The sequence below is a fragment of the Cupriavidus sp. C2SS-8b genome (assembly GCF_057073745.1).
The window spans coordinates 57,672-114,840 of the sequence record NZ_CP172716.1 but is presented as its reverse complement, the minus strand read 5'-3'; the positions used below and the strand labels follow the sequence as shown (position 1 = coordinate 114,840).

Below are 57,169 nucleotides of genomic sequence, written 5' to 3'. Positions count from 1 at the left end.
CCATCCAGCAGACCCAGACCGTCCTGATCGACAAGCCGCTGCGCTCGGGCCAGCAGGTCTACGCGCAGGGCGACGTGGTCATCATGGACGTGGTCAGCTATGGCGCCGAGGTTATCGCCGAGGGCAATATCCATGTCTATGCTCCGCTGCGCGGCCGCGCGCTGGCGGGCGTGAAGGGCAACACCAGCGCACGCATCTTCAGCACGTGCATGGAACCTGAACTGATTTCCATTGCCGGGATCTATCGGACGGCCGAGCAGACGCTGCCGGCCGACGTACTCGGCAAGACCGCCCAGGTTCGCCTGGCCGATGAAAAGCTGATCCTGGAAGCCATCCGGTTCCGATGAGCCGGCGACCCCCCACGAACTGAATCACTGCAGCGCAAGCTTCAACCTAATTACGGACCAAAGAGCCATGGCAAAAATCATCGTTGTGACCTCCGGCAAGGGAGGCGTCGGCAAGACCACCACCAGCGCCAGCTTTGCCGCGGGCCTGGCCCTGCGCGGCCACAAGACTGCCGTGATCGACTTCGACGTCGGCCTGCGCAACCTCGACCTGATCATGGGTTGCGAGCGCCGCGTGGTGTATGACCTGATCAACGTGGTGCAGGGCGAAGCCAACCTGCGCCAGGCCCTGATCAAGGATAAGAAGTGCGAGAACCTGTTCATCCTGCCGGCCTCGCAGACGCGCGACAAGGACGCACTGACCAAGGACGGCGTCGAGAAGGTGATCAAGGGCCTGGTCGAGATGGACTTCGAGTACATCGTCTGCGACTCGCCCGCCGGTATCGAATCGGGCGCGCTGATGGCCATGTATTTTGCCGATGAGGCGCTGATCGTGACCAACCCGGAAGTATCTTCGGTGCGCGACTCCGACCGCATCCTGGGCATCCTGGCCTCGAAGACCAAGCGCGCCAGCGAAGGCGGCGAGCCGATCAAGGAACACCTGCTGATCACGCGCTACAACCCCAAGCGCGTGCACGGCGGCGAGATGCTGTCGCTGACCGACATCCAGGAAATCCTGCGCATCAAGCTGATCGGCGTAGTGCCCGAATCGGAAGCCGTGCTGCACGCGTCCAACCAGGGCACGCCGGCCATCCACCTGGAAGGCAGCGACGTGGCGGACGCCTACGGCGACGTGGTGGACCGCTTCCTGGGCAAGGACAAGCCGATGCGCTTCACCGACTACCAGAAGCCCGGCCTGCTGTCGCGCATCTTCGGCAACAAGTAAAACCAATACGGAGGACTCATCCCCATGTCGATCCTGTCCTTCCTGCTGGGGGAAAAGAAGAAATCAGCCTCGGTCGCCAAAGAGCGGCTGCAGATCATCCTGGCCCATGAACGCACGGGCCATTCCCCCCCGGCGGACTACCTGCCGGCCCTGCAGCGCGAGCTGGTGGCCGTGATCTCCAAGTACGTCAAGATCAGCGACCAGGACCTGCGCGTGAGTCTCGAGCGCCAGGACAACCTGGAAGTGCTCGAAGTCAAGATCGAGATCCCGCAGGGCTGATTCGCCAGTCCCACCCGCTGTTCCGTCACCGGCGCCCCTTCCCGCAAGGGTGCGCCGGTGTTGCTTCACGCCCTCTCCCTGCACTGCCAATTAGCGTCTGATGCTGATGCAACGCATCAACACGGTATTGTGTAGCGGCCAGACAACGGAATTGCACCAAAATCCTGCTCGAATCCGGCCTTCAGCGCGTAATTGTGTCCTTCGTTCTGACGTTTTGTTAAATTTTCGCGGCGTTCACAGGAAACGTAGATCCCGTGCCCCGCCGTGATCCGGCGGAGACCAGAACAGAACAGAAAAGGAGCACCATGAAGAAATCGGCCATCGTCCTTGCCGCCGGCAGCCTGCTGGCAGGTTCCGCGTTTGCACAGACTTCCGTCACGCTGTACGGCATTGCCGACGTCAGCGTACGCTACACCACCCACGCAGATGCATCGGGCCACGGCAAGACTGAACTGACCGACGGCGCCGTCACGCAAAGCCGCTGGGGCCTGAAGGGCAGCGAAGCGCTGGGCAACAACCTGAAGGCGATCTTCCAGCTCGAAAATGGCTACAGCCTCGACACCGGCAAGCTCAACTCGGCCAACACGCTGTTCAATCGTCAAGCCTACGTTGGCCTGAGCGGTGACTTCGGCGTCGTCAAGATGGGCCGCCAGTACACCGAAGGCTTTAATTTCTTCGGCGACTACGATCCGCTGACCATCGGTAACTACACCGCCAACGCCTGGCCGTTCTTCCTGACCCAGTTCCGCAACAACAACGTGGTCAGCTACGGCGGCAAGTTTGGCGGCCTGGACGTCGGCGCCAGCTACGGCTTCGGCGAAACCGCCGGCAGCATGAGCTCCAACCAGTACTGGGGTGCCCGCGCCGCTTACACCTATGGCCCGTTCGGCATCGGCGGCGTGTACCAGGAAATCCGCAACCAGGCTGGCGAGCGTCAGCAAATGTTCGGTGCTGCCGGTAAGTACAGCATCGGCCCGGCCAAGATCTTCCTGGGCTATCTCGGCGGCAAGGATCGCACGGGCGTGATCGACAACGGTTTCATGAACCAGTCGGCCGGATCGACCACTGGCGGCGCTCAGACCCTGATTACTGCCGGTGCAGTGAACAACCCGCGCAAGGATCACCTGGGCTACGTCGGCACGACCTACCAGGCCACCCCGGCCCTGGCAGTGACCGGTGCGTTCTACTACGACTACATCGAGAACAAGAACGGTATCGCCGGCAATGGCGGCCACCGTTACGCTGGCGTGCTGCTGGCCGAGTACTCGCTGTCCAAGCGTACCCAGGTGTATGGCACCATGGATTACAACCACGTCTCCGGCGGCGCGACGACCGAACTGCCGGGCGCCAACAACCAGCTGGGCGTGGCCGCTGGTATCCGCCACATTTTCTGATCGTTTCCCGATCGGTTGAATGTCTGGCAGAAAGGCACCTTCGGGTGCCTTTTTTTATTGCCGGCCGCAATGCCCTGCGGCATCAGGCCGCTTCACTCTCCGCCAGTTCCAGGCGATATCCGTGCGTATAGACCGGCGTCAGCCGGAGTCCATTCTCGGCTTGCAATCCCAGCTTGCTGCGCACGCGCGACACATGCGTATCGATGGTGCGCGACAGCGGCGAGATCTCGCGGCCCCAGACGGTGGCAATGATGTGGTCGCGCGTGACGATGCGCCCTTCGTTGCGGAACAGCAGCACTGCCAGGTCGAACTCCTTTGGCGTCAGGCAGACCGGATGCCCGTGGAAGGTCGCCTGCCGCGCGGCGCAATCGAATACGTAGCCGGCCAGGCGCAACGGCGTGTTGCGGGCGAAATCCGCGGGACAGGCGCGGCGCAGTACGGCACCGATGCGGGCCGATAGTTCGGCGGCCCGGACGGGCTTGACGATGTAGTCGTCCGCGCCGGCCATCAGCGCGCTGACCGCGTCGGCCTCGGCATCGCGCGCGGAAAGGAACATGACCGGGATGCGCCGGTCCAGGTTGCCGCGCACCCAGGCCAGCACCTCGGCGCCCGACATGCCCGGCATCTGCCAGTCGATCAGGAGCAGGTCGAAAGCCTTGTCATGCAAGGCCAGCAGCAGGCGCCGGCTCTGGCTGAAACTCACGCATTCGTAGCCGGCTTCATTGACGATCCTGCGGATCAGCGCCGCATGGACGGGATCGGCTTCCAGCGAGGCAATGGTCTTTCTCATGGTCTCTCTTCCTCAGCGTTTGCGCGTGATGGAATTAGAAACCTCGGACCGGGACGCCAGAATAGGACGGCCCTCAAAACGGCCCGTCAACAATCGTTTACTTCTGGCCGCAGACGCGCGCCCCTACCATGGGCCAATGCCGTGCCGGCCATTGCACCGGCCGGACTTCCCCGCCGGACTTCCCCCAATTCGGCGGCGCCAGGAGAGACGACGTGAGAATTGCCGTATTGGAGGCCGACCCGACCCGGGCTATCGGCATTGACCAGACCCTTCGCCTCAACGGGCACCAGTGCACGCGCTACATCCACGGCCGCTCGCTGATCCAGGCGCTGCGTGGCGGCACTTTCGACATGCTGTTGCTGGACAGCGATGCGCCGGGCATTTCCGCGCTGGACGTGCTGTCATGGGTGCGCCGCACGCTCGGCCACGAGCTGCCGGTGATGCTGCTCGGAGACAGCGACGACGACAGGCATATCGCGGCCTGCTTTGGCGAAGGCGCCGACGCCTATCTGCGCAAACCCGTCGGCATGGCGGAACTCGCCGCAAGAGTGATGGCGCTGCTGCGCCGCGCCTGCCCGGGCGGGGAACATGCCTGCGACCTGCATCACGGCGCCTTCCGCTTCGCCACGGCCGAGCGCCGTGCATGGGTCCACGGACGGCCGGTGGCGCTGGCGCCCAAGGAATTCGACCTGGCCGTGCTGCTGTTCCGGAACCTGGGCTCGCTGGTGCTGCGCCAGACCATGGTGAACGAGGTCTGGCGCTATCACGTCGAGGCGGCTTCGCGCACCGTCGACAGCCATCTGTCGCGCGTGCGCACCAAGCTCGCATTGTGGCCGCACAATGGCGTACGGCTGTGCGCCGTGTACGGCCTCGGCAACCGGCTGGACCCGGTAGCGCAAGACGTCAGTCTGCCTTGATGCCGGCTTCCTTGACGATGCGGGCGTTGTCGACGGATTCCTCGTGGATGGCCTTGGCGAACTGCGCGGCCGTGCCGCCGGTAGGCACCTCGCCGCCCTTGAGCAGGCGCTCGCGCACCTCCGGCTCGCCGAGGGCCTTGTTCAGTTCCGCGTTGAGCTTGTCGATGATCGCCGGCGGCGTCTTGCCCGGGGCAAAAATGCCGAAGGTCGAAGTCAAGTTCGCCTTCGGGTAGCCGAGTTCAGCGAGCGTGGGCACACTGGGCATGCTTTCGAGGCGCCTGGGCGCGCCCACGGCGAGCGGGCGCAGCCGTCCGGCCTGCATGTGCTGGGTCAGCATGGGGCTGGCATTGGTGCTCATGACCTCGAACTGGCCGCCAAGCGCGTCGTTCATCTGCTGGCCAGCGCCCTTGTACGGAATCAGCGTCAGCTCGGACTTCGACTTCGCCTTCACCTGCTCGAGCATGACGTGCCCGACCGTGCCGAGGCCCGAGGTTGCCCAGCGCACCGAACCCGGCTTGGCCTTGCCCTGCGCCACCAGGTCCTGGAAGGTCTTGCCGGCGAAGCTCTTGGTGGCGACGATCAGCACCGGCGAGTACATCACGCTCATGACGGGCGCCACGTCGCGCTGCGGGTCATAGTTGACGTGCCCCACGTGCGGGTTGAGCGTGAGCGGGCTGGTCGACGCAAAGCCGAGCGTGTAGCCATCCGGCGCGGCCTTGGCCACGGCATCGATGCCGATGCTGCCGCCGGCGCCGGCCTTGTTCTCGACCACCACCGAAGTCCCCATCTGGGCAGAGAGCCGCTCGCCGAGCGCGCGGGCCACGGTATCGCTGATGCCACCCGTGGGATAGGCGACGATCATGCGGATCGGGCGGCTGGGGTAGGAATCGGCGGCGGCAGCGGGCAACGCTGCGGCCATCAGGCTGGCGGCGCCAAGCGCGGCCAGCACGGGCAAGCGGGAATGAAAAGCCATGACAGATACGGGAGATGGAAAGGCGCGCGGCGCGGGGCCGCATCGCGTTATGTTAGCCGATCGGCTGGCGGGGCCAGCGTCCGTCTCAGCGTACCAGCGGGTGTTCGGGCACCCAGGACACGAACAGTTCGTTGGCGCGATCGTAGAGACGCCACACCGTACCGCAGTCGCGGCAGCAAAACGTGAGCATGGTGTACGGAACGCCGGCCTGGCTCTGGCCAGCCTGCGGTGCGGTATTGCGCAGCGCCAGGCAGGACGGCGGTTCGCGGCGCCGCGGATCCGCCGCCAGCGCCAGGCAGCGCTCGCAGGCAGGAACAGCGGTGGACGGAGAAGCAGGAAGCGAAGGTACGGCGGACGTCATGCCCGCCATGATGCCGCAAAACGTCCGCATGCTGCGCGCCCGGCCGCACGCGGCCCGGATTCGCGTGGTTTTGCGCCATATAGACCACATCCATCGCGATTCATCCGATTCGCGCGCATGCGCACTGGTCGAAAGCGCGATCTTCACCCGCTTTCGCACGCAATCGCCCAATTTCGCGCTTTAAGGAACAGTTAAGATTTCCTGAGCGAACTTTTACGAACCTGCCGTCCCGCCGCTTTCTAGACTGCCCTGCATGCGGCGGCCAGCACCGGCCTGATGGCGCCGCGATCCGGATCGCCATTGGCGCCGGACTTGCCAATCGCAGGCCGCCCGGCACCGCAGGTGCCCTGAAGGAGACAGGTTCATCATGGCAGTCACTGGCAATACCCTCGGCTTCGCGCCATCCCATCAACAGGCGCAACAGGCGCAGCAAGCGCCGCGCTTCGATATCTACGCGCGCATCCACAAGGCGCTGCGCGCCTTCATGGCCGACACGCTGCTGCGCGTCGGCCGCACCGACACCGACGACGAGGCCGAGCTGCGCGGCACGCTGAGTCAGGTACGCGATCTGCTGTCGGCCTGCGAACAGCACCTGCACAAGGAAAACGACTATGTGCACGCCGCCATGGAAGCGCGCGTGCCGGGCTCGACGGCGCGCATCGCCCACGAGCACGTCACCCATATGGCCGAGATCCGTGCGCTGCTCGCGTTGACCGACCGGGTCGCCGCCACCGTCCCGGTGGCGCGCGCCGACGCCGTCCGCGAGCTGTACCGCCAGCTGTCGCTGTTCGTTGCCGAAAATTACGAACACATGCATTTCGAGGAAACCCGGCACAACGCGGTGCTGTGGGCCAGCCATACCGATGCCGAACTGCTCGACGTGGAAAACCGGATCGTGGCGTCGCTGCCGCAGGAGACGGTCGGCATGATCGCGCGCTGGATGCTGCCGAACGTCACACCGGCCGAACGCGCGCTGATGCTGGCCGGCATCCGCGACAACGCGCCGGCGGAAGCCTTCACCGGGCTGCTCGATGTCTGCCGCACGCTGCTGCCGATGCCGGACTGGATGAAGCTGACGCGCGCGCTCGGCCTGCCCGCTGGCCCCACCCAGGCGGCCTGGGCCGCGGGCTGATCAGCCGCCTCGCTCCACGTGCTCGATCCGCAGCGGCCGCGTCACGCGCAAGGCGAAGCGGCCGCGGCCGGTGCGCTCGATGCGCACGCTGGCGTCGCGCTCGACCAGCCGGCGCGCCAGCAGCACCAGCCGGGCTTCAAGGTTGTCGCTGATGTCCGGCAGGCCCAGCGCGGGATCGAGCCGCAGTTCGCGGTTGGTGAAGGTCTCGCGACCGGCGTGCAGATAGTCGCAGACCAGGCGCCGGAAGATCGCGCCGGCCACGCCCTTGATCAGGTAGTCGTCGTCGAGGAAGACGCTGCTGTCGGCCTCGAAGTAGCGCACCAGCACGGGTTGCGGCGCGCGTGGCGGCGCATCGCCGGGGACGGATGCCGCGGCGGCTTCATCGGCTGCGGCGTCCGCGCTGGCCTGCAGCCCGCGCATGGCTTGCCCGAGCTGGCCGGCCAGCACCACCAGCGCGTCCTCATCCTCATAGGTGAAGCGCAGTTCCCGCTCGCTTTCGACGAACAGCACGCCAAGCAGCGCAGCGCCCGCGCACACCGGCACCGCCAGCTGGCTGCCCGGCGCTGTCAGGCCCGGCAGCGGAATCTCGGTATCCAGCCGGGCCGACAAGCCGGTGTCGATCACGCTGTCGCGCATGGCGCGGCTGTAGCTGCGGTCCGAAGTCATGTGGATGATGCGAATCGGCGTGCGCTCGCGCGCGGCGACGCCGATTACGCCCTCACCCAGCGCGATCTCGGACCCCACGCCGGAGGCCACGTAGCCGTGGCTGGCGACCGTATAGAGCCGTCCGGCGCTGGCATCGTGCATCAGCAGCATGGCGTGGTCGATGCCGAAGTCCGCCGCCAGCCCCGCCATCGCCACGTCAAAGAGCTGGCCGGTCTCGGTGCAGGATGCCAGCCTTTCGGTCATGCAGCGCAGTGCGCCGAGCCGTTGCCAGCGAACCTGGCCGGGAGGCTCGCTCAGGCGCCCGCCGCCCGGCACGGCCTCGATTGACGAAACCCGGTACACATCCGCGCCCTGCAGCCGGAACACGTTCTCCATGCCCGAATGCGAGGCAATGCCGGCGAGCCGGGCCTTCATATGCTCGAACAGCGGACCCGCGGTTTCGGTGCGCAGGTAATGCACGGTCAGGCGGATTATGGCCGCCGTGTCCGGATGGATCATCAGCACCGTGCCGACAGGGTTGGCCAGCACGTTCTCGCGCGTCTTGTTGAAGAACTGGAACGACAGCGCGACATGCTGCGGATCGACGTACTGCACGTGCGAGAGATACGCGACATTGGGCGTGCCGTCCGCGGAGCAGGTCGCCATCACGGCGGGAATCACGCCTTCCAGGCAATCGCGGATGTCGGCGGCGGTCAGCGGGGCCTTCATCGGGGCGCGCGTCGTTGCTATCTCAGGTCGTTGCCGCCCCGAGTGCCTGGCCGGCCTGCGCGCCCGGCGTCTGCTGGAACGCCTGCGTCGGGGTAAAGCTGATGGCGACGAGTTCGCCGTCCGGACACGCCAGGAAAGCATGGGCCAGTGCGGCCTCGTGGCCGATCAGGCTGATCTCCTCGCCAAGCGCCTGGCGGTAGGCGGCCACGCGCGCGCAATCGCCCGGCTGCAGCGGCGTTTCGCGTGCATCGAAACCCTTGAGTTGCAGCGTGCGGTGCGTGGTCGGTTCGCTGAAGACCACGGCGATCGACTGGTTGGCGGCAATGTCGGCCAACACCTGCAGCGACTGCGGGCGGCACAGGAACACGGTCACGCAGGCGTCGTCATCATCGATGCGATAGCCGACCGCGCGCATCAGGTGCGGCATCCGTGCGGCGTCGCGCGTGGCGGCTATCACTGATACGCGGCGTTCGAGCACGGCCGCGTGGCCGTCCGCACGCAACGCGGCGAGCGCCGACGGTGGCGAGACGGACATGGGCGTGGGCGGGGATGACCGGCGAGCAGGCATAGTCCCCAGTGTAGGAGACGCCGGTACCAGTGAAAACGCCCCGCCAGGGCGGGGCGCAATGGCGCTGTGTGCGCTGGCGCGCGTCAGGCAGTCTTGCGCCGGCCGCCAAGGTCTGGCAGGAACACCGCCAGCAGGCCCAGCAGCGGCAGGTACGCGCACAGCCGGTAGACCGCCTGGATGCCGTGCGTGTCGGCCAGCCCGCCCAGGACCGCGGCGCCGATGCCGCCCATGCCGAAGGCCAGCCCGAAGAACAGGCCCGAAACCATGCCCACCTTGCCGGGAATCAGCTCTTGCGCGAACACCAGGATCGCCGAGAAGGCCGACGCCAGGATGAAGCCGATGATGAAGGTCAGCACGCCGGTCCAGAACAGGCCGACGTGCGGCAGCACCAATGTGAACGGCGCCACGCCAAGGATCGAAGCCCAGATCACGCGCTTGCGGCCGATGCGGTCGCCGATCGGGCCGCCCAGGATAGTGCCCGCCGCTACCGCGAACAGGAACACAAACAGGTAGACCTGCGCGGTCTGGCGCGCCAGGCCGAACTTCTCCATCAGGTAGAAGGTGTAGTAGGTGGTGAGGCTCGCCATGTAGAAGTACTTGGAGAACACCAGCACCAGCAGGACGACCATGGACCGTACCACCACACGCATCGGCACCGGGCTGGCCGTGGCACCGGCCGCCTTGCCCTTGCGCGCGCGATGCGCGAGCTGCTGCGCATACCAGCCGCCGATTTTCCACAGCACCGCGATGGCCAGCAGCGCCGCCAGCGAGAACCACGCCACGCTGGCCTGCTTGTGGACAATGCCCGCCGCCAGCAGCGGCCCCATGGCGCTGCCGCCATTGCCGCCGACCTGGAAGATTGACTGCGCCAGCCCGTGCTGGCCGCCCGACGCCATGCGCGCCACGCGCGACGACTCCGGGTGGAAGATCGACGAACCGGTGCCCACCAGCGCCGCGGCTACCAGCAGCACGCCATAGGTCGGCGCGACAGACAGCAACAGCAGCCCGGCCAGCGTAAAGCCCATGCCGATGGCCAGCGAGTGCGGCTTGGGATGCTTGTCGGTGTACAGGCCCACGACCGGCTGCAGCAGCGATGCCGTGACCTGGTAGGTCATGGTCAGCAGGCCGATCTGCACGAAGCTCAGGTTGAAGCCGCCCTTGAGCATCGGATAGATCGCCAGGATCAACGACTGGATCATGTCGTTGAGGAAGTGGGCGAAGCTGATCGCGGACAGGACGCGGAAGCCCGTGCGTTCGGCAGATGGCTCGGGATGGACGCCGGCAGCGGCGGCCTTGGAGTCGATGGTTGTGCTCATTGGCGGTCTCGACAGAAACGGGCGACGAACCGTTTGGGGGCGCTCGTCGGGACAGTAAGAAACGCGATGCTATCTGGCCATCGACCGCCTGTCCTGCGAGAATGGGTCCATAACCTTGGAGAAAAGGACATGCTACCGTCACGTGTGTGGAAGCCGGCACCGGCGGCAACCCAGACCCTGGGAGACACGTACACCAACCCGCCGCGCTACGTGCACTTTGACCGCAGCCCCATGCCGGTCACGGCGATGGCGGCGGATTACCAGCCCGGCGACGTCACGTCCCGGCACCAGCACCCGCACGCGCAACTGATCCACGCGGTCCACGGCGTGATGGTCGTCTCGACCGACGAGGGCCAGTGGATCGTGCCGCCCACGCGCGGCATGTGGATGCCCGGCGGCACGCAGCACTGGATCCGCATGGTCGGGCAGGTGCAGATGCGCACCGCCTACATCCGTCCCGACGCGGCGCCGGACCTGCCGCGGCGCTGCACCGTGCTGGGCATCTCGCCGCTGCTGCGCGAGTTGATCCTGGCTGCGATCGACGTGCCGCTGCCCTACTCCGCCGATTCGCGCGACGGAAGGCTGATGCGCCTGCTCCTCGACGAGGTGGTGCTGGTGCCGACGCTGCCGCTGCACCTGCCGCATCCGGCCGATGCCGGACTGATCCAGATCTGCGATGCCATCATCGCCGCGCCCGATACCTCATTGACGTTGGCCGATTGGGGCGAACGGCTCGGGGTCGATCCCAAGACCATCCAGCGCCGCTTCGCGCGGGAAACCGGGATGACGTTCGGGCAGTGGCGGCAGCAGGCGCGGTTGCTGGCGGCGCTGGAGCGGCTGGCCGCGGGCAGCAAGGTGGTGGATGTGGCGCTTGATCTCGGCTACGAAAGTCCGAGCGCGTTTGCGACGATGTTCAAGCGGCAGTTCGGGGTACCGCCGAGCGCGTTTTTTCGATGAACCCGATTACCGGGACAGGTAACGCTCCACGAGCCTTGTCCAGTACGCCGCGCCGACCGTCAGGTTTTCGTCGTTGAAGTCGTAACCCGGGTTGTGCAGCAAGGGCTGGTTGGCGCCATTGCCCAGCCGCACGAAGCATCCGGGCCGCTGCTGCAGGTAGTAGGCGAAGTCCTCGCTGCCGGTAATGCGCGCGGCCTGCGTGACCACCTTGTCGGCGCCGACCAGTTCCTCGGCGATCTGCCGCGCGAATTCGGTTTCCCGATCGCTGTTGATCAGCACCGGGTAGCCATGTACATAGTTCACCTCCGCCACGGCGCCGTAGCCCTCGGCCTGCGCGATCGCAAGCTGGCGGATGCGAGCTTCCAGCGAGGCCCGTACTTCCGGGCTGAACGAACGCACGCTGATTTCCATGCGCGCGCTGTCCGGGATCACATTCGGCGCGTGGCCCGCGTGCAGCGTGCCGATGGTGACCACGGCGGTTTCGTTCGGATCGACATAGCGCGACACCACCGACTGCAGCGCCATCACCAGGCTGCCCGCCACCAGGATCGGGTCCACTGACTGATGCGGGCGCGCGGCGTGGCCCCCCTTGCCGCGGATGGTGATGGTGACCGTATCGCACGCCGCCATGAACGGGCCCGAGCGGAACAGGAAATGGCCCTGCTCCACGCCGGGGTGGTTGTGCAGGCCGAAGATTGCGTCGCACGGGAAGCGCTCGAACAGGCCATCGGCCAGCATGCGCTCGGCCCCGCCGCCAGCGCCGATTTCCTCGGCGGGCTGGAAAATCAGGTGCACGGTGCCGTTGAAGCTGCGTGTGCGGGCCAGTTGCTTGGCTGCGCCAAGCAGGATCGCCGTGTGGCCATCGTGGCCGCACGCGTGCATGCGGCCTTCGTTCGCACTCGCATACGGCAGGCCGGTGCGCTCGTGGATGGGCAGCGCGTCCATGTCCGCGCGGATGCCGATGCTGCGCCCCCCCGTGCCCGACTTCAGCGTGCCGACCAGGCCGGTACCGCCGACACCACGCGTCACCGCATAGCCCCAGCTCTCCAGGAGACTGGCGACGAGCCCGGAGGTGCGGACTTCGTCAAAAGCGAGTTCAGGGTTCTGGTGGATGTTGCGCCGGATGGCTTCGAGTTCGGCGCGGCTGTCCAGGGTGTCGGCCAGCGCGCAGAAGCGGCGCTTCAGAGTGGTACCAAGGTAAGTCTCGATCTCGGGGGCGTGCTCGGACATGGCTTGATTTTCTGGCGAAGACTGTGGACGGTCAGAAGCGCCGTCCTTATAACCAGTATTTCACGCAGAAATCGCAACGCAACCGTCATGCGGGGGATTTCATGTAAATCCCTGTAATCGGGCCCTTTTCGACACCGGGACTGTTGCTCGCGCGGCACGCTTTGTGTGGAAACCGAACGGTTTGTATGAAAGGGTTTCGGCGGGGAACCTTCAGGAGGTCTACGCCCACGCCTCTTGTGTCGCTCCCTCTCCCGCTCGTGGGAGAGTGGAGCAAACAATCGCTTACGCGCACATCACTCGTACGCCACCACCCTCTGCTTCTGCACGCCCAGCCCTTCGACGCCCAGCCGCATCGTGTCGCCCGCCTTCAGGAAACGCGGCGGCTTGAAGCCCATGCCGACGCCCGGCGGCGTGCCCGTCGCGATCAGGTCGCCGGGCTGCAGCGTCATGAAGCGGCTGACGTAGCTGACCACCGTAGCCACGTCAAAGACCATGGTGGCCGTGCTGCCTTTCTGCACACGTTCGCCGTTGACCTCCAGCCACAGGCCCAGCGCCTGCGGATCTGGCACTTCGTCGCGCGTGACCAGCCACGGGCCGACCGGGCAGAACGTGTCGCAGCCCTTGCCCTTGTCCCAGGTGCCGCCGCGCTCGATCTGGAATTCGCGTTCCGAGACGTCGTTCACCACGCAGTAACCGGCCACATGGCTCAGCGCGTCTTCGCGCGAGACATTGCGTGCGGTGCTGCCGATCACCACGCCCAGCTCCACCTCCCAGTCGGACTTCACCGACCCATAGGGCAGCATCACGTCGTCGTCGGGGCCGTTGAGCGAGCTGTTGGCCTTGAGGAAGACGATCGGCTCGGCGGGGATCGGCATGCCGGCTTCGGCCGCATGGTCCGCATAGTTCAGGCCGATCGCGATGATCTTGCCGATGCCGGTCCAGGGCACGCCAAAGCGCGCGCCCTCAACGACCGGCAGCGTGGCCGCATCGACCTGCGCCAGGCGCGCGAGCGCATCCGGCGACAGCTGCGATGCGGTGATGTCCCCCACCACGCCGGACAAATCGCGCACCTTGCCCTGCGCATCGATCAGCCCCGGGCGCTCGGCGCCGGGCTGGCCAGTTCTCACCAGTTTCATTTTCTCCCCTTGGATGGATGGTTCTGACGGTCGGCCGCCCCCGCGAGCGAGCGCGCGACGACCGTCATCACTTCGTTGGCGGTGTTCTCGGAATGCCGGCGCAGCACTTGAGCCAGGCGCGGGCGGCCCGGCTCGCGCAGCGCCGCCATGATTTCCTCATGTTCCTCATGCGACTCCTGCCAGCGCAGCATATCGGCGTTGGCGGCGCCGCGTGCGCGGTGCACCTTGCTCATCAGCGAGGCATAGACCGCCGCCAGCACCGGGTTGGCGGCACCGTCGATGATGAGCTGGTGGATTTCCTGGTTGATGCGGAAATAGTCGGTGCGCCGCCCCGCCGCGTGCGCGTCGATCATGGCCTGGTGGCGGCGCTCCAGCCTGGCCTGCGCGGCATCGTCCAGGCGCTGCGCGGCCAGTTCGCCGGCGGTCGCTTCCAGGCCGTGCAGCGTTTCGAAGGTCGAACGCAGTTCGTCGAGATCCAGCGGCGCGACGCGGTAGCCAATGTATTGCCGGTGCAGCACCAGACCTTCGGCCACCAGCACCTTGAGCGCCTCCCGCAGCGGCGTCTTCGAGACATCGAACGCCTCGCAGAAGGCCCGCTCGTCGATGCGCTCGCCGGGCGGCAGTTCGCCCTCTTCGATCATCGTGCGCAGGCGCGATGCGATTTCTGCGGACATGCCCAAAGTGCGCAGTCGGGCGGTTTTCGGAAGCGTTTGTGTCACGGACGTCACCAGCATGGGGAAATTTGCACCAACCGAAGGCTATCACACCCACAATTGTGCAATTGCATCTACACAAAATCAATGACTTACGTGAGTTGTAATTACAGATTACGTATCCTATACTCCGATCCAGTTGCGCGACACAGACGACAAACGCCTCAATCGAAGGACCTGGAGTAAGGAGACACCCCGTCATGCAAACGACAAGCCAAGCCGGCACCCTCACGGCCACGCGCAGCAGCGTGCGCTGGAAAATCTTCCTGATGATGCTGATGCTCGTGGCGATCAATTACATCGACCGCGCGTCGCTGTCGGTCGCCATGCCGCTGATCGCCAAGGAGTTCGACCTCAGCCCCGCCATGCAGGGGCTGATCCTCAGTTCTTTCTTCTGGACCTATGCATTCATGCAAATCCCGGGCGGGATGCTGGCCGACAAGTACAAGCCGCGCATCGTGATCGCCTGCGCCACCGTGTTCTGGGGTTTCTTCCAGGCCATCGCTGCGGTCTGCACCAACGCCACCGCGCTGCTGCTGACCCGACTCGGGCTGGGCGCCTCCGAAGCGCCGATCTATCCGGCCGGCGGCAAGCTCAATGCCATCTGGATGACGCAGAACGAACGCGGCCGCGGGGCCACGCTGCTGGACGGCGGCGCGCCGCTGGGCGCGGCGCTCGGCTCGCTCATCATCGCCGGTCTGATCAGCGAACTCGGCTCGTGGCGCATGTCGTTCGTGGTCGCCGGCGTCGGCACCGTGCTCGCCGGCTTCGTGGCCTGGTGGTACATCCGCAATTCGCCGCGCGAACACAGCGGCGTCAATGAACTGGAAGCGCGTCACATCGAAGAGGCACACGCTCGCGAGCACAGCGCCGAGCCGACCAACCTCTCCGGCCGTTCGTTGGACTTCTTCAAGTACCGCTCGGTGTGGTGCATGGCAATCAGCTGGATGTGCTTCAACGCCGTGTTCTACGGCCTGCTGACCTGGATGCCGACCTACCTGAGCAAGGCCCGCGGCTTTGACCTGAAGACCATGGGCGGCGCGAGCTTCCTGATCTTCATGAGCGGCTTTGTCGGCGAACTCGTCGGCGGCTGGATCGCCGACAAGTGGAAGGAAGCCGGCGGCCGCCCCAACGTGGTGATGCGCACGCTGTTCGGCATTGCCGCCGTGGTCGCCACCGTGTCGATCTTCTCGGTCGCCTATGTCGCCAACGCAGTGGCCGTGGTCGCCCTGCTGTCCTCCACCATGTTCTTCCTGCGCTGGTGCGGCCTGTTCTGGTCCGTGCCGTCGATGCTCGGCACGCGCAACAAGATCGGCTTCCTGGGCGGCCTGATGAACCTGGGCGGCAATATCGCCGGCATCAGCGTGCCGATCATCGTCGGCCTGATCGTACAAGCCACGGGCTCGTACTTCCTGGCGCTGATGTTCTTCGCGGCCGCCGGCGTGGGCCTGCTGCTGGCGTCGACGTCGATCGACTACGAAACGAAGATCCCGGTCTGACCGACCTCCCCAACAAAACATAGCCGCGCCCGTCGCGCCACCGCCCGTGCAACGGCGGGCGCGGCGGCGGAGGAGACATTTCATGACTCGCATCCCACGCATGCTGGCCGCCGCCGTGCTGGCCGTAGGCGCCCTGCAGGTCCATGCCGCCGCGCCGGCGCCCGCCCGAGCAGGCGCCGACGGCATCCCTGCCGCGCAGCCCGAGGCAGTCGGCGTCGACTCGACGAAGCTCGTGGCCCTGTCCGAATGGATTCGCCGCGACAAGCTCGACGTGCGCAGCCTGCTCGTCATCAAGGACGGCAAGCTCGTGTTCGAGCGCTATGGTGACGGCCTTTCGCGCGACTACAACCATGAGCTCTACTCCGTCACCAAGTTCATCAGCGCCCTGCTGGTGGGCACGCTGGTCGGCGACGGCAAGCTCAAGGCCGAAGATGCGCCGGCGCAGCGCCTTGCCGCCGCGCGCCCAGACCTCGCCCCCGCACTGGCCGACAAGCAGACCATCCAGTTGCGTCACCTGATGTCGATGTCGAGCGGGCTGTCGTACAAGCTCGTGGAAGGCACTGACACGCTGTACTACGGAGTGCCCGACCGGCTCAAGGTTGCAGCTTCCGCCAGCGTGCGCGTCGCACCCGGCACCGAGTTCGACTACATCGACGTCAATCCCGTACTAGTCGGCGCCACCATCAGCCAGGTCACCGGCCTGCCCGAACAGCAGTACGCCGAACAGCGCCTCTTCAAGCCGCTCGGCATGCAGCACTACCGCTGGGACGGCGCCGACGGCAAGGGCGCGGTGTCCGGCGGCTGGGGCCTGCGCCTGCGCTCGATCGACATGGCGCGGCTTGGCATGCTGATGCTGAACCAGGGCCGCTGGAACGGCCAGCAGGTCGTGCCCGCGTCATGGGTCGCGCGCATGACCGCGCCGTCCGGACCGGCACAGGACTACGGCTTCTACTGCTGGATCAACAACATCGTGAAGAGCGAGCGCGAGTTCAGCGCCATGGGCTACAAGGGCCAGTTCATCACCGTGCTGCCGAAGCAGAACGCAGTCATCGTGATGAACAGCATCATGTCCACGCAAGGCGGCCTGCGCGATGCGGCATACCTCGACCTGTACCGGCGCATGGTGAACGACTACGTTCTGCCCGCGCTGCAGGCCGGCAACGCCGTGCACCCCGACGCCGCGCGACAAGCCGCGCTGAAGAAGGAGCTCGAACTGGCACGTAGCAGCCAGCGCGTGCCCGGCACCGCCCTCGCCTTCAACGACAAGCCCGAACAGTAAGCCCGCGAAACAAACTGCGGAGCGCCGCGCATGACGGCGCCCGCCCACTCCAGAGAACCATTGCAATGACCAAGCAAATCCGTCTCGGCATGCTGACGCCGTCGTCCAACACCGCCCTCGAACCGATCACCAGCGCGATGGTCAGCGGCCTGCCGAACGTGAGCGCGCATTTCTCGCGCTTCACCGTGACCGAGATCTCGCTGCGCGACCAGGCCCTGGGCCAGTTTGACCTCGAGAAGATCCTGGGCGCCGCACGCCTGCTGGCCGACGCACGCGTCGACGTGATCGCGTGGAACGGCACGTCGTCGGGCTGGCTCGGCTTCGACAAGGACGAGGCGCTGTGCAAGCAGATCACCGAAGCCACCGGCATTCCCGCCACCACGTCGGTGCTGGCGCTCAACGAGATCCTGGAGAAGACCGGCGCGCGCCGCTTCGGCCTGGCCACGCCGTATCTCGAAGACGTGCAGCAGCGCATCATCGCGAACTACCAGCGCAGCGGTTTTGACTGCTCGGCCGAGCGCCATCTGGACCTGCACGTGAACTACAGCTTCGCCGAGGTCGAGGAAGACACCATCCGCACCATGGTGCGCGCGCTTGCCGAGGACAAGCCGCAGGCCATCACCACGTTCTGCACCAACCTGCGCGCAGCGCACCTGGTGGAAGCGCTGGAAGCCGAGACCGGCATTCCGGTGTACGACACCATCTCCACCGTGGTGTGGAAGTCGCTGCGCCTGGCCGGCGTGGATACGCGCGCGCTGACCGGCTGGGGCCGGCTGTTCCGCGAAGTCGAATAAGGCAGCGCGTCCACCAACCGAACCGGAGTGATGACCATGCCCGCAAACAATAACCTCGACCTGGTGATCCGCAATGCCGACGTGGTCACCGCTTCCGACCGCTTCCAGTGCGATATCGGCGTGCGCGACGGCCGCATCGTCGCGCTCGGCCAGGGCCTGCCGCAAGGCAACCGCGAGATCGACGCCACCGGCTTGCTCGCGCTGCCCGGCGGCGTCGATGGCCACTGCCACCTGGACCAGCCCATGCCCGACGGCATGCGCATGGCCGACGATTTCTTCACCGGCACGCGCGCGGCCGTGTGCGGCGGCACCACCACGGTGATCCCGTTCGCCGCGCAGGAAAAGGGCCATTCGCTCAAGGCCGCCGTCGCCGATTACCACAGCCGCGCCGAAGGCCGCGCCGTGATCGACTACGCGTTCCACCTGATCGTGGCCGACCCGACGCCAGCGGTGCTGCAGGACGAACTGCCCGCGCTGATCCAACAGGGCTACACCTCGTTCAAGGTCTACATGACCTATGACGACCTGAAGCTGTCGGACCGCGAAATGCTGGAGGTGCTCGACGTCGCGCGCGAACACAAGGCGCTGGTGATGGTCCATGCCGAGAACTCGGACTGCATCTCTTGGCTGACCGACAAGCTCACCGGCGAAGGCCGCATCGCCCCGCGCTTCCATGGCCTGGCACGTCCGGCGCCGGTCGAGCGCGAGGCCACGCATCGCGCCATCACGTTCGCTGAGCTGGTCGATGTGCCGATCCTGATCGTGCATGTGTCGGGCAAGGAAGCGATCGAGCAGATCCGCTGGGCGCAGGGCCGCGGGCTGAAGATCCTGGCCGAGACCTGCCCGCAGTACCTGTACCTCACCGCCGACGACATGGGCCTGCCCGGCGATGACGGCTACGAAGGCGCCAAGTGCGTCTGCAGCCCGCCGCCGCGCGACCCCGAGAACCAGGCTGCCGTGTGGCGCGCGCTGGTCAACGGCGTGTTCAGCGTGTTCTCGTCGGACCATGCGCCGTTCAACTACGACGATCCGGAAGGCAAGAAGCTGGGCGGCAGCACAGAGCATGCGTTCGACCACATTCCCAATGGCGTGCCGGGCATCGAAACGCGCCTGCCGCTCCTGTTCGACGGCGTGGCGCGCGGCAAGCTGTCGCTGCACCAGTTTGTCGAGCTGACCTCGTACCGTCCGGCCAAGATCTATGGCCTGTATCCGCGCAAGGGCACCATCGCGGTCGGCGCCGATGCGGACATCGTGCTTTGGGATCCCGTGCGCAAGGTGCGCATCACCAACGACGCGCTGCATCACGCGGTCGACTACACGCCTTATGAAGGCATCGAAGTGACGGGCTGGCCCGTGACCGCTTTCTCGCGCGGCGACATGCTGGTGAGCAACGGCGAATACCTGGAGCCCGCAGCCGGACGCGGCAGGTTCCTGGAAGCCGGGCAGCCCGAGGTCTGAACCAGAATCCATCGAAACCCACCATGAATCTCCTGATCGTCAACCCCAACATCAGCGAGTCGGTCACCGACCTGATCCACGCGGAAGCGCTGCGCACCGCCGCGCCCGAGACGAACATCACCATGGCCACTGCGCAGTTCGGCGTGGCCTATATCGAAACGCGCTTTGAAGCGCTGGTCGGCGGCTACGCGACCGCTTGCGCTGCCGCCGAGCATGCCGGCAAGTTCGACGGCCTGGTGGTCGCCGCCTTCGGCGACCCGGGCCTGGCCGGGCTCAAGGAGCTGTTCGATGTGCCCGTGGTCGGCATGACCGAGGCCGCACTGGCCAGCGCCTGCCTGCTCGGCCAGCGCTTCTCGATCATTGCGATTTCGCATCGCATCGAGGCGTGGTATCGCGAATGCGTGGCCAGCAACGGGCTTTCGTCGCGTCTGGCAAGCATCCGTTCGCTGCAGGAGCCGCTGCGCGATATCGGCAGCGTGCAGGAAGACCATGCCGCGCGGCTGGAAGAACTTAGCCTGCAGGCCGTGCGCGAAGATGGCGCTGACGTGATCATCGTCGCCGGCGCGCCGCTCGCGGGCCTGGCGCGTTCGCTCAAGGGCCGCATTCCGGTGCCGGTTGTCGATGGTGTCAGCAGCGCCGTGCGGCATTGCGAATCGCTGGTCGCGCTGCAGGCCGGCACCACGCGCGAAGGCAGTTTCGCGCGTCCGCCGCGCAAGCCTAATGCCGGCCTGCCGGCAGCGCTCGCGCAAATGCTGGCCTGATCGCAGGCTATTGCGCATTGCGTGCCATCGGGGCGCGTCCTAGACTGCTGCACGGCCACTGCATCACGCAGTGGCCGGCCAACGCGACATAGGACACCCTGATGAAGCTCTACTATTCCCCCGGCGCCTGCTCGATGGCGGTCCACATCGCCTTGCGTGAAGCGGGCCTGCCCGTCACGCTCGCCAGGGTCGACCTGGTCCACCACAAGCTGGTGGAAGCCGAGAACGGCAGCGACGATTTCTACGCGATCCATCCGCGCGGCTACGTGCCCTTACTGCAGCTCGACGATGGCTCGCGCCACAGTGAAGTGGCCGCCCTGCTGCAGTACGTCGCCGATCTGGTGCCCGAAAGCAAGCTGCTACCGGCCGCCGGCACGCGAGAACGGCTGGAAGCCATTAGCTGGCTCACGCTGGTCTCCACGGAATTGCACAAGGTGTTCAGCCCTTGGCTGTGGCATAAGGAAACGGCCGACAGCACCGCGCAGCTGTGCAAGGCCAAGCTGCAGTTGCGCTTCGCCGAACTCGATCGCCACCTGCAATCCAGCGATTACCTGACCGGCAGCACTTTTACCGTGGCCGATGCCTACTGCTTCACGATCCTGGGGTGGGCACGCATGCTGATGATGCCGCTGACGGCGTACCCATCGCTGCAGCAATTTCTTTCGCGTGTGGCCGCGCGGCCCGCCGTGCGGGAGGCAATGCGTTTGGAAGGGCTGATACGCGATTGATGCGATTGTCAGGCGTCGCTGTTTTGCTGGCGCGGCCGGCGGGGGCGGTGGGGAATGACTGTCGTGCTTGGCAGGCGCGGCTGTTTCGCAGGCGTAGCCTGCGAGTCACTTTTTGTCCGAGCGACAAAAAGTAACCAAAAAACGCGTCGCTTGCCCTAACGGGCGAATATTGATCGTAGCGTGCGACGAATTTCGTACGGGTACTCGCTTCAGAGTCTGCCCCGCTGCCTGCCGCATGGAGCGCAACCGTATGTAGGCTCTCCCACAATGATTGAACCAGCCCTGAACCTGTCCGTGGCCCGCCAGTGGGCGCGATATCGCATCATCGCCTACGGCTGCTGCGCGGCTCAGTAAAAACCAGAAAAGAGGGTAACGGAAGCACCGTCGCCAGCGCCGCTGATGCCCTGACTAACCGACTAGTGAGACGCGTAGCAGCCGAAGGCGATGATGCGATGACGGCGGAAGCAGGGGCCACGGACAGGTTCGGGGCTGGTTCAATCACGGCTTGAAAGCCTGCATGCGGACGCGCACCATGCGGCAGGCAGCCAGGCACGCTCTGAAGTTCATACCCGTACAACACCCTCAGCACGCTACGATCAATATTCGCCCGTTAGGGCAAGTAAACGCGTTTTTTGGTTACTTTTTGTCGCTCGGACAAAAAGTGACTCGCCGGCTACGCCGGCGAAACAGCAGCGCATGCCAAGCACGCCCCCCCCATCTCACCGAGCCCCCTCCAGCAACCTCTCAATTGCCGCCACAAACTGCTTATCATCCGGCGAGGTCTTACTCCCGTAACTCCCCACCACCCTCCCATTCCGATCAATCAAATACTTATAAAAATTCCATTTCGGCGCCGTACCGGTTTCCTTCGCCAGCATCGCGTACATCGGATTAACATCGCCGCCGCGAACGTGCGATTTGCCGAGCATCGGGAACTTGACGCCGTAGGTGTTGTAGCAAAAGTCCGCGATCTCCTTGGACGACCCCGGCTCCTGCGAGAAGTCATTGGACGGGAACCCCAGCACCACCAGCCCGCGGTCGCGATACTTGGAGTAGAGCGCTTCAAGCCCTTCGTACTGCGGCGTGAAGCCGCAATAGCTCGCGGTGTTGACCACCAGCACCACCTTGCCGGCGTACTGGCAGAGGTTTTGCGGCGCGTCGTCCTGCAGGCGCGGGAACTGGAAATTGAGCGAGGCCGGGCAGTTGCCGGCCGGCGCGGCGGCCGGGAGGGCGGCCGGCTTGTCCGCAGCGCGCGCCGGTTGCGGCAGGAGCACGGCACTGGCGACGGCAAGCGCCAGGGCCGCAGCCAGTGCGGAAGGGCGCAGGAATGCAGCGGCGAGGGCGGTTTGACGGCGGTTCATGAGATGTCTCCTGTCTCTATTTGCGGGGGCGTCTCGCTGTATCGGGTACGCCATAGTTTACGCCGTTGGCCGCCTTGCCGCCGGCAACGGCTCAGTCCATGGCCAGCGTGGCGGCGTGTTCGGTGACGCTGCCGCGCAGCTCCAGGTCCGGCATGCAGCGCACGATGCCCAGCGCCAGCAGCGCCGCCACGGCGCCCACCGCGAAGATCAGCTGGAAACCCGATTCGACGCCCGCGGCAAGCACCTGGCGCACCATCGGCGAGAGCTGCGCGAAGGCTTCGCTGCCGTGCCGCAGCGCACCCAGGTCCAGCGCCTGCGTCACCCCGGCGGCGGCCGTGGCGTGGCGGAACTCCAGCGTCAGCAGCGTGCCGGCCAAAGCGCCGCCCAGCGCGCTGCCGAGCGAGCGCAGCACCAGCAGGGCGCCCGTGCCGGCGCCGGTGTCGCGGCGCTCCAGCACGTTCTGCACGCTCATCAGCGTACCAACCATGACCATGCCGAGCCCAACGCCGCCCACGGCCATCGCCAGCAGCACCACCGCCAGCGGCACGGCGGATGTGGACAGCGCCAGCACCGCCAAGCCCAGCATGCCCGCCACGAAGCCACCCGTCAGGATGCCGCGCATGCGGCCCACGCGCGGCGCCAGCCACGCCACGATAAAGTTGCCCGCCACGGTCGACAGCAGGAACGGCACCACCAGCAAACCCGACATCGACGCATCGGCGCCGCGCACCAGCTGGAAATGCAGGGGCAGGGCGAAGATGCACAGGAAGATATTCAGCGCGGCCAGCGCCGAAGCGGCCACGCCCATCACATAGGCGCGGTTGGCGAAGAGCCGCGGCGGCAGCATCGGGTCGGCGGCGCGGCGCTCCTGCCAGGCCAGCGCGGCCACGGCGCCGACGGTCAGCAAGGCCAGCAGGCCGACTTGCGGCGACAGCCAATCGAACACGTCGCCGCCCCAGCTCATCGCCAGCAGGAACGCGACGATGGCCACGGCCAGCAGCAGCGCGCCCAGCCAGTCAACGCGCGCACGGCCGCCGCGCACCGGCAGCATGGCCAGGCCGCGGTAGCACATCACCATCGCCAGCCCGCCCAGCGGCAGGTTGATCCAGAACAGCCAGCGCCACGACAGGTGGTCAGAGACCCATCCGCCCACCAGCGGCCCCGCGACGGACGCCACCGCCCACACCGTCGCCAGATAGCCCTGGTAGCGCCCGCGCTGGCGCGGTGCCACCACATCGGCAATGGAAGCCTGCGCGAGCGACATCAGCCCGCCGCCGCCGATCCCCTGCAGCGCGCGGAACAGGATCAGCTGTCCCAGCGATTGCGCCATCGCGCAGGCAACCGAGGCCAGGATAAACAGCGTGATCGCCACCATCAGCAGCCGGCGCCGCCCGAAGCTGTCGGACAGCTTGCCGTACAGCGGCGTGGCGACCGTCGAGGTGATCAGGTACGCCGTCACGATCCACGACAGGTGGCCGAAGCCGTTCAGGTCATTGGCGATCGCCGGCACAGCCGGGATGACGACGGTCTGGTCCAGCGCCGCCAGCAGGATGCACAGCACGATGCCGCCGATAACGCGCATGATGGCGTGGTGGTCAACGGCCGGGGCAAGGGGAATGGAAGCGTTGGCCTGACTGGCCGGGGTAAGCGATGACATGGGCGGACAACGGCAGCGCGCGGCGAGATGGCCGCAGGCGGTCAACAAAGCAGGGGGACTGGCTCCGGCCGGAAGTCCAGGCGCGCGGCGTTCAGATACCGCGGCGGATGGCCGGATTCACGAATTCAGCAAACGCATAATTATATGCCGACTCGCCTATGGCGTGCGGCGCCCGTGCAACAACGAGGCCGAAACGCCGATGGAGAGGCAAAGGCAACGGTGCGCGCGGAGCGCACCGCCCTGGGTTCGTCCGGCAGCTAGCGGCTGCCGCCGTGGATATAGTGCTCGAGCTGCTCGATGATGAATTGCTGCTCGGAAATGATGTCCTTCACCAGGTCACCGATCGACAGCATGCCGAGCAAATCTTCGCCATTCATCACCGGCAAGTGGCGCATGCGGTGCTTGGTCATCAGCGCCATGCATTCGTCGGTGCTCTGGTCGCCACTCACGTAGATGACCGACGACGTCATGATGTCGCGCACCAGCGTATCGCGTGACGAACGCTGCATCAGGATCACCTTGCGCGCATAGTCGCGCTCGCTCAGGATCCCCACGATCTTGCCGTGCTCCATCACCAGCACGGCGCCGATGCCTTTCTCCGCCATCAACTGCAGCGCGGCGTACACCGTCGCCGTGGGCGGAATGCTGAAGATGGCTTGGGTCGGCTTGGACTCTACGACCTGGCGTGCGGTTTTCATCACCCACTCCTCTTCTGTCGATCATGCGCTGGCAGCACAAATGCCATGTCCATCCAGATTAGCAAAGGATAGTGCGCCCTAACAGGGTGACTTACACGAATCTTCATGAAGTCAGATCTGAGCGACACTATGCGGTGGCCTGTGGAAAACTCACTCCGTGAGCATCCTCACCTTCACTTTCTTGCCTTTGACCTTCCCGGCATTGAGCCGGCGCACGGCTTCCTTGCCGATGGCGCGATCCACCGCGATGTAGGTCGACATCTCCATCACGTTGATCTTGCCGATCTGTTCCTTGGTGAAGCCGGCCTCGCCCGTCAGCGCGCCCAGGATATCGCCCGGACGGATCTTTTCCTTGCGGCCGCCCAGCATTTGCAGGGTCACCATGGAGGGCAGCAGCCGTTCGTTGCTGGCCGGCTGCAGTTCGGCCAGCGGATGCCATTCGAACTCGCCGCCGTGGTGCTGCTCCAGGTTGCCTACGCGCCCCATCTCGTCCATGCTGACCAGGCTGAAGGCCCAGCCCTCTTCACCGGCTCGGCCAGTGCGGCCGACGCGGTGGATATGGATTTCGGGGTCCGGCGTGACTTCCACGTTGATCACTGCGCCCAGTTGCGCGATATCGAGCCCGCGCGCGGCCACGTCGGTGGCCACCAGCACCGAGCAGCTGCCATTGGCGAACTGCACCAGCACCTGGTCGCGGTCGCGCTGCTCCAGGTCGCCGTGCAAGGCCAGCGCCTGGAAGCCCTGCGCGCGCAGCAGGTCCACCAGATCACGGCAGCGCGCCTTGGTATTGCAGAACGCCAGCGTGCTGGCCGGACGGAAATGGTCGAGCAGGCGGCCCACGGCGTTCAGCCGCTCGCCTTCCTCGACCTCATAGAAATACTGGCGGATGCTGGTGTTGTCGTGCCGCTCGGCCAGCTTGACCTCCCGCGGCTTGCGCAGGAACTTCTGGGTCAGCTTGTCGATGCCGGGCGGATACGTGGCCGAGAACAGCAGGGTCTGGCGCTCGCTCGGACAGCGGCTGGCGACGTAAGCGATATCGTCGAAGAAGCCCATGTCGAGCATGCGGTCCGCTTCGTCGAGCACCAGCGTGTTGATCGCCGACAGCTCCAGGCTGCCGCGGTCGATATGGTCGAGGATGCGGCCCGGCGTGCCCACCACGACATGCGCGCCATGGACCAGACTGTCGACCTGCGGACGCATCGGCGAGCCGCCGCACAGCGTCAGCACCTTGATGTTCTCTTCGGCGCGCGCCAGGCGGCGGATTTCCTGCGTGACCTGGTCGGCCAGTTCGCGCGTCGGGCACAGCACCATGGCCTGCACGTCGAAGCGGCGCGTGTCCAGCCGGTGGAGCAGGGCCAGCGCAAACGCGGCGGTCTTGCCGCTGCCGGTCTTAGCCTGGGCGATCAGGTCGTGTCCGGCGAGCGTCAACGGCAGGCTGGCGGCCTGGATCGGCGTCATCTCGTCATAGCCGAGCTGGGCGAGCGTGGCCAGCATGGCCGGCGACAGGGGCAGGGCGGAGAAATCCGCGGCGGGGGCGCCGGCTTGCGGCGATTGGGAGTTTTCGTTCATGCCGGATTGTAGCAACGGGGTTTCAGTCAACCGCTCTCAGGCGCGCTTTTTCACCGGCACCGGTTCCTGCGGCGCCCAGCCCAGCCGCGACAGCAGTGCCTGCGCGGCCGCCGGGGCGCGTTCCTTGGCGCCGTTGATGAAGAAGATGAAGACTTCGCGTTTTTTGGCCGCCGGCTGCTTGTCTTCCACCTGCTCCAGTTCAGCCGGCGCCTTGCCCGCGGCCCAGGTCCGCGCATGTCCGGCCCACGCGTCGAGCGCCTTCGGCCCGTAGCCGGTCGCCAGCTTCTCGCTGCTTTCCATCAGGCGCGCGTAGACAAAATCCGTGGTCAGGTCCGCGATCGACGGAAACTTCGCCGAGTCGGTATAGACCGTGGCCGCCTTGTACTTGCGCGCGAGCTTCAGGTATTCGGGCACCGCGAAACTGTCATGCCGCACCTCCAGCACGTGACGCAGCTTCACGCCTTCCACGGAATCGGGCAGCAATTGCAGGAAGGCTTCGAAATCCTCGGCGTCGAACTGCTTGGTCGGGGCGAACTGCCAGACCAGCGGCCCGAGCTTAGGGCCAAGCTCCGCGATGCCCGAGTCAATGAAGCGCGCGATCGATTCGCCCGATTCCGCCAGCACGCGGCGGTTGGTGGCAAAGCGCGAGGCCTTTACCGAAAACACGAAATCATCGGGCGTTTCGTCGCGCCATTTGGCGAACGACGTGCGCTTCTGGGTGCCGTGATAAGTGCTGTTGATTTCGATGGCCGTCAGGTGCCGGCTGGCGTATTCCAGTTCACGCGACTGCGCGAGGCCGTCGGGATAGAAATTGTCGCGCCACGGCGCGTAGCTCCATCCGCCGATGCCGACGCGTATCGGGGTATCGGCCCTGGTCTTGCGCCGCGAGGCGGGCTGCGGTGCGGAGGCAACCGGCTCTGCCGGCGTGGATGCGGACTTGGCCGCGGTGCGTGCTGCCATGGCGCGATCTCCCTGGGCGCGAGAATCGAAGTCTAGCGGGAAACCGCAGCCAGCGGAAAGGAGAAGCCGGCGGCCAATCGGAACAAAGCCGGGGGCAGGCTTACGCCCGCTCCCGGCTCGCACGACAGATGTCGGTACTTAGAACGAGAAGTCCTGGATCACGTCAGCGGTGTTCACATCCACCGACTGCGATTTCACCACCCCTGCCGCGCTGGTGGCCTGCACGCTGTACTTGCCGCCCGCGGCGCCGTCCGGCTGCAGCGGGATCGGCAACGCAGTCTGGTACGTGCCAATCACCGGGGCCGCAACGGGCAGCGCCGGCGCGGCGGCGAAGAAGCTATAGGCACCGGTATCGCTGGCGGCAGCGGTCGCGGCAATCTCGAACGTGCCGCCGCTGACCAATTGCAGCGCGCGCAGCGTCGCGTCGGCAGATGCCGGCGACACCGTGCCCGAAACTCTGCGGTACGCCGATGTCGGCAGCGACATCGGCGAGCCCGCCGTCGAGATCGCGGTACTGCCGCCCGCCACCACCGGCACGCTGCGCACGATGCCCGTGGCGCGGCCATTGGCCGAACCTGGCACCACCACCACATCGACCGAACCGGCGGTGCTGCTCTGCTCGATCGGCGAGAGCGTGAAGTTGCCGTTGGCATCCGCCACCGTCGCCTTCACCACCACGCCGTTGCGCTCGGCATAGACGCTGGCGCCCGGGGCCGAACTCACCACGCCAGTCACGGCACCGCTGACCACCATCGGGATCGCCGTCACCACGGGCTTCAGGCCAAAGCTGCCGTTGCCACGTTTCACCACGGATTTGCAGGCGTCGAAGTCCAGCACCAGGTCGGTCAGCGTGCCGGATGCTACCGTGAATGGCCGGTTGATCTTGATGCCGGATTGCACCGCGCTCGGTGTATCGAGCGTCTGCTCGCTAGCGCCGGTCGGTACGACGGAGTTCGCTAGTGCAGCCGAACCCGCCCCGTTGTTTGCGTCGAGGACCAGCCGGATCTGCTGGTAGTTGCCGGCGGGCAGCGCGGTCTGGCCCAGTGTGGACAGCACCCCGTTGGTCAGCGACAGCAGGTCGATCTTGCGCGCTGGCGTTACGTCGATGTTGACCCAGCCGCTGGCGCCCGGATCTGCATTGGCGTTGGTATGGACGCGCACCCTGTTGACGGTCACGAAGACATGGTCGAAGCCGCAGGCGGGCGCGTCAGTCATTGAGACCTTCAACGTTCCCTGGCCACCACCCGAATCATCGCCACCACCGCCCCCGCAAGCGGCCAGCCCAAGGGCGCTGGCCAGTGCAACGATGCGCAATGCGCTGGAAGAAAAGGATTTGGAAAAGTCTGACACGGTATGTCTCCGCTTGTTGTTGGAAGCTAATCGGAGAATATGTTGCAAACCGCACAACCGTTGTAAGTCTTTGTAATGGGTTGTAAAGGAACGACGTTCCTTGTCTGCATGATTGCTCAGCCAAACTTTGCGCGCGGCAAAGCGTGCGAACCCGCGCGATGCAGTGCAGCGACGCATTTGCTGCGCCGCCTCAACACCAAAGGGTCGGCGCAGCTTGGCCGGACACACGACGGACGCTGCATGGCAACGGGGAATGCATGGCAGCGCATCGTCGTCGCCGGAGCGACCCGGGGACGATGCCTGAGAGGATCAGATCGGTTCGTGAATGCATGCATTGACGACAGCGACGCATGACGAGTTTCGCATCGCGTTGAGGGATCGCACGCACGAGTCGCGTGCACAGCAGTCCTGCACGCGCACGCCGCCGCAATCACGACACCAGAGCCGTCAGCCGCGCATTCAAGCGCCCGCGCGTAATGGCAGCGATCTGTGCCAGCGCCTCATCCAGTTCCACCGGCGTGCTGCGGTCCACGCGGCGCTCCAGCGCGGCGAAGATGCCTTCACGCGTGTAGTGCCGCACGCAGATGATGAACGGGAAACCATGACGCGCGAGGTAGGCTGCGTTCATGCGATCGAGCGACGCTTCCTGCTGCGCCGTCATGGCATCGAGCCCCGCACTCTTCTGTTCCGCATTCGAGTCCGCCGTCATCGTGCCCGCGCGGATGTTCGCGCCCGACAGCAGCGGGTGCAGGTTCAGGAAATCGCGCTGGCCCTTGTCGTCGAGCTTGCGCACCACATCCATCATCGCGTCATGCAGCGCCGCCACCGATGCAAACGGGCGCTGTGCCCAGGCCCCTGCCGCCGCCTGCGGAAAGTGCTCGAACACGCTGCCGAACACGCGCGCGAAGCCCGCCTGGTCCAGCGCGTTGACCGGCGCGAGATCGATTGACTGTGACATGGACTACTCTCCCGTAAAACCCGCCGCGTCGGCAAGGCATGGACGTTGAATACGGGCCGAGTATAGGAAGCGCTCCGGGCAGCGGCGAGGCCTGCCACCCTATAGGTCGCATAACAGAATCCGATACCGCTACGCGGGGTCCATATCGCGCAAATTACGCAACGCTTGCGAGGCCGCCGTCAGCATGCCGCGCAGCCACATATGCGCGGCCGAGCGGTGGCGCGACGGATGCCACAGCTGATAGAAGCGCATGAACGGAAACTCGATCGGCGGCCTGAGCACGGCTACGGGCACGTGCTGTGCGTGATAGTTGGCAAAGTGGCGCCCCGTGGTAAGGATCAGGTCCGTACCGGGGATCAGGCTCGGCGCAAGATTGAAATACGGGCAGCTCACGCGGTTGTCGCGATGGACGCGCATGGTACTCAGCCCTGAATCGACCAGTCCGCGCTGGTCGCGCGAATAAGGCGTGGGCACGATATGCGCCGCACCGAGATAGGCCTGTGCAGTGAACTTTCCGGGCTGGTTATGCACGCTGTCCTGCGCCACCATGCAGACCACCTCATCTTCGAGCAGAACCGACAGGTGCAGATGCTCCGGAGGATTGGGCCAGTTGCCGATGACGATATCCGCCGCGCCTTCCGACAAGGCCTGTTCGTAGTCGAAGCTCGCGCTCAGCGGCACGGCCACCAGGCGCGCATGCGGCGCCGCGCGGCGGAACTCGCGCACCACGTGGGCAAAGAAGGGCGGCGCCAGGTAGTCGGGCATCGCCACGGTGAAGGTCTGCTCGGTGGTGGCGGGATCAAAGCGGTCATCCGACACCAGCAGGTTGTCCAGCGCACTGAGCGCGGCTTGCGCGTTGCGTGCGATCTGCAACGCGCGCTCGGTGGGCACCATCACGTTCTTTTCGCGCGTGAGCAGCGGGTCGTTGAAGATCACGCGCAGCCGCTTGAGCGCCGAGCTGATCGCCGGCTGCGACTGGTTCAGGCGGATGGCCGTGCGCGAGACGCTCTGCTCGGCAATCAGGATGCACAGCACGCGCAGCAGGTAAGTATCGAAGGGATCGTCGGCGCGGATCATGGTGAAGTCCTGGGCGAGGATGGCAGCCGGGTGCGCCATACAGCGCAATCGCGCATTATCCCAGTCCGCCGATGGCCACTTTGTAGCGTGTCGCGCACCGCACGGCAACGCGGTCGAACCCGGAGTCGGCCAGCGCATGCGCAAAACCCAGCCCGCCATAGCGCTCGAAAACCGGCCGGCTAGGGTAATCCATAGGTCTGCGAGGCCGCCCCGCGATCGCCCGCAAACCCGCGCCGCACAAGGCTTTGCGCTCCATATCGATGCTGATATAGGGCCTATACCAGCCCTCCCGTTCCCCCCTGTCGGCGCGTTCCTATACTTGCTTCCAACCAAACGACGGCGCCCGCCGCATCGCCTCTCTGGCAGCCGGGACGCACGACGCAAACTGACGAGACAGGAGACACCATGTCCATTACGAAGCAAGGCGTGCCGATCTTCGCCGGCACAGCGGACGACGCCGAGGCCAGCGTCTACCGCAAGGTCTCCTGGCGCCTGCTGCCTTTCCTGGGCGTGCTGTGGGTGCTGGCGTGGCTGGACCGCGTGAACATCGGCTTCGCCAAGCTGCAGATGCTCGATTCGCTGCAGTTCAGCGAAGCGGTGTACGGGCTCGGCGCCGGCATCTTCTTCATCGGCTACTTCCTGTTCGAAGTGCCGTCGAACATGCTGCTGCAGAAGATCGGCGCCAAGAAGACCATCATGCGCATCACGATCTGCTGGGGCGTGATCTGCATGCTGCAGACCCATGTCTCCACGCCCCTGCAGTTCTACACGCTGCGCTTCCTGCTCGGCGCGTTCGAAGCGGGCTTCTATCCCGGCGTGATTCTCTACCTGACCTACTGGTACCCGTCGGAGCGCCGCGCCCGCGCATTCGGCACGTTCATGTCGGCATCGGCCATCGCCGGCGTGCTCGGCGGCCCGCTGGCCGGCTGGATCATGACCTCGATGGGCGGCGTGCATGGCATGCACGGCTGGCAGTGGCTGTTCATCATCGAAGGCATCCCCTCAGTGCTGGCCGGCATCTTTGCCTGGTTCTACATGACCGACAAGCCCGAGCAGGCCAGGTGGCTCACCGACAATGAAAAGCGCGTGGTCCTCGACGCCCTGAAGCGCGACAACGCGGCCATGGGCGAGCGCGGCCACGACTGGCGCAGCGTGTTCACCAACCCCAAGGTGTGGCTGCTGATCGCGATCTACTTCTGCCTGCTGTGCGCCAACTCCACGCTGACGTTCTGGATCCCGACCATCATCAAGGACGTGGGCTTCACCACGCCGATGGCGGTCGGGTGGATCGCAGCGGTGGCCTATCTGTGCGGCGCCATCGGCATGGTCGCCAACGGCGCGCACTCCGATCGCCGCAATGAAGTGCGCTGGCACTTCAGCACCGCGGCGCTGGTCGGTGGCGGCGCCATGGCTGTGCTTGCCATTCTGCTCGGTATCAACGCGCTGTCGCCGGTAATCGCCCTGCTCGCCATGACGGCCTCGCTGGTTGGCACCATGAGCGCGATTCCCGTGTTCTGGCAACTGCCCAACCGCTACCTGGCCGGCAGCGCCGCCGCGGTGGGCGTGGCACTGATCAACTCCGTCTCGAACCTGGCCGGCTTCGGCGCGCCGTATGCGATGGGCCTGATCAAGACCGCCACCGGCAAGGTCACCACCGGCTTGTACGTCGTGGCCGTCATTGAAATCGTGGCTGCGGTGCTGGTGGTAGTCGGCATCCGCCAGCTCCGCAACAAGAGTGAGGCCTGATATGCGCGACCATCAAGATCCAGACTTCGACGCCAGCCGCCGCCGCTTTGCGCTGCAATCGCTGACGCTGGGCGGCGGCGCCCTGCTGGCCGGCAACGCCCTGGCCGAGACTGCGCCCAACCAGACCACGGGGCCGGTGCAGCAAGGCGGCCTGAGCCCGCGACTGACCATGCACGCGCTCGATACCTGGCACGGCACGCCGGCTGCCGGTATGCGCGTGGATATGTACCGCATCGACAATGGCCAGCCGCGTCATATGCAGACCGTCACGCTGGCCGCCAACGGCCGCAGCGAACCGCCGCTGCTGATCGGCGACACCTACCGCACGGGCACCTACGAACTGCTGCTGCATGTGGACGAGTACTTCGCCGCGCGCAAGGCCAATCTGCCCCAGCCGCTGTTCTTGTCGAAGATCCCGCTGCGCTTCCGCGTGACCGACGCCAGCCAGCGCATCCACCTGCCCGTGCTGTTCGGGCCGTGGAGCTACAACTACTATCGCGGCAGCTGATGCGGCCCGTTTGCTGACAAGGAGACCGACATGGCAGGCATCAGCACTCACGTACTCGACGTATCGCTCGGAAGGCCCATCGCCGGCATGCAGATCGAACTGTTCGACATGGGCACGCAGCCGCCCAAACTGATTACTCGCGCACGCACCAACAGCGACGGCCGTACCGATACGCCGATGCTGCCCGCCACGCAGGCGCGCACCGGAGACTTCGAACTGCGTTTCTGGGTGGCCGATTACTTCAAGACGCCGGACGTGTTCGCCGATATCGTGCCCGTGCGGTTCACCGTTGCCGATGCCGCGCAGCACTACCATGTGCCGCTGCTGTGCTCGCCGTGGAGCTTCGGGACGTATCGGGGTAGTTGATTGTTCATGTGGCACTGCGCGTATCTGCGCCCGGGCGGCTGAGCAAAGCCGCCCGTTTTTGTTTGGGGCACATCATTCACACCGGCATCATGGGATTCGCGTAGTCGCGCTCCATCGCCCGCTACACTTCCCCGGTCCAATGAGACGGTTTGATGCATTCCCCCGGTCAACCCTGCCTTTCACGCAGCGTTCCGGAGCCATGGGCATCGGTCCGTTCAGGCATGCGGCCGCCTGCTCGTCCCTTAGTTTCCACAACGGTAACCATCAGATGAAGACACGCATTGCGATTGCAGCATTGGGCACACTGCTTCTCACGTCGATTGCCAGCGCCACCGAAGCGCCGCACTGGACCTACCAGGGCAAGACTGGCGCGAGCCAGTGGGCCCACCTCGAAGCGGACTACGCCGTGTGTGGGACGGGCCAGCGCCAGTCGCCGATCAACATCGAGACACGCAAGGTGACCGGCACCACGGCGCAGGCCATCGATCTGTCCTATGCGCCTGCGAATGCCGAGGTCATCAATAACGGCCATACCATCCAGGTCGAACCGGCCAACGGCGGCTCGCTCACCATCGACGGCGTGGAGTACAAGCTTGCGCAGTTCCACTTCCACACGCCGAGCGAGGAGAAGATCGATGGCAAGTCCTATCCGCTGGTTGCACACCTTGTGCACAAGAGCGCCGAAGGCAAGCTTGCGGTGATCGCCGTGCTGTTCCGCACGGGCAAGGCCAATGCAACGCTGAAACCGGTGTTCGCGAGCCTGCCGGCGAAAGCGGGTGAGAAGCGAGCGCTGGACGGCACCATCAACGTCAACGAGCTGCTGCCGGCCAAACGGGACAACTACACGTTTATCGGCTCGCTGACTACTCCGCCCTGCAGCGAAGATGTGCGATGGGTGGTGATGAAAGAGCCGGTGTCGATTTCGTCCGCGCAGCTTGCGGCGTTCAGGAAGCTGTACAAGATGAATGCGCGGCCGGTGCAGGCGGTGAATGGGAGGGAGGTGTTGGTGGGGAGATGACCGATCGACAGTGGATCGGTTCAGTCAAACCCGAGCTGGTGAACTCTGTTCGACCAGCTCGTACGACGTGCTTCGCCCGCCCGCCTCGGACTTGCGTAGCACGCCGAGCGCCACCAGATCTTGAATGTCCCGCAGCGCAGTGTCCGCCGAGCACTTGGCAATCGTCGCCCACTTGCTGCTGGTCAGCTTGCCGTCGAAGCCGTCGAGCAGCAGATTGAGCAGTTTCAGCTGCCGCTCATTGAACGGTGTTCCTGCCCATCGTTGCCAGAAGCGTGCCTTGGCCAGGACCGCATCTAGGGTGTGCTGGGCACTCTGAACGGCGCGAAGCAGCGTACCCAGGAACCACATCAGCCAGGGCGTGACGTCCAGCGTTCCCTTCTGAGTACGCTCGAGGATGTCGTAGTAGTCCTTGCGTTCCCGCTGAATTTGCGCCGACAGGCTGTAGAAGCGCTGCGGGCTGCCGTCCGCGCGGGCGAGAAGCAGATCACCGACTGCGCGCGCGATGCGCCCGTTGCCGTCGTCGAATGGGTGCAGCGTCACGAACCAGAGATGGGCGAGTCCCGCTTTGAGAATCGGCGGGTCTTCGGTGTCCGCATTGACCCAATCAATGAAGTTCGCGGTCTCCGATTCAAGCTGTTCCGCGGGCGGTGCTTCAAAATGGATTCTCTGACGGCCGTACGGACCTGACACCACTTGCATGGCGCCGCTTGCATCGTCGCGCCAGCCAGCGACGCGAATTTTCGACATGCCGCTGTAGCCCGTGGGAAACAGTGCGGCATGCCAGCCGAACAGCCGCTCCGCTGTCACGGGCGCATCGCAGCGGGCCGTTGCGTCAAGCACCATTTCCACAACGCCTTCCACGTGTCGATCGACGGGAGCCAGCGCACCGATGTCCACCCCAAGCCGACGCGCGATGGATGAGCGCACCGAATCCACATTGAGCCGCTCGCCCTCGATCTCGCTGGATTTCACCACATCCTCGGTCAGCGCGGCAAGGCTGGCCTGGTCGCGCAGCGCCATGCCGACATCGGCCATGCGGCCAAGCAACAGACCTTGCGCCCGCGCCACCTCGGCCAGCGGCGAAGCCAGTCTGGCCAGATCGTAGTGAAGGGCCGGCCAGTCAGGGGCCTGCCAGATGTAGAGCCAATCTCCGCGTTCCATGCGGAGATTATGGGCGCAAATCCCTGCATCGGCGCCTAATCACCGCATTTTTTACGGAGAACGAGAGGACCTTCGCCTTCACTATATGGATCAGTACTAGTTTGCCGAAAACATACATCATCATCATTCATCGCGCGAATATAATATCGCCTTTGAGTCACGCCTGGTTCTTGGCCGGATACTTCTTCGCATTCATCTCCATCTTCGCCCGTACCGCGGCATCCAGGTCCACACCCAGCGCCGTCACTAGCTGCGTCAGGTAGATGGTGATATCGGCAAGCTCCTGCTCCACGTGCGCGCGCTCGTCCGTCGCCATGATTCCGCGCGATTCCTCTTCGGTCTGCCACTGGAAGATCTCGACCAGTTCGGCCACCTCCACGCTCAGCGCCATGGCCAGGTTCTTCGGGCTGTGATATTTGCCCCAGCCGCGCGCTTCGCCGAACGCGATGGCGGCTTGCTGGAGATTCTTGATATCGATGAGAGGCATGGTTTGCTGCATGACGTGTCTTCGGCAAAGCCGTATTGAAACATGCCAGACCGGCCAGCCACTGGCGGCCAAAAGGCATAGGCTAGAGGTTAAGAATCCTTCTCATGGCGGGCCCAGCATGCGTTCATCCATCGGCATGGCTGTCTTCACCCTGGCGGGCACCCTTGCCTACCTTGCGCTTCCCGTTCTCGGCTGGGGCGGCATGGCTCCCTTCTTTGCCCATCCGGCGCGAATCGTACTGGCCGAGGCGACCATGGCGCTCGCCGTGGTCGCCGTCTTCTCTCAAGGCAACATCAGCAGCGGCGAACGCGAAGACCGCGGCAACCGCTGGGTGCTCGCAGTGTTCGGCGTGCTCGGCCTGCTGTCGGGCTACGTGCCAGCCTGGAACGATCGCATCGGCTTCTGGGTCATCGACGGCGACACCCTGCGCTGGATCGGCGTGGCGCTGTTCGCAGGGGGCGGCGTACTGCGGCTGGTGCCAGTGTTTATCCTGGGCAAGCGATTCAGCGGGTTGGTTGCGATTCAGCGCGGGCACAAGCTCGTGACGACAGGCCTGTATGGCGTAATCCGGCACCCGAGCTACCTCGGCTTCGTCGTCAGTTCGCTGGGATGGGTACTGGCGTTTCGCTCGAGTGTGGGCGTGATCCTGACATTGCTGATGATCCCGCCGCTGGTGGCACGCATCCGTGCGGAGGAAGCTATGTTGCGGTCGGAGTTTGGGGCGCAGTATGAGGCGTATTGCGCGAGGACTTGGAGGATGGTGCCGGGGGTGTATTAGAAGGGCCAAACGATCTGCTATGGCGATTTCCGGTAGATGCAAAGCTCCGGCCTCGAGCGGTCACGACAACAAAAAAACCAGGGCGCTGGGCCCTGGCTTCATCAACCAAGTAGACAAAGGCTGCGCCCTCCCTGGAACGCGCAGCGCAATGCGTCATTGGCCATCAAAGCGGTAGACAGCCGTCTTGGAGCTGCTGTCGAGCATCCTGTAGCTGAACAGGAAGGTACGACTGTTGGTAGGCGCAATGAATGCCGGCACCGAATTCAGCGTCAACGAGGTTGCGCCCCTGGCCACCGGTTGCATGGGCCCATAGCTGCCGGCGCTATCGGTCACGAACTGCACGCCGCCGATCTGTTGGGCAGCAGCATTCTGCGCCCAATCGACGGTGAGGCTGGCCTGGGCACCAGTCAGGCCACCGTTCGGATCCAGCGCGCGCAATGTCTGCTGGCCCGGTGTATTCCATGGCAGGTTGACAGCCTGTTCTGCCTGAACGAGGTCGCTGAGCAAGGTCTTGTGGAAGACAACGGGATTCGTCGGATTCGTGATACTCGTGGGACTCGAGCCATAGAACAACTCAACCTTGTACTTGGCCCCCTTGACCACGAGCTTCGGATCCACACCATCGCTCGGCTGAGCAAAGGCAAAGTTAGGGGGGTTGGCCGTCAGCGTTGTTGCGGCGGCACCGGTAACCCCTGCAGTCCGGGTGAACCAGAGATTCGGGCAGTTATAAGTAGTGTTGTTGCCACACCGCTTGCCAAAACCATTGGTGTTGGTACTGTCGATAACGCCTGCCTTGTTTAGCAGATCCATGGTCGACTGGTTCGAAGGTATCCCCGCCGCAGTGTAGACGAGACCAGTCCCCGGATTGCCATTGCCAGGCAGCCCCCGGCCCGAGACCCGCACCAATTGCAGGGTACCTTGCCCACTGACGCTACCCGGCCCCCGCGCGTTGGCATTTACCGAGATCCCGGTCTGGAACGTGCTCATCCGGTTATCCGTGGCGGAGAACGACGGATTCAACTGCTCCACACGACGCACCTGCAGCCTGATCGAGACATCCGCAGGATGCTGGTTGCCCACGAGCCACCACGTAGTCGGACGCTCGGCCGTCGAACTGTTGCTGATGTTCTGGGCCACGGTGATCACGTTGCCGGGATTGCCGTTCGCATCCAGATAGCGGATGTTCACGACAGCCCGGTCGGAGTCGGAAGGCGAGGCGGCAGGATAGAACGCCATGATCTCGGGCATGCTGAACTGCGCGCCATTCATCGCGTCGCTCGTCAGCAGGCCGTAGAAGAACTGTCCAGATGAGTAGCCGTTATGCAGGAAGTCGACGTGCGCAGCGTTGGAACTGTCTGCCGCGATGTCCTGGCAGGCGGCGGCTGCCGACGTAATCTCAGGTCCGCCAGCCGAAGGGGGAACAGTGGTGTCGGTTGACAGAACGCGTTGCGAAGTCGGAATGGCAAAGCATGCATTGAGCGCCTTCGCCATGAGCTGGGCCGCTAGCGGCAACGACGCCACGCCATCAGCAGGCTTGGCCAGCGGGGTACCGCTGCTGCTTGCCGTGGCCATGTCCACAGGCGTGGGATTGTCCACCGTGGTCAGGGCCAGCTTGCCGGTGGCCGGATTGGTCACGACTTTCACGATGTCCAGGAGCTGGTCGGCCGTGTTGCCGACACCGGATGCCGTGGCGGCGACGATGCTTGTGCTGAAGGGATTGTAGTCAGCCGGGGCGCCAATTACGCTCAGCACCTCGCTCAGTTGGGCCAGGACATTGGTCACCACCTGCTGCAAGGTCGCGGCATCGACCTGCTTGCTGTTGACCACGCTCATCGCATTGCCGTCAGACGACAGCTGCGCAACGATTGCGGTGGTCAGCGGCGTTGCGTTGACGGTAAGCGTTGCGCCTGCCGCGGGCGTGGTCGTGGCCACGCTGACCAGCGCCGGCGTATTGCCGGTCGGATCGGTCACGACCACAAAGAATGGGGCGGCCTCGCCGGCCTTCAAGGTGCAAGTGTAGGAACCCAGTGCCGTGGTGGTGATGGACAACTCCTGGCAAGCCGCATTCCCTGCACCGTCCGTAATCGCCACGTTGGCATTGGCGAGCGCACTGCCTGTCGCCGCCGTACCGCTGAGTACCGCGCTGGGCGTGGCCGGCGAGTTGGTGGCCGGCGCACTGGTTGATGACTCTCCCCCTCCTCCACAAGCCGACAAAGCCAGCACCGCAACACTAAATGCGATGGGTGTAAATCTCATTATCCACTCCCCGGACCGTTGTATTTAAAAGACGACAAAAGTAATGACCCCTCTTTCGGAGGGTCAGTCCGACTCCGGACAAACCGGAGTCCCTCTCAAAACATGCCATATAAAAATCTGAGTGCATTCCCGTGCATTTATTGGCATATCCGCTGCGGCATTCTTCTCAACTTCGGTGCCGCAGTCACAGATTGACGAGGATTCTGCAAAAACTCCCGATGCAGGACATCATTCATTCTGATGAAAGCCCGAAAAAAAAGGTTCTTCACCGATTTCCGGGGAAGGCCGCCCGGATCTTCAGGAAGAAGTAATGGTCATCACGGAAGCCATAGGCCATCCGTTTGATGACCTTGATCCGGTTATTGATGCCCTCCACCAGATTGGTTCCCAACGGCCAGCGGCTATGAGCCAGGATGCCTGGCAGGTAAGGCTTGAGGCGTTTGGCGAACAGGCAAAGAGGTGCGATGCCGCTGGCCATGGCGCGCTCGTACCACCCTTGCCAGAAGCGCCGGGCGTAGCCGGGATGCCGGTATGTCCAAAGTGTCTTGAGATCGTCCTTGAGCACGTAGACGGTCATCAGCGCTTGGTTGGCCGCCAGTATTTCATCAAGCCGGATCTGATCGGCCTCACGGGTAACGTTCTCGCGGTTGCGCAACAGCAACCAGCGAGAAGACTTCACCACCTTACGGGCCGCCTTGTCGCCGCGTAGCCGATTGGCCTCATCCACCCTAACGCGATCGATGACTTCACGGCCGTACTTGGCCACCACATGGAACAGGTCATAGACGACCTGTGCGTGCGGGCAATGCATCTGCACTTCAAGGTCGTAGGCGGTATTCATGTCCATCACTGCGGCGCGAATCTTGGCGCAGCCTTCGGGGCCAAGTAGCTCGAAGAAGGGTCGGATTTCCTCTCGCGAGCGTCCGCGCCCAACCCAGAGTACCCGCTTGCTCGACGGCTCAACGATGACCGTGGCATAGCGATGGCCCTTCTGGATAGCAAACTCGTCCATCGCGATCACGGTGACGCCTTTCAGGTCGACCGGCCCCAGTTCCCGTTCCAGATGACGCAGGTCGATGCGCTTGACCGTAGTCCAGGCCAATTGATAGAAGGCAGCGACATGGCGCAACGACATGACCTTGCACAGTCGCGCTACGCTGGCGGCTAGCCGCGTTGTCACCCGCGCATAGGGTGCGAGCCAGTCCAGGCGTTCCAGCTTCGGGCCACATTGCCGGCAAGCTAGACGAAGTCGCGGCACGACCAACTCCACCGGAGTCTCGAACATAGGCAGATCCCGCACGCGTCGCTCTACCCGATCGTGGATACTGCTAACGCCTCGACCACAGCCATCGCAGCACCGCCTCCGGCGCCCCTTAGGTTCCAGCCGGATGAGGCAAATACGTTGCCCATTACGGGTCTCTTCCCAGCTATCGCGCAGGCGATAGCCTTCCCAGCAGCCGAGCTGGGCCATACAATCGCGCAGGGCCAACCTCCACCTTCCTGATTCTTGTTGTGTCGCAACTCCAAGATAACAGTGGTGGGCGCGTTGGCCCTTTTTGTTTCTATACGGTCACGCAGATCGGCGAAGAACCAAAAAAAACCGCCTGTGCAACGGAATGCCTGTGATAGCCTGAGCCAAACAACGCAGTGAATAATGGCGGCACGGCCCCGGTTAAAAAGACGCCACCGAACTGCCGGGAATGGGGAGAAGGGTAAATTGCTGATCGGTGATCATCTGATCGGGGACCTCTATGAGGCCGCGGCCCGACGCGACGGATTTCTGGAAGTATTTCAAACCGTCTCGGAGAGAATGGGCGCCAATGTATTCCATATGTTCAGCTGGGATACAGTGCGCAATGCCCCACACCTCTCCATATATACCCCCGACGTGCGATGGGACGAGATAGTCGAGCGCTACGACCAGTACTACGGCGCCCTCGATCCCCGGCGCAGCTTTGTCGAACAAGCCGCCATTGGCAAATTCGTCTGTTGCGATAATTACCTGACCGAACAGGACGTCGCGCGCAGCGAGTTCTTCCAGGATTACCAGATTCCGTCAGGCATACGCTATCTCATGGGTGCGCGCCTGGCCCGCGCGGGCGGCGACAATATTCTCCTGGGACTGCTTCGAGCACCCGACCGGCCGCCCTACACGGCCGAAGAACGGGCCACCGCTGCCGGCATGGCCAGCCACCTGCAGCGCGCCATCAATCTCTGGCAGGACACCAGGATCCTGCATCGCGATGCCGCGCTCGGCACGGAACTGATGGAGCAACTGGGTCTTGCCGTATTCGCCCTGGACCGGCAGTCACGCGTCGTCTTCGCCAACCAGGCGGCCGAAGGCATGTTGCGCGAAGCCGCCTGTCTGAAACTGCAGCACGGGCGGCTGGCTGCAACGCTGGCGGAGCAGCATGCCGGCCTGCAAACCATGCTCCGGCACGTGGCAAAAACCCGCAAGGGCGCCAGTCTTGCGCTGGCTGCCGCTTCCGGCGCGGCACCCGAGGTGTTCCTCAGCATCACGTTACTGCCGGGCCAGGACACGAGAGCCGTGTTTGGCGACGCCACCATGCTGGTGACCGCCAGGCGCCGCGGCGCCGCACCGCTGGTAACTGCCCGGCAATTGCAGCAAGCTTTCGGCCTGTCGGCAGCCGAGTCCGCGGTGGCCGAGGCACTGGTCGACGGCAACACGCCCGACGCGTACGCCACCCGTGCCGGCGTCTCGCTCAACACCGTGCGTACCCAGCTGCGAGCCATCTACGAAAAGACCCACACACGCTCCCAGGCCGAGGCCGTGGGCGCCATGCTTTGGGTGCTGGCTCAGCAGTCTCCTGACCGTTGACAGCGCCAGAGCAACTGACCGCGCCAACGATCCACGGCAACCGGCGCCTGAGGCTCCGCCGCTTTCCCGCTCCGGGTCAGCGATGCTTCAACATCGTCAGCAGCGCATGGGCAACGGGATCCGAGGATGCAGGATTCTGGCCCGTGATCAACAAGCCGTCCGTGACGACATACGGTTGCCAGTCTCCGGCCTTGGAATAGTTCGCGCCGTTTGCCTTCAGCATGTCCTCGACCAGGAATGGCACGACATCCGTCAGGCCAACTGCGGCCTCCTCGCTGTTGGTGAAGCCCGTGACGTTCTTGCCCTTGACCATCGCGCTGCCGTCCTTCGCCTTCACATGACGCAGCACACCCGGCGCATGGCAGACCAGTGCGACGGGCTTGCCGCTCGCTAACGTGGTTTCGATCAGGGCTTTGGAGTGGACATCTTCGGCGAGGTCCCACATCGGACCGTGGCCGCCTGGATAGAACACCGCGTCGTAGTCGCCGGCCGAGACATCGGACAGCTTCTGCGTCGACGCCAGCGCGGCCTTTGCGTCGGCGTCGGCGTCGAAGCGGCGCGTTGCGGCGGTCTGGAAGGAAGGATCATTGCTCTTCGGATCGAGCGGCGGCTGGCCGCCCTTTACCGATGCGAGCGTGACTTCGACACCGGCATCCTTGAGCACGTAGTAAGGCGCCGCGAGTTCCTCAAGCCAGAAGCCGGTCTTTTCACCGGTGTCGCCGAGTTGGTCGTGTGAGGTCAGGACGATCAGGACTTTCATGTCGGATCTCCGGGAGATGTAGCGGGATATGTCCATGCTGTACGAGAGATCGCCAGGAACTATGCGGCGCCCTGAATCGGCTGGTCGCGTCGCTTTCGACACACGGACTTCCTGCGGGACTGCCTTGCGGCATACGGACCCTGGTAAGCATGGTGCATGCGCCTTCAAAATCAAAGGCCGACACGGCTTGCAGGCGAAGCAAGCGACGCTGCATCGCTCGCGTTCGGCAGTTCATTGCTGAAACGCGCAGAATCGATAGTGATGGAGTCTGCGATAGGCTACTTGCAGCCACAGTGTTATCGACTCGCCGCTATAGTGTCGCCTTCGCCTTTGCTCAGCCACCCGCTGCGGCGAGCCCATCAATCAACGAAAAACATGAAGTTCAGCAGCGACACGTTGCACATGCACGATGGCAGCTAACCAGAAGGCGACCATGGAGGGGTCACTGAATCCCGGCAGGCAATGGATACGCCTTGCCCTGGCGCTTGTGGGCGCCGTACTGCTTGGCGACGCCATCGGGCTGATGTCTATGGGGCTGTTCAACTTCGGCATCGTGCTCCCCGGCGGGATCGGCATCGCGTTCCTGCTGCTCGCGCTGGGCTGGCATCGTGTCGCACGCTGGCGTCAGGCCGATCGGCGCAGGCAGTGGCTATGGCGTGCGGCGTGGACCGCGTTTGCCGTGTGGCTCCTGACTGTGGCTGTGTACTTCCACGGCATCCGCAGCGGCATTGGCGTCACCGTACCCGCGGGAATCCCGATCAAGGCCATCATCGTTCTTGGATCGGGCACGCCAGACTGCACGGCATCGCCCGCGCTGAAAGCGCGACTGGACAAGGGGCTGGCGCAAACTCAGCGATGGCCAGCGGCGAAGGTCGTAGTGAGTGGCGGACAGGATTTCCAGCGGGATTGCACCGAGGCGGACATCATGGCCGACTATCTCATCGCGCATGGCGTTGCCGCCGACAGGTTGATTCGGGAGCGCCGCAGTACCAGCACGGAAGAGAACCTTGTGTTCAGCCGGCGCCTGCTGGAAGAGCAAGGCATCGACGACACCGGATCGATCATCGTGGTGACCAGCGATTTTCATGTGCGGCGCGCGCTGGGTATCGCACGGAAGGCCGGATTCAGCAAGGTCTTCGGCGTGGGTGCCGGCACGCCGTTGTACCTTCGCTTCAATGCATGGCTGCGGGAGTACTTTGCATCAATCAGCAGTTGGGTACTGAGGGAATATTGAGGCGTCAGCAGGCTAGCCTTCAGAGATACGCCCTCCCTCCACGGCCAGGCTGATCCATTCATGGACGAGTTCGGCAATAGCCAAATTGTTGTCGTCCATCATGAGCAGATGGGAATTTCCGCCAATGCCCATGGCAGGCAGGTCGAGCACACTGACGTCTGCGCCCGCTTGCTGCACGGCCGACAACCACTCGTCTGCTTGGCGGCGATATATCGTCCATAACGCGTTCTGCGGAATATAGTCGCCCCACAGCACACAGTGAGGAATCCCGCGAAGGCGACTGGCATCGTCCACGGCTGTCGATGGTGCACCGGCAGGTTCGATCAGGACCAGTCCCTTTACCAGTTCAGGCACCGACAGCGCGGCTTGCTGGGCGAGCCGTCCTCCCTCGCTATGCGCGAGGATCGTGCATGGGCCAACCCGTCGGATCAGTTCTACATAGGCATCTAGCGCCATGCCGTTCGTACTGGTCCATCGCGCTACGAACTGCTTGGCGAGCTCGTCCAGCGCGTGCACCGGGAACCGCTGTCCATCGAAGGCCTGGCGCTTCCCCTTGGCAGCGTCGTATCCCGCCACCGGGCCAAAGCGAAAGATGCCCCACGCCTGCTCCAGCGTTCGGTGCTCAGGAGTTTCCGGCACCACGCTGGCTGGCGCCCAGGACGCCCTGCCGCGCTCCACCGCATCGCTCACAAAGGTGTCGTATCCCTTGCGCATGAAGTAATCATGCCAGCCGGGACGGCCATCGGGTGTGCACTCCCAGGTTGCACCGGTCATGCCACCACCATGCCACATCAACAGCGGATACTTTGCAGTGGGCGTATCCAGGGCGAACTGCTGGACATAGAGCTGGCCCACCTGGTAACGCCCGTTCGGGTTGGAAACGCGTGGCTGTATGCCCGGGACCGTGGCAAGTTGCCGAGGCGGAAGGTCGACCAGATCCACCGGCCGTCCGCCGACATGAAAGCCGCGCACGGCTCTGAGCGCGATGGGCATGGTTGCATGAAACGGGGAATCAGGAGGCATGGCGAATCGCAATCAGCGCCAGCGTTACGGTGATGGCGCCGCCGATGCGCGTCGCGATCTGCGCAAACGGCATGAGCTGCATGCGGTTTGCCGCGGTGAGAATGGCGATGTCTCCGGCGCCTCCCTGGCCGCTGTGGCACCCGGTGACGACCGCCACATCGATGGGATACATATCCACGAAACGCGCCACAAAGAATCCGCTGGCAATCAGGGACGCGACCGTCGCAAAGACCGTGACGACGGTGGGCACCGTGAAGGCGCTCACGAATTCGCGCCATGGCGTCAGTGCAACGCCCAGCGCAAAAAGCAAGGGCCAGGTCAGGATGCCGGAGAAGAACTGATATACGCCCTTCCCGCCTTGCTCCAGCGCGGGCGAAATGGCACGACCGAGCTTGGCCGCCACGATCAGGAACAGCATGGTGATCGGCGCCGGAAAATCCAGCAGCCGCTGGACCAACACGCCGACCAGATAGAACGCAACGATCGTCACCATGGCGCCGGCAAGGCTGACCGGATCGAACACCGGTGGCGTCGCAGACGCGGCGTCGCCTCTCGCAGCATGCTGTGTCCCACGCTGCAGGACGCCTTCTCCCGTGAGCTGCGGAAAGCGTTTGCCCAGTACGTTGAGCAGCCCGCACAGCAACACCGCGGTAAAGCTGCCCAACATGACCACGGGAATGATCTGCGCGAACAAATCCGGTTGTTGCTGCCCGGTAATCATCGAATAGCCCATGGAAAGCGGGATGGCGCCCTCGCCAAGTCCTCCGGCCATAATGGGCACGACGACAAAGAAGAATGCCCGGTAAGCATCCATCCCCATCGCCATGCCGGTCAGTGTCCCCACGACGCCTGCAACGACCGAGCTGACGGTCAGCGGCACAAAGATCTTCAGGAAGCCACCGAGAAGCACCTCCCGGTCCATGCTGAGAATGCTGCCGACGATGATGGCCGCGACATAGAGGTAGAGGAAGTTGGAAGCCTTCACGAATTCCTTGATCGAGAGCGCCAGCGATGCCGGAATCAAGCCGTAGTACGTCATCGCCGATGGCACGACAAACGCAAGGATCGCAGCGCCGCCCATCAGGCTGAGCATTCGCACGCGGCGGCCAAGTTCCATGAAGAAGAATCCGCCTACGGACAATACGGCGATTGCCATCGTGAGATCAGACGGCACCTTGCCGATGATGGCGAATCCCGCAACGATCGGGAGCAGTGCCAGATACACCGGCAACGGTACGACACCGATACGACAGTCCAGCAGGCGCCACCATTGCGCACGTAGCGCAGACACCGGCGCGGCGGTGAGCTCGACTCCGGCGCCGCCGGCAGTCTCTGCTGCGCTGTGGGAAACATGGTCTGGTCGCAAGTTGTCCTCCTCCATTGATCGATGATCTCGGCCGCATGACGTAGCGGCTTCTCGGCATGCAGTGTGTTGCGTCATGCTATGGCCGTCCAATATCGCTTTTGTTGGGGGGCATAACTTCGTACTATGGCAATCTATGCAGAACGCCCGCAAGCTGGACATCTCACGTTTGATCGCTTTTATCGCCATCTGCGAAGAGGGCAGCATCACGGCTGCAGCGCGCAGGCTCGCGATTGCCCAGCCGGCATTGACCGTCACCGTGAGCAGGCTCGAGGATGTCCTGGGAACGGCGTTGCTGACGCGGGGCATTCGCGGAGTCAAGCCGACTGAAGCGGGACTGCTGCTGCTGAGGCGCGCTTACGAGATTGTGAATCTCGTCGAATCCACGTTTCAGGAGGTGCAGGCGCGGACAGCCGACCCTGGTGGGGACGTGTCACTGGGATTGCCTTCTTCATCGGCCGCTGTACTCGCACTGCCGCTGGTCGAACGCATTTCGGCTCGGTATCCGCGGATTCGGCTGCGTCTGGTCGAGACATTTTCCGGTTATCTCTGGAACTGGCTCGCCGAAGGGGAACTCGATCTGGCAGTTATGTTTGACCGGACAGCGACACCGGAAGTGCATTGCGAGCCCATCGCCAGCGAGGACATGCAGTTGGTTGGCCGGCCGGAAGCGCTGCGGAACACGAGCACGGTGAAGGCGGCGACATTGGATGAATATCCGCTAGTGATGCCGTCGCGTCTGCATGCCATCCGATCGACCCTGGAGGCCCATGCCGCGCGGGCGAACGTGGCGCTCGACATTCGCGTGGAGATAGACGCCGGCCAGCAGCTGATACGGCTGGTGGAAACCGGCCGCATGTTCAGCGTGCTGGCCAGGAGTGCTGTGACACGGGAGATTCAGCAAGGGACGCTGGCGGCATCCATGATTGATCCGCCCATTGCGAGAACCGTATGCCTGGGACAGCGGCGCGCACGCATGGCCGACCCGGCGGTGCGCGCTGTTATTGCGGAGTTGGTTGCGGAGACTCATGCGTTGATTGACGCCGGTATTTGGAAGACCGCCGGCGCCGATCATCCCTGAGGCATCGGTCAGCCTCGGCATGACCCAGGCCCGCCGTGCTCGGGCAGGTATCATCTGTGCCAAATCGTGTCCTCCGTTGCGGCACGTCTTCAATAAGCCGACCTCCCATGCCCGCAACTGCAAGCCTCGCTGAAATCCTCACACTCGCCGAAGTCCGCACACTGGCCGACACCGGTTCCTTCCAGCGCGGAATGGCTTATTTCCATGATGGTGTCGTGTCCCGCCTTGAGACACATGAAGACGCTGTTCGCGCCAGCGTACGCGGCACGCACCGGTACCGTGTCGAGCTGGCCGTCGCTCGCGATGGTGGGCTCGCCTACGCATGCAACTGTCCGGTTGGCGATGAAGGCGCATTCTGCAAGCACGCGGTAGCCGTTGCACTGGCCTGGCTCGAGAACTCCGGGGCGGAGGTGTTCCATGCCGAAGATAGCGCCGTGGAGAAGCCTCGCAAGAAGCGTAAGACCTACGCGGAGATCATTCGCGAATACGTGGCGACGCTGGACAAGGGGGCGCTTCAGGAACTGCTGCTGGAGGCCGCCGAGCTTGACCGGACGGTACGCGACAAATTGCTGTTCGCCGCACGTACGGCGCAATCTGATTTGCCGGGCATGAGAACCGCGGTGCAGCAGGTAACGCGCATCTCCCGACCGCTCGGCTGGAACGAGGCAGACGGGTATGGCAGGGGCCTGATGTCGCTGGCCGATACCTTGCGCGAGAGGCTTACCGGACCGCACGCTGCAGATGTCGTCGAACTCACCGAGCTGGCTATTGCCGGCGCGGAAGACAGCCTTGAGCAAATTGACGATTCCCTCGGAGGCGTGATGCCGGGCATCGTGGAGCTGGCATCTGTCCATCTCGATGCATGCCATCAGACCCGCCCCGAACCGGTGAAGCTTGCTGAGCGCCTCTTCCGCCTGCAGACGGCAGGGAAATGGGATACGTTCGGCAATGTCTTGCCAGCTTACGCAGAACCTCTGGGCAAGAGCGGATTGAGCCGCTACCGGGCACTGGTCAGCAAAGCGTGGGAAGCCCTTGCCACGCTTGGTCCAGGCAAGGACTCCCGGTCATTCGAGACGCGCCGTCTGTATATCGAGAACGCAATGGAATCTCTGGCGGAGCATGACGGCGACGTTGATGCACTCATCCGCATTCACGCCAAGGACCTGTCGAGTCCGTACCGTTTTCTACAGATCGCAGAACTTTGCGTGAATCATGGCCGTCCGGACGAGGGAATCGCGTGGGCCGAGCGGGGGCTTCGTGAATCGTTCGGGCATGTGGACTCACGCCTGCTCGACTTTTGCATCGAAGCGCATCTGCGTCGCGGCGATTTCGAACAGGCCGCAACGTTCGGGTGGCGTCGCTTTGAGCTTCGTCCGACTGCCGACACGTTCACCGCGTTGATGAAGGTTGCCACGGCTGCTGGTAACGATGAGCTCCGGGAACGCGCACTGAAGCACCTCTGGACCCTTATCAAGAAGGAAGAGTCGAGCAAGAGTTCGGGACTCGATGTGTGGCAGACGCCAACGCGCTCGGAACTGGTCAGGATATTCCTGACCGAAGAGAAGAACGATGCCGCCTGGGATGTCTTTGGCGGCGGCCGGGTGTCTACGCAGCTGTGGCCATGGATGGCCGCCGTGCGCGCCGCAACGCATCCACATGAGGCGATTAGCCTCTATCACCGGCTGCTGGAGGTCGCCGTGAACAACGGCTCGGGCAAAGCGCGCTATGACGAGGCCTTTGACGTCGTGCGCACGATTGGCAGCCTGCGGAGAAAGCTGGGGGAGCGCGCCGAGTTCGCCAGGGAACTGGAGGATATCCGCGAAATCTATCGCTCCAAGCGCAATTTCATGAAGTTGCTCGACAAGGTCCTGAGGGACAGAACCCATCAGGGCAAGGCCAAGGCAATCGGGAAAAAAGCGGCACTAGCCATGCCGCAGGCACACCGGCCGATACTCCGCCGGTGTATCAGCCTGTACCAGCCGCTGACGCCACTGCGAAGGCGCAACACCAAACTCCGCCGAGAACCAGCGCGTAAAGGAGCTCGGCATCGAAAAGCCGAGCAGTTCAGCCACCTCGGCCAGCAAATGTCCACCGCTGACGAGATACCGCACCACCAGTTCACGCCGCACGTCATTGACCTGATGGGAGAACACGGTACCTGCCGATTTGAGCCTGCGCTGCAGCGTGCGCACGTCCATCTCCAGGCCCCTGGCCACCTGTTCAATCGAAGCCTGGCCCATGGGCAGCAGAAGATAGATGGCCTTGCGGACCTCCAGTACACAGGATGTCGCGCAAACCTCTGACTGCGCCTCCAGACAGCGGCGCGCATACTCGGCCATCATCGGGTCCGCGACCGGGTTGGGATGATCGAAATCCGCGGCGGCGCAGGCGATGCCGTTGAAGTCGCTGCGGAACTTCAGCTTGCAGCCAAACATCCGCTGATGCAGCTGCAGGTCGGCCGGCGCATCATGCGTGAAATGGATGCTGTGCGGGTTCCACTGCAGGCCGAGCAGGACGTTACACGTGCGATGCAGTGTGCCGGTCGCAAGCTCGATGGCTTGTCGAGAGACCGGCGCATCCTCCAGCACAATTTCCTCGCGCACGATCACAGTCGCGCCGGCATCTTCCACCAGCATCGCCAGCGATTCATTCATCAGGCTGCGATAGCGGATCAGCGTACGTAAGGCATCACGCAAAGTCGCCTGGTGCGTTAGCAACAGGCTGATGGCGCCCAAATCCGCGAGCTGGCGCGTCCCGGCCATGCGCAGGCCGAACGACTGGCAGCCGCTTGCGCGCGCGGCCTCGTCCAGCAAGGTCATGGCCATCGACACCGGAATGCGCTCGTCCGGGTTATCGAGCAAGGCACGTGAGACGCCGGCTGCCCGCAGGATCGGCTGCGTATCCAGACCCAATTGCGACGCCACGTCGAAATACCCGGTCAACGCTGCTGCGCGAACTCTTGTTTCCATTGCTCTCTCCCTCTGGCTCTGCCGGGAAGGATGGTGTCGGCAGGAGGTGAAGAATTTGACGGCGATCAAATCGCTACGGCCCGCACTCCGCCCCTGGCATCAAACGCAATGCTCTTGTCGCGCAATGAAAAGTCCCGCCCTGCTCCGGACAGTAATTTTCATCCAACGCCAGACGCGTTGATTGACCCCAAATTCATACCGGCAGGAGGCAAAGAGTGACTTCAACCAACATTTACCCTCGCGGCATCCCATGCACGGCCCCCTTCATTGCCCGCACGGAGGCCGCATGATGCGCGTAGAACCACTGACCGCCACCATCGGGGCCGAACTGGTCGGCGTGAACCTGGCCGATGCCATCCACGATGAAGGGCTGTTCGCCGAGATCCGGGCCGCGCTGCTGCAACACAAGGTGCTGTTCCTGCGCGACCAGCACATTTCCCGCGCCGAGCATGTCGCGTTCGCGGAGCAATTCGGCAAGCTGGAGAATCACCCGGTGGCCGGCAGCCATCCGAAATACCCGGGCCTGGTGCAGATCTACAAGCAGCCGGACCAGCCGATGGACCGCTACGAGAACGCGTGGCACACCGATGCGACCTGGCGCGAAGCGCCGCCCATGGGGTGCGTGCTGCGCTGCGTGGAAGGCCCTTCCGTGGGCGGCGACACGATGTGGGCCAACATGGCGCTGGCGTACCAGAACCTGCCCGAGCACGTGAAGACGCAGATTGCCGGCCTGCGCGCGCGGCACAGCATCGAAGCGAGCTTTGGCGCCGCCATGCCGATCGAAAAGCGCCTGGCACTGAAGGAGCAGTATCCCGATCCCGAACACCCGGTGGTGCGCATTCACCCCGAGACCGGAGAAAAGATCCTCTTCGTCAACGCCTTCACCACCCACTTCACCAATTTCCATACGGCGGCCAACGTGCGTTTCGGCCAGGACTACAACCCGGGCGCGTTCGAGCTGCTCCGTTACCTGGTGTCGCAGGCGTTCATTCCCGAGTACCAGGTCCGCTGGCGCTGGAAGGCCAACAGCATGGCCATCTGGGACAACCGCAGCACCCAGCACTACGCGGTGATGGACTACGCGCCCTGCCACCGCAAGATGGAGCGCGCCGGCATCATCGGCGACAAGCCCTTTGGCATCGGCGAGCGCGATATCAACGCCCGCACACTTGAACCCGCACTGGCCGCCTGAGCCAACTACCACCAGGAGAGAGACATGGATTTCATCGACGGTTCGCTGTTCCCCGAGAACCAGCAGAAGCTGGTAATTACCGCAGCGCCTTATGGCCCGGAATGGATGCCATCCGATTTCCCGGAAGACATTCCGGTGAGCATGGAAGCGCAGATCCAGAAGGCCGTGGATTGCTACAACGCGGGCGCCACCGTGCTGCACGTGCATGTGCGCGAAGCGGACGGCAAGGGCTCCAAACGCCTGTCCAAGTTCAACGAACTGCTGGCCGGCATCCGCGCCCGCGTGCCGGACATGATCCTGCAAGTAGGGGGCTCGATCTCCTTCGCGCCCGAGAGCGATGGCGAGCTTGCCAAGTGGTTGTCGGACGATACGCGCCACATGCTGGCGGAGCTGAAGCCCACGCCTGACCAGGTGACGATCGCCATCAACACCAACCAGATGAATGTGGTCGAGCAGATGTGCGCGGCCGACGTGGCCGGCACCTCGCTGGCCGAGCCGGCGAACTATCGCGCCTATCGCGAGATGACCATTCCCGCCGGGCCGGAATGGGTAGAAGAACACATCCGCCGCCTGAGCAGCAATGGCATCCAGACCCACTTCCAGCTTGCCACCATCGCACAGCTGGAGACGGTGGAGCGGATGATGCGCCGAGGCGCCTGCAACGTGCCCCTGATCCTGACCTGGGTGGCGATCGGCGGCGGCTTTGAAGCGCCGAACCTCTACAACCTGGCGAACTTCGTGCGTGCGTGCCCCAATGGATCGGTGCTGACGCTTGAGACCTCCATGCTCAACGTGCTGCCGCTGAACATGATGGCGATTGCGCTGGGCCTGCACGTGCGCTGCGGCATCGAGGACAACATCTGGAGCCAGCGCCGCGACCGCAAGATGGGCACTGTGGCGCAGATCGAGCAACTGGTGCGCATGTCGCGCGAGTTCGGGCGCGATATTGCCAACGGCGAGGAAGCGCGGGAGATCTACAAGATCGGCACGTTCTATGACAGCGCTGCGGAGACGCTTGCCGAGAATGGGTTCGCGCCGAATCGGAAGCCTGGGCAGGTTGGGTTCACGAGGCACGGTAGCCGCGCGTAACTAGAACGACGAAACAGTCCCCACAATCGGCAAGCCCGCCGCCGCCCCGCAACGCTGCCGGGCGGCGGCGGGCATTGTTCGTTTCGGTTTCCCGCCACTGTGTCCGTTAAGTACCACGCAAAGGCCGCCTTGATCTGCATCAACGGTACTCAACCATCCCCCCACTATCCTTGCGAGCGCTGACGGGTAGACCAAACAACAAAAACACGCAGGGGCTAGGGAGCAACATGCCGCATCACACCTTGGATATCGAGATCGAGCGTCTGATATCGACATCAACGCTGGAGTGCGGGCCGCTGGCGCCAGTCAGCGAAGTGGTCACCAGAATGGCCAGGCGCCGCTGCAGTTCGATCGTCGTCATGGATCAGGGCCGGGCAGTCGGCATCTGGACCGAACGCGATGCGCTGGCGCTCGGCAACACGGTCGATGCGCTGTCGATGCCGATCAGCGCGCTGATGAGCCACCCTGTGCAGTCCCTGCCCGGCCGCACGCGCCTTGGCGATGCGGTCTTGCATTTCAAGAACAAGGGCATCCGCCATTGCCTGGTGGTCGACGACGCCGAGCGCCCGCTGGGCATGCTCACGCAGACGGATCTCGTCATGGGGCAGGGCGCGGAATTCTTCCTGCGCACCCGGCCGATCGATTCGGTAAAGTTGTCCCAGCCGGTCATCGTCGCACCCCACACCAGCCTGCGCATCGCCATGTACACCATGCGCACAGCCGAGCTGAGCGCCATCGTCGTGCGCTATCCGCTGGATGAGTACGGCATCCTGACCGAACGCGATATCGTCCGCCTGGCCGCCGCCAATGCGCTGGGCGACACGGTGGCTGAACACGCGACGCGCCCGCTGCGCGCCCTGCGGCGATCGCAAAGCCTTTACCTGGCCCGCCAGACGCTGGTCGAGAACCGCATCCGCCATGTCGGCGTGCTCGACGACCACGGCGAACTGGCGGGTGTGCTGAGCCTGGCCGACATCCTGAGCAATATCGAGTACGAGTATGTGCACGAGCTTCAGCTCGCGCTGCGCGAGCGCGATGAAGCGCTGCTGAAATCCGCCTACCACCTGAAGCTGGCGGACCGCGTGTTCGAAGCCACGCTCGACGGCGTGATGGTGACGGACCTGAACGGCGTGATCGAGCGGGTGAATCCGGCCTTTACGCAACTGACCGGCTATTCCCAGGCCGAGGCCATCGGCCGGACGCCGAAGATGCTGAGCTCGGGCAAGCAGGACCCCGCGTTCTATCAGACGCTGTGGCGCGAGCTGCGCGAGAACGGCAACTGGCAGGGCGAGATCTGGAACCGGCGCAAGAGCGGTGAGCTCTACCTGGAGTACCTGTCGATCTCGGGCATCTACAGCCACGATGGCAACTGCACGCACTACGCCGCGATCTTTTCGGACATCACCCAGCGCCGGATGGACGAAGAGCGCCTGAACCACCTGGCGATGCACGATGCGCTGACGGCGCTGCCCAACCGTACCCTGTTCAGCGAGCGCCTGAAGCAGGCCATCGCCCGCGCCAAGCGTGCCGCCAGGCGGGTGGCCGTGATGTTCATCGACCTCGACCGCTTCAAGCTGATCAACGACACCCTGGGGCACGGCGTGGGCGACCAGGCCCTCAAGGTCATCGCGCGGCGGCTCAGGGAAGCCATTCGCGAAAGCGACACGGTGGCGCGCCTGGGCGGGGACGAATTCACCGTGATCATCGAGGACATCGAAGACATCCGCCACGTCGCGCAGATTGCCCAGTCATTGCTGAACGTGGTCGGGCAGCCGATCGACACCAACGGACAAACCGTGTTCGTGACACCGAGCATCGGTATAAGCATCTATCCCGACGACGGCACCGAACAGAAACAGTTGCTGATGCAGGCCGATCGCGCCATGTACGAGGCCAAGGACGAAGGCAAGAACAACTTCCGCTTCTTCGCCACGCAGATGACCTCGTCCTCGATGGAGCGGATCACGCTCGAAAGCGAGTTGCGCAACGCCCTGGCGGCCGACGAATTCCGCCTGCACTACCAGCCGGTCTATGACTTGCGCAGCGGGGACATCGTCTGCGTGGAAGCGCTGCTGCGCTGGCAGCATCCGACGCGGGGCCTGCTGGCACCCGGCGCGTTCATCACCACTGCGGAGGATTCGGCCTTGATCGTGCCGATAGGGGCGTGGGTACTGCGCGAAGCCTGCAGGCAGGCGCGGGTGTGGATGGAGGAGGGGTTCGCGTTTGGGCGGATTGCCGTCAATCTATCCGCGCGGCAATGCCGGCATGAGCAGTTCCTGCATGACCTGACCACCATCCTGAGCGATACCGGGGTGCCGGCGGGCAGGCTGCAGCTGGAACTGGTGGAGAGTATGGCGATGACTGGGAATGGGGTGACGGAGGCGCTGTTGGGGGAGCTTGCGCGGCGGGGGGCGAGTCTGGCGATTGATGATTTTGGGACGGGGTAGCCGTGGCAGCCCTTTCTCCTTCGGAGAACGCTGCAGCAGCGTCGACAACGCGCCTCTCGCTTTTGGTCACTACTTGCGCCAAAGCTCTCCAGCGGACCACTCCCCTGCGTCTGCTAACGAAAAAACCGCCTAAAGGCGGTTTTTTCATTTTCCACGTCACAAAGTTTACAGTAACTTGGCACAGATCTCATTTTCCGTGACATCCGACACCTTACGTCACTTATTTGTGAAAAACATCATGTCGAGTGTCACAATTCCCGAAAACTCCCACTATGATTCAAAAGCGTTTTTTCAGTAATTGAGACTTGGCGCCTCGCGCCTTTTGCCACGATTACTGAAAAAACTCGGCGTACGTGCCAAGAAAAGTGAAAAATCTCGGCAGGGCCTTGCTCGTAGAAAATATCCATTAAAAATCAAATGGTTGCGAGGAGGCCTGCTGCCAGCCTTCTACTCTTGCCCTTCGATTAGAGCAGCTCCGCACCCGTGGCAAAATCGAACGCGCCGGGCAGTGTTTGGTTGATGTATGTGCATACAGGATTCGTAATCTGTAGTGGCTCGCGCCCGATGGAAGTGTGCTCGGCTGATGTGCGAGCCTCCTATTTCTGGCCAAGTACCGCGAGCGCTACATTTATTTTCTGGCCCCGCGCAGCGATCTTGCTCGGAGCCCGTGATGAATCTGATTCGGAGACGGTGCGCAGCATGCGGCACCCTATTTCTCCCCCGACCACAAATTCCCGGTCAGCGCTTTTGCTCGGCTGCCGACTGCCAGCGCCAACGTCGACGCCGGTGGCAACAGCAGCACTTGCGCACTGACGACGACTATCGCGATAACCAGGCGCGTGCCACCTCAGCATGGAGCCAACGTCACAGGGGTTACTGGCGGCAGTATCGCGAAACCCACCCGGCTTATACGGAGCGCAACCGAAATCTGCAGCGTGAAAGGAATCAGAAGCGGCGGACGATTGCAAAGATGGACGCGTCAGCTCCGAAAACGCCTTTGCCTACAGGCACTTACGTGCTTCAGCGCGCGTCCGAAGACGGGATTGCAAAGATGGACGTTTGGACGGTGCGAATCGTAATGCTGCCGCCGCCGCGCGCGCCTTCAAGAGCTGATTGCAAAGAGATGATGTGAGGCACAGCCTGCGTCCACCTGCTACCGTGATTTCGTGCGCTGCCCCGGAGCGCAGAACGGCGGTCCCTAACGTGGGAGAGCTGTTTCTCACATTGGCCGGTGACCACTATGGCAATCGATCAGAACACCTGCGCTACGCCGATCGCGTCTTCCACGCTTCGGGCCGTCGAGTACGTGCGCATGTCGACTGAGCATCAGCAGTACTCGACCCAGAACCAACGCGACAAGATCCGCGAGTACGCTACGTCACGGGGAATTGAAGTTGTCCGGACCTATGCCGACGAGGGCAAGAGTGGGTTGCGAATCGACGGGCGGGAGGCATTGCAAAGCCTCATTCGCGATGTGACCAGCGATCACGCGGATTTCCAGGCGATTCTGGTCTACGACGTTAGCCGCTGGGGACGCTTCCAGGATGCCGACGAGAGCGCGTACTACGAGTACATCTGCCGGCGTGCAGGCATCCAGGTCATCTACTGTGCCGAACAGTTCGACAACGATGGCTCCCCTGTCTCGACGATCGTTAAGGGCGTCAAGCGTGCCATGGCCGGCGAATACAGCCGGGAGCTCTCCGCGAAGGTCTTTGCTGGCCAGTGCCGGCTGATCGAACTGGGGTTCCGGCAAGGCGGCCTCGCCGGCTATGGATTGCGCCGCGTGCTGGTCGATGAGCATGGTCTCATGAAGGCCGAACTCTACCGCGGCCAGCGCAAGAGCCTACAGACCGACCGTGTTGTCCTGATGCCCGGCCCGGAGAGCGAGGTGCGTATCGTCAATCTGATCTACAACTGGTTCATCGACGAGTCCCTGAACGAGTTCGAAATTGCCGCGCGACTGAACAGCATGCATGTGCGCACGGACTTGGACCGGGACTGGACTCGCGCAACTGTCAGGGAGGTGCTCACCAACGAGAAGTACATCGGCAACAATGTCTACAACCGTGTGTCCTACAAGCTCAAGCGTGCCCGCATTGTGAATGCCCCCGAGATGTGGGTTCGCAAGAATGGGGCTTTCGAGCCGATCGTGGCACCGGACGTCTTCTATACCGCTCAAGGCGTCATTCGTGCCCGTGCGCGCCGCTATAGCAGCGAAGAGCTGATCGAGCGGTTGCGAAACCTGTATCGGAATCGAGGATTTCTGTCCGGCCTCATTATCGACGAGACCGAGGGTATGCCATCTTCCGCTGTCTACATGTATCGATTTGGCA

52 protein-coding genes and 1 pseudogene (2 of these 53 only partly in view) are annotated in these 57,169 nt (G+C 64.0%); 27 read left to right on the top strand and 26 right to left on the bottom strand.

The window, feature by feature from the left end; genetic code table 11:
• The 4 genes from minC to ACIGJB_RS00450 form a co-directional block, all read left to right on the top strand.
• Positions 1-347, top strand: the end of a protein-coding gene (gene minC / locus ACIGJB_RS00465) for a septum site-determining protein MinC (protein WP_483730898.1). It extends 454 nt beyond the left edge of the window; 347 of the gene's 801 nt are visible here — the last part of the coding sequence; its start codon lies off the left edge, out of view; its stop codon occupies positions 345-347.
• A gap of 67 nt (positions 348-414) precedes the next feature.
• Entirely contained in the window at positions 415-1,230 is an 816-nt protein-coding gene (gene minD, locus ACIGJB_RS00460) for a septum site-determining protein MinD (protein ID WP_483710063.1), read from the top strand.
• A gap of 24 nt (positions 1,231-1,254) precedes the next feature.
• Positions 1,255-1,509, top strand: coding sequence for a cell division topological specificity factor MinE (gene minE, locus ACIGJB_RS00455; RefSeq protein ID WP_483730897.1), 255 nt, complete (start codon positions 1,255-1,257; stop codon positions 1,507-1,509).
• Between the two features lie 305 nt (positions 1,510-1,814).
• Entirely contained in the window at positions 1,815-2,903 is a 1,089-nt protein-coding gene (locus ACIGJB_RS00450; RefSeq protein ID WP_483730896.1) for a porin, read from the top strand.
• An 82-nt stretch (positions 2,904-2,985) separates the two neighbouring features.
• On the opposite strand, the gene ACIGJB_RS00445 is transcribed toward ACIGJB_RS00450, so the two are convergent.
• Positions 2,986-3,693, bottom strand: coding sequence for a response regulator transcription factor (locus ACIGJB_RS00445; protein WP_483730895.1), 708 nt, complete (start codon positions 3,691-3,693; stop codon positions 2,986-2,988).
• Positions 3,694-3,905: 212 nt separating this feature from the next.
• Here ACIGJB_RS00445 and ACIGJB_RS00440 point away from each other — a divergent pair, with 212 nt between their 5' ends.
• On the top strand, positions 3,906-4,610 hold the full coding sequence (locus tag ACIGJB_RS00440) for a response regulator transcription factor (protein WP_483730894.1): 705 nt from the start codon (positions 3,906-3,908) through the stop codon (positions 4,608-4,610).
• Here the strand turns inward: ACIGJB_RS00440 and ACIGJB_RS00435 are convergent.
• On the bottom strand, positions 4,597-5,583 hold the full coding sequence (locus ACIGJB_RS00435) for a Bug family tripartite tricarboxylate transporter substrate binding protein (RefSeq protein ID WP_483730893.1): 987 nt from the start codon (positions 5,581-5,583) through the stop codon (positions 4,597-4,599). The two genes, ACIGJB_RS00440 and ACIGJB_RS00435, sit on opposite strands and share 14 nt — an antisense overlap.
• An 85-nt stretch (positions 5,584-5,668) precedes the next feature.
• The gene (locus ACIGJB_RS00430) at positions 5,669-5,953 is read right to left on the bottom strand and encodes a hypothetical protein (RefSeq protein WP_483732366.1); all 285 of its coding nucleotides are present in this window, start codon (positions 5,951-5,953) and stop codon (positions 5,669-5,671) included.
• Between ACIGJB_RS00430 and ACIGJB_RS00425 the strand changes: the two genes are divergently transcribed.
• Positions 5,943-6,128, top strand: a complete 186-nt coding sequence (locus ACIGJB_RS00425) for a hypothetical protein (RefSeq protein WP_483732374.1) — start codon at positions 5,943-5,945, stop codon at positions 6,126-6,128. The two genes, ACIGJB_RS00430 and ACIGJB_RS00425, sit on opposite strands and share 11 nt — an antisense overlap.
• Positions 6,129-6,311: 183 nt before the next feature.
• Positions 6,312-7,076 (top strand): hemerythrin domain-containing protein, encoded by a 765-nt coding sequence (locus ACIGJB_RS00420; RefSeq protein ID WP_483730892.1) that lies wholly within the window; start codon positions 6,312-6,314, stop codon positions 7,074-7,076.
• Here ACIGJB_RS00420 and ACIGJB_RS00415 read toward each other — a convergent pair whose 3' ends face one another.
• From ACIGJB_RS00415 to ACIGJB_RS00405, 3 genes are all read right to left on the bottom strand, one after another.
• Entirely contained in the window at positions 7,077-8,450 is a 1,374-nt protein-coding gene (locus tag ACIGJB_RS00415) for a GAF domain-containing protein (RefSeq protein WP_483730891.1), read from the bottom strand. It abuts the gene before it with no gap.
• A gap of 22 nt (positions 8,451-8,472) precedes the next feature.
• Entirely contained in the window at positions 8,473-8,985 is a 513-nt protein-coding gene (locus tag ACIGJB_RS00410) for a pyridoxamine 5'-phosphate oxidase family protein (protein WP_483730890.1), read from the bottom strand.
• 116 nt (positions 8,986-9,101) lie between these two features.
• Positions 9,102-10,334, bottom strand: a complete 1,233-nt coding sequence (locus ACIGJB_RS00405) for an MFS transporter (protein WP_483730889.1) — start codon at positions 10,332-10,334, stop codon at positions 9,102-9,104.
• A gap of 129 nt (positions 10,335-10,463) precedes the next feature.
• Here ACIGJB_RS00405 and ACIGJB_RS00400 point away from each other — a divergent pair, with 129 nt between their 5' ends.
• Entirely contained in the window at positions 10,464-11,291 is an 828-nt protein-coding gene (locus ACIGJB_RS00400) for an AraC family transcriptional regulator (protein ID WP_483730888.1), read from the top strand.
• Between the two features lie 6 nt (positions 11,292-11,297).
• On the opposite strand, the gene ACIGJB_RS00395 is transcribed toward ACIGJB_RS00400, so the two are convergent.
• From ACIGJB_RS00395 to ACIGJB_RS00385, 3 genes are all read right to left on the bottom strand, one after another.
• The gene (locus ACIGJB_RS00395; protein WP_483730887.1) at positions 11,298-12,521 is read right to left on the bottom strand and encodes a M20 aminoacylase family protein; all 1,224 of its coding nucleotides are present in this window, start codon (positions 12,519-12,521) and stop codon (positions 11,298-11,300) included.
• A 293-nt stretch (positions 12,522-12,814) separates the two neighbouring features.
• Positions 12,815-13,657, bottom strand: a complete 843-nt coding sequence (locus tag ACIGJB_RS00390) for a fumarylacetoacetate hydrolase family protein (RefSeq protein WP_483730886.1) — start codon at positions 13,655-13,657, stop codon at positions 12,815-12,817.
• A complete protein-coding gene (locus tag ACIGJB_RS00385; RefSeq protein ID WP_483730885.1) occupies positions 13,654-14,391 on the bottom strand; it encodes a GntR family transcriptional regulator in 738 nt (245 codons plus the stop codon). Before ACIGJB_RS00385 ends, ACIGJB_RS00390 begins: the two co-directional genes overlap by 4 nt.
• A gap of 179 nt (positions 14,392-14,570) precedes the next feature.
• Between ACIGJB_RS00385 and ACIGJB_RS00380 the strand changes: the two genes are divergently transcribed.
• The 6 genes from ACIGJB_RS00380 to gstA all read left to right on the top strand — a co-directional run bounded on the left by ACIGJB_RS00380 (position 14,571) and on the right by gstA (position 20,889).
• Positions 14,571-15,869: an MFS transporter gene (locus ACIGJB_RS00380; protein WP_483730884.1), complete on the top strand. Its 1,299-nt coding sequence runs from the start codon at positions 14,571-14,573 to the stop codon at positions 15,867-15,869.
• A gap of 82 nt (positions 15,870-15,951) precedes the next feature.
• Entirely contained in the window at positions 15,952-17,148 is a 1,197-nt protein-coding gene (locus ACIGJB_RS00375; protein WP_483730883.1) for a serine hydrolase domain-containing protein, read from the top strand.
• Between the two features lie 65 nt (positions 17,149-17,213).
• Entirely contained in the window at positions 17,214-17,942 is a 729-nt protein-coding gene (locus ACIGJB_RS00370) for a maleate cis-trans isomerase family protein (RefSeq protein ID WP_483730882.1), read from the top strand.
• A 36-nt stretch (positions 17,943-17,978) separates the two neighbouring features.
• Entirely contained in the window at positions 17,979-19,400 is a 1,422-nt protein-coding gene (gene hydA, locus ACIGJB_RS00365; protein ID WP_483730881.1) for a dihydropyrimidinase, read from the top strand.
• 23 nt (positions 19,401-19,423) lie between these two features.
• Positions 19,424-20,161 (top strand): aspartate/glutamate racemase family protein, encoded by a 738-nt coding sequence (locus ACIGJB_RS00360; RefSeq protein ID WP_483730880.1) that lies wholly within the window; start codon positions 19,424-19,426, stop codon positions 20,159-20,161.
• Between the two features lie 101 nt (positions 20,162-20,262).
• Positions 20,263-20,889 carry a glutathione transferase GstA gene (gene gstA, locus ACIGJB_RS00355; protein WP_483730879.1) on the top strand — a complete coding sequence of 209 codons (627 nt, stop codon included), beginning with the start codon at positions 20,263-20,265 and terminating at the stop codon, positions 20,887-20,889.
• Positions 20,890-21,608: 719 nt separating this feature from the next.
• Here gstA and ACIGJB_RS00350 read toward each other — a convergent pair.
• The 9 genes from ACIGJB_RS00350 to ACIGJB_RS00310 form a co-directional block, all read right to left on the bottom strand.
• On the bottom strand, positions 21,609-22,250 hold the full coding sequence (locus ACIGJB_RS00350; protein ID WP_483730878.1) for a glutathione peroxidase: 642 nt from the start codon (positions 22,248-22,250) through the stop codon (positions 21,609-21,611).
• Between the two features lie 91 nt (positions 22,251-22,341).
• Positions 22,342-23,832 (bottom strand): MDR family MFS transporter, encoded by a 1,491-nt coding sequence (locus ACIGJB_RS00345; RefSeq protein WP_483732365.1) that lies wholly within the window; start codon positions 23,830-23,832, stop codon positions 22,342-22,344.
• Positions 23,833-24,164: 332 nt separating this feature from the next.
• Positions 24,165-24,605, bottom strand: coding sequence for a CBS domain-containing protein (locus ACIGJB_RS00340; RefSeq protein WP_483730877.1), 441 nt, complete (start codon positions 24,603-24,605; stop codon positions 24,165-24,167).
• 150 nt (positions 24,606-24,755) lie between these two features.
• A complete protein-coding gene (dbpA, locus tag ACIGJB_RS00335; RefSeq protein ID WP_483730876.1) occupies positions 24,756-26,174 on the bottom strand; it encodes an ATP-dependent RNA helicase DbpA in 1,419 nt (472 codons plus the stop codon).
• A 36-nt stretch (positions 26,175-26,210) separates the two neighbouring features.
• Positions 26,211-27,134 carry a DUF72 domain-containing protein gene (locus ACIGJB_RS00330; protein WP_483730875.1) on the bottom strand — a complete coding sequence of 308 codons (924 nt, stop codon included), beginning with the start codon at positions 27,132-27,134 and terminating at the stop codon, positions 26,211-26,213.
• Between the two features lie 138 nt (positions 27,135-27,272).
• Positions 27,273-28,484 carry a DUF4382 domain-containing protein gene (locus ACIGJB_RS00325; protein WP_483730874.1) on the bottom strand — a complete coding sequence of 404 codons (1,212 nt, stop codon included), beginning with the start codon at positions 28,482-28,484 and terminating at the stop codon, positions 27,273-27,275.
• Between the two features lie 430 nt (positions 28,485-28,914).
• Entirely contained in the window at positions 28,915-29,442 is a 528-nt protein-coding gene (uraD, locus tag ACIGJB_RS00320; RefSeq protein WP_483730873.1) for a 2-oxo-4-hydroxy-4-carboxy-5-ureidoimidazoline decarboxylase, read from the bottom strand.
• A 129-nt stretch (positions 29,443-29,571) separates the two neighbouring features.
• Entirely contained in the window at positions 29,572-30,519 is a 948-nt protein-coding gene (locus tag ACIGJB_RS00315) for a LysR family transcriptional regulator (protein WP_483732364.1), read from the bottom strand.
• Positions 30,520-30,574: 55 nt separating this feature from the next.
• A complete protein-coding gene (locus ACIGJB_RS00310) occupies positions 30,575-30,712 on the bottom strand; it encodes a hypothetical protein (RefSeq protein ID WP_483730872.1) in 138 nt (45 codons plus the stop codon).
• A 212-nt stretch (positions 30,713-30,924) separates the two neighbouring features.
• Between ACIGJB_RS00310 and ACIGJB_RS00305 the strand changes: the two genes are divergently transcribed.
• The 4 genes from ACIGJB_RS00305 to ACIGJB_RS00290 all read left to right on the top strand — a co-directional run bounded on the left by ACIGJB_RS00305 (position 30,925) and on the right by ACIGJB_RS00290 (position 34,157).
• Positions 30,925-32,265, top strand: a complete 1,341-nt coding sequence (locus ACIGJB_RS00305) for an MFS transporter (protein ID WP_483730871.1) — start codon at positions 30,925-30,927, stop codon at positions 32,263-32,265.
• Between the two features lies 1 nt (position 32,266).
• Positions 32,267-32,773 carry a hydroxyisourate hydrolase gene (gene uraH / locus ACIGJB_RS00300; protein ID WP_483730870.1) on the top strand — a complete coding sequence of 169 codons (507 nt, stop codon included), beginning with the start codon at positions 32,267-32,269 and terminating at the stop codon, positions 32,771-32,773.
• Between the two features lie 30 nt (positions 32,774-32,803).
• Positions 32,804-33,139: a hydroxyisourate hydrolase gene (uraH, locus tag ACIGJB_RS00295; RefSeq protein WP_483710013.1), complete on the top strand. Its 336-nt coding sequence runs from the start codon at positions 32,804-32,806 to the stop codon at positions 33,137-33,139.
• Positions 33,140-33,407: 268 nt separating this feature from the next.
• Positions 33,408-34,157: a carbonic anhydrase gene (locus ACIGJB_RS00290; protein WP_483730869.1), complete on the top strand. Its 750-nt coding sequence runs from the start codon at positions 33,408-33,410 to the stop codon at positions 34,155-34,157.
• 24 nt (positions 34,158-34,181) lie between these two features.
• On the opposite strand, the gene ACIGJB_RS00285 is transcribed toward ACIGJB_RS00290, so the two are convergent.
• The gene (locus tag ACIGJB_RS00285) at positions 34,182-35,318 is read right to left on the bottom strand and encodes a Fic family protein (RefSeq protein ID WP_483730868.1); all 1,137 of its coding nucleotides are present in this window, start codon (positions 35,316-35,318) and stop codon (positions 34,182-34,184) included.
• Between the two features lie 157 nt (positions 35,319-35,475).
• Positions 35,476-35,805: a nucleotide pyrophosphohydrolase gene (locus ACIGJB_RS00280; protein WP_483730867.1), complete on the bottom strand. Its 330-nt coding sequence runs from the start codon at positions 35,803-35,805 to the stop codon at positions 35,476-35,478.
• Between the two features lie 118 nt (positions 35,806-35,923).
• Between ACIGJB_RS00280 and ACIGJB_RS00275 the strand changes: the two genes are divergently transcribed.
• Complete coding sequence (locus ACIGJB_RS00275) at positions 35,924-36,583, top strand: methyltransferase family protein (RefSeq protein ID WP_483730866.1); 660 nt, start codon at positions 35,924-35,926, stop codon at positions 36,581-36,583.
• Between the two features lie 153 nt (positions 36,584-36,736).
• On the opposite strand, the gene ACIGJB_RS00270 is transcribed toward ACIGJB_RS00275, so the two are convergent.
• Positions 36,737-38,839: a hypothetical protein gene (locus ACIGJB_RS00270; protein WP_483730865.1), complete on the bottom strand. Its 2,103-nt coding sequence runs from the start codon at positions 38,837-38,839 to the stop codon at positions 36,737-36,739.
• A gap of 265 nt (positions 38,840-39,104) precedes the next feature.
• Complete coding sequence (locus ACIGJB_RS00265; RefSeq protein ID WP_483729871.1) at positions 39,105-40,310, bottom strand: ISL3 family transposase; 1,206 nt, start codon at positions 40,308-40,310, stop codon at positions 39,105-39,107.
• A gap of 249 nt (positions 40,311-40,559) precedes the next feature.
• Here ACIGJB_RS00265 and ACIGJB_RS00260 point away from each other — a divergent pair, with 249 nt between their 5' ends.
• On the top strand, positions 40,560-41,678 hold the full coding sequence (locus tag ACIGJB_RS00260; protein ID WP_483732363.1) for a helix-turn-helix transcriptional regulator: 1,119 nt from the start codon (positions 40,560-40,562) through the stop codon (positions 41,676-41,678).
• 76 nt (positions 41,679-41,754) lie between these two features.
• Here ACIGJB_RS00260 and ACIGJB_RS00255 read toward each other — a convergent pair whose 3' ends face one another.
• Positions 41,755-42,438 carry a type 1 glutamine amidotransferase domain-containing protein gene (locus ACIGJB_RS00255; RefSeq protein ID WP_483730864.1) on the bottom strand — a complete coding sequence of 228 codons (684 nt, stop codon included), beginning with the start codon at positions 42,436-42,438 and terminating at the stop codon, positions 41,755-41,757.
• A gap of 487 nt (positions 42,439-42,925) precedes the next feature.
• Between ACIGJB_RS00255 and ACIGJB_RS00250 the strand changes: the two genes are divergently transcribed.
• Positions 42,926-43,672, top strand: a complete 747-nt coding sequence (locus ACIGJB_RS00250) for a YdcF family protein (RefSeq protein WP_483730863.1) — start codon at positions 42,926-42,928, stop codon at positions 43,670-43,672.
• Between the two features lie 12 nt (positions 43,673-43,684).
• Here ACIGJB_RS00250 and ACIGJB_RS00245 read toward each other — a convergent pair whose 3' ends face one another.
• Positions 43,685-44,695, bottom strand: a complete 1,011-nt coding sequence (locus ACIGJB_RS00245; protein ID WP_483730862.1) for an alpha/beta hydrolase — start codon at positions 44,693-44,695, stop codon at positions 43,685-43,687.
• Positions 44,685-46,076 (bottom strand): 2-hydroxycarboxylate transporter family protein, encoded by a 1,392-nt coding sequence (locus ACIGJB_RS00240; protein WP_483730861.1) that lies wholly within the window; start codon positions 46,074-46,076, stop codon positions 44,685-44,687. The genes ACIGJB_RS00245 and ACIGJB_RS00240 overlap by 11 nt, the downstream gene beginning before the upstream one ends.
• 118 nt (positions 46,077-46,194) lie before the next feature.
• On the opposite strand from ACIGJB_RS00240, the gene ACIGJB_RS00235 reads away from it, so the two are divergent.
• Together ACIGJB_RS00235 and ACIGJB_RS00230 are read left to right on the top strand one after the other, a co-directional pair.
• On the top strand, positions 46,195-47,139 hold the full coding sequence (locus ACIGJB_RS00235; RefSeq protein ID WP_483730860.1) for a LysR family transcriptional regulator: 945 nt from the start codon (positions 46,195-46,197) through the stop codon (positions 47,137-47,139).
• Between the two features lie 107 nt (positions 47,140-47,246).
• Positions 47,247-48,854: pseudogene (locus tag ACIGJB_RS00230) on the top strand (SWIM zinc finger family protein); the annotation flags it as partial.
• Positions 48,855-49,061: 207 nt separating this feature from the next.
• Here ACIGJB_RS00230 and ACIGJB_RS00225 read toward each other — a convergent pair.
• Entirely contained in the window at positions 49,062-50,108 is a 1,047-nt protein-coding gene (locus ACIGJB_RS00225) for an AraC family transcriptional regulator (RefSeq protein WP_483732362.1), read from the bottom strand.
• A 289-nt stretch (positions 50,109-50,397) separates the two neighbouring features.
• Between ACIGJB_RS00225 and ACIGJB_RS00220 the strand changes: the two genes are divergently transcribed.
• The 4 genes from ACIGJB_RS00220 to ACIGJB_RS00205 all read left to right on the top strand — a co-directional run.
• A complete protein-coding gene (locus ACIGJB_RS00220; protein ID WP_483732361.1) occupies positions 50,398-51,300 on the top strand; it encodes a TauD/TfdA dioxygenase family protein in 903 nt (300 codons plus the stop codon).
• A 24-nt stretch (positions 51,301-51,324) separates the two neighbouring features.
• Positions 51,325-52,389, top strand: coding sequence for a beta-keto acid cleavage family enzyme (locus ACIGJB_RS00215; RefSeq protein ID WP_483730859.1), 1,065 nt, complete (start codon positions 51,325-51,327; stop codon positions 52,387-52,389).
• 227 nt (positions 52,390-52,616) lie between these two features.
• Positions 52,617-54,836: a diguanylate cyclase domain-containing protein gene (locus ACIGJB_RS00210; protein WP_483730858.1), complete on the top strand. Its 2,220-nt coding sequence runs from the start codon at positions 52,617-52,619 to the stop codon at positions 54,834-54,836.
• A 1,240-nt stretch (positions 54,837-56,076) separates the two neighbouring features.
• Positions 56,077-57,169, top strand: partial view of a recombinase family protein gene (locus ACIGJB_RS00205; protein WP_483730857.1) — the 5' portion only. It continues 473 nt past the right edge of the window; the window shows 1,093 of its 1,566 coding nt (coding positions 1-1,093); it begins with the start codon at positions 56,077-56,079; its stop codon lies off the right edge, out of view.

Bases quoted from the DNA above. Each gene is read 5' to 3' on its own strand.
- dbpA (WP_483730876.1), bottom strand. From the start codon at position 26,174: ATGAACGAAAACTCCCAATCGCCGCAAGCCGGCGCCCCCGCCGCGGAT.
- ACIGJB_RS00310 (WP_483730872.1), bottom strand. From the start codon at position 30,712: ATGGATTACCCTAGCCGGCCGGTTTTCGAGCGCTATGGCGGGCTGGGT.
- ACIGJB_RS00215 (WP_483730859.1), top strand. From the start codon at position 51,325: ATGGATTTCATCGACGGTTCGCTGTTCCCCGAGAACCAGCAGAAGCTG.
- ACIGJB_RS00285 (WP_483730868.1), bottom strand. From the start codon at position 35,318: ATGGAACGCGGAGATTGGCTCTACATCTGGCAGGCCCCTGACTGGCCG.
- ACIGJB_RS00305 (WP_483730871.1), top strand. From the start codon at position 30,925: ATGTCCATTACGAAGCAAGGCGTGCCGATCTTCGCCGGCACAGCGGAC.
- hydA (WP_483730881.1), top strand. From the start codon at position 17,979: ATGCCCGCAAACAATAACCTCGACCTGGTGATCCGCAATGCCGACGTG.
- ACIGJB_RS00425 (WP_483732374.1), top strand. From the start codon at position 5,943: ATGCCCGCCATGATGCCGCAAAACGTCCGCATGCTGCGCGCCCGGCCG.
- ACIGJB_RS00235 (WP_483730860.1), top strand. From the start codon at position 46,195: ATGCAGAACGCCCGCAAGCTGGACATCTCACGTTTGATCGCTTTTATC.
- ACIGJB_RS00385 (WP_483730885.1), bottom strand. From the start codon at position 14,391: ATGCTGGTGACGTCCGTGACACAAACGCTTCCGAAAACCGCCCGACTG.
- ACIGJB_RS00435 (WP_483730893.1), bottom strand. From the start codon at position 5,583: ATGGCTTTTCATTCCCGCTTGCCCGTGCTGGCCGCGCTTGGCGCCGCC.
- ACIGJB_RS00375 (WP_483730883.1), top strand. From the start codon at position 15,952: ATGACTCGCATCCCACGCATGCTGGCCGCCGCCGTGCTGGCCGTAGGC.
- ACIGJB_RS00245 (WP_483730862.1), bottom strand. From the start codon at position 44,695: ATGCCTCCTGATTCCCCGTTTCATGCAACCATGCCCATCGCGCTCAGA.
- ACIGJB_RS00330 (WP_483730875.1), bottom strand. From the start codon at position 27,134: ATGGCAGCACGCACCGCGGCCAAGTCCGCATCCACGCCGGCAGAGCCG.
- minE (WP_483730897.1), top strand. From the start codon at position 1,255: ATGTCGATCCTGTCCTTCCTGCTGGGGGAAAAGAAGAAATCAGCCTCG.
- uraH (WP_483730870.1), top strand. From the start codon at position 32,267: ATGCGCGACCATCAAGATCCAGACTTCGACGCCAGCCGCCGCCGCTTT.
- ACIGJB_RS00370 (WP_483730882.1), top strand. From the start codon at position 17,214: ATGACCAAGCAAATCCGTCTCGGCATGCTGACGCCGTCGTCCAACACC.
- ACIGJB_RS00220 (WP_483732361.1), top strand. From the start codon at position 50,398: ATGCGCGTAGAACCACTGACCGCCACCATCGGGGCCGAACTGGTCGGC.
- ACIGJB_RS00345 (WP_483732365.1), bottom strand. From the start codon at position 23,832: ATGCGCGTTATCGGCGGCATCGTGCTGTGCATCCTGCTGGCGGCGCTG.
- ACIGJB_RS00360 (WP_483730880.1), top strand. From the start codon at position 19,424: ATGAATCTCCTGATCGTCAACCCCAACATCAGCGAGTCGGTCACCGAC.
- ACIGJB_RS00265 (WP_483729871.1), bottom strand. From the start codon at position 40,310: ATGGCCCAGCTCGGCTGCTGGGAAGGCTATCGCCTGCGCGATAGCTGG.
- uraD (WP_483730873.1), bottom strand. From the start codon at position 29,442: ATGTCACAGTCAATCGATCTCGCGCCGGTCAACGCGCTGGACCAGGCG.
- ACIGJB_RS00400 (WP_483730888.1), top strand. From the start codon at position 10,464: ATGCTACCGTCACGTGTGTGGAAGCCGGCACCGGCGGCAACCCAGACC.
- ACIGJB_RS00255 (WP_483730864.1), bottom strand. From the start codon at position 42,438: ATGAAAGTCCTGATCGTCCTGACCTCACACGACCAACTCGGCGACACC.
- ACIGJB_RS00210 (WP_483730858.1), top strand. From the start codon at position 52,617: ATGCCGCATCACACCTTGGATATCGAGATCGAGCGTCTGATATCGACA.
- ACIGJB_RS00225 (WP_483732362.1), bottom strand. From the start codon at position 50,108: ATGGAAACAAGAGTTCGCGCAGCAGCGTTGACCGGGTATTTCGACGTG.
- ACIGJB_RS00270 (WP_483730865.1), bottom strand. From the start codon at position 38,839: ATGAGATTTACACCCATCGCATTTAGTGTTGCGGTGCTGGCTTTGTCG.
- ACIGJB_RS00390 (WP_483730886.1), bottom strand. From the start codon at position 13,657: ATGAAACTGGTGAGAACTGGCCAGCCCGGCGCCGAGCGCCCGGGGCTG.
- ACIGJB_RS00290 (WP_483730869.1), top strand. From the start codon at position 33,408: ATGAAGACACGCATTGCGATTGCAGCATTGGGCACACTGCTTCTCACG.
- ACIGJB_RS00445 (WP_483730895.1), bottom strand. From the start codon at position 3,693: ATGAGAAAGACCATTGCCTCGCTGGAAGCCGATCCCGTCCATGCGGCG.
- ACIGJB_RS00280 (WP_483730867.1), bottom strand. From the start codon at position 35,805: ATGCCTCTCATCGATATCAAGAATCTCCAGCAAGCCGCCATCGCGTTC.
- ACIGJB_RS00350 (WP_483730878.1), bottom strand. From the start codon at position 22,250: ATGAACCGCCGTCAAACCGCCCTCGCCGCTGCATTCCTGCGCCCTTCC.
- ACIGJB_RS00315 (WP_483732364.1), bottom strand. From the start codon at position 30,519: ATGATCCGCGCCGACGATCCCTTCGATACTTACCTGCTGCGCGTGCTG.
- minD (WP_483710063.1), top strand. From the start codon at position 415: ATGGCAAAAATCATCGTTGTGACCTCCGGCAAGGGAGGCGTCGGCAAG.
- ACIGJB_RS00240 (WP_483730861.1), bottom strand. From the start codon at position 46,076: ATGGAGGAGGACAACTTGCGACCAGACCATGTTTCCCACAGCGCAGCA.
- uraH (WP_483710013.1), top strand. From the start codon at position 32,804: ATGGCAGGCATCAGCACTCACGTACTCGACGTATCGCTCGGAAGGCCC.
- ACIGJB_RS00380 (WP_483730884.1), top strand. From the start codon at position 14,571: ATGCAAACGACAAGCCAAGCCGGCACCCTCACGGCCACGCGCAGCAGC.
- ACIGJB_RS00430 (WP_483732366.1), bottom strand. From the start codon at position 5,953: ATGGCGGGCATGACGTCCGCCGTACCTTCGCTTCCTGCTTCTCCGTCC.
- ACIGJB_RS00420 (WP_483730892.1), top strand. From the start codon at position 6,312: ATGGCAGTCACTGGCAATACCCTCGGCTTCGCGCCATCCCATCAACAG.
- ACIGJB_RS00340 (WP_483730877.1), bottom strand. From the start codon at position 24,605: ATGAAAACCGCACGCCAGGTCGTAGAGTCCAAGCCGACCCAAGCCATC.
- gstA (WP_483730879.1), top strand. From the start codon at position 20,263: ATGAAGCTCTACTATTCCCCCGGCGCCTGCTCGATGGCGGTCCACATC.
- ACIGJB_RS00395 (WP_483730887.1), bottom strand. From the start codon at position 12,521: ATGTCCGAGCACGCCCCCGAGATCGAGACTTACCTTGGTACCACTCTG.
- ACIGJB_RS00410 (WP_483730890.1), bottom strand. From the start codon at position 8,985: ATGTCCGTCTCGCCACCGTCGGCGCTCGCCGCGTTGCGTGCGGACGGC.
- ACIGJB_RS00450 (WP_483730896.1), top strand. From the start codon at position 1,815: ATGAAGAAATCGGCCATCGTCCTTGCCGCCGGCAGCCTGCTGGCAGGT.
- ACIGJB_RS00275 (WP_483730866.1), top strand. From the start codon at position 35,924: ATGCGTTCATCCATCGGCATGGCTGTCTTCACCCTGGCGGGCACCCTT.
- ACIGJB_RS00405 (WP_483730889.1), bottom strand. From the start codon at position 10,334: ATGAGCACAACCATCGACTCCAAGGCCGCCGCTGCCGGCGTCCATCCC.
- ACIGJB_RS00415 (WP_483730891.1), bottom strand. From the start codon at position 8,450: ATGAAGGCCCCGCTGACCGCCGCCGACATCCGCGATTGCCTGGAAGGC.